Origin of the sequence: Pantoea sp. Ft-CA_14 (genome assembly GCF_024520875.1) — a bacterium.
Classification (GTDB): domain Bacteria; phylum Pseudomonadota; class Gammaproteobacteria; order Enterobacterales; family Enterobacteriaceae; genus Pantoea; species Pantoea agglomerans.
In genome coordinates, this window is the sequence record NZ_JALNPM010000002.1 from 436,501 (window position 1) to 491,979 (window position 55,479).

Annotated in this window: 64 protein-coding genes and 2 pseudogenes (1 of these 66 only partly in view); 16 read left to right on the plus strand and 50 right to left on the minus strand. The window is 49.3% G+C overall.

Annotation, left to right across the window (positions count from 1 at the left end; translation table 11 throughout):
- The 4 genes and pseudogenes from NR195_RS05290 to NR195_RS05305 form a co-directional block, all read right to left on the minus strand.
- A pseudogene (locus NR195_RS05290) lies at positions 1–584 on the minus strand (hypothetical protein); the annotation flags it as partial.
- Positions 585–2,315: 1,731 nt separating this feature from the next.
- Positions 2,316–2,489, minus strand: a pseudogene (locus NR195_RS05295) (isocitrate/isopropylmalate family dehydrogenase); the annotation flags it as partial.
- 200 nt (positions 2,490–2,689) lie between these two features.
- Complete coding sequence (umuC, locus tag NR195_RS05300) at positions 2,690–3,952, minus strand: translesion error-prone DNA polymerase V subunit UmuC (RefSeq protein ID WP_256844211.1); 1,263 nt, start codon at positions 3,950–3,952, stop codon at positions 2,690–2,692.
- Positions 3,952–4,191, minus strand: coding sequence for a DNA polymerase V (locus NR195_RS05305; RefSeq protein ID WP_256844212.1), 240 nt, complete (start codon positions 4,189–4,191; stop codon positions 3,952–3,954). Before NR195_RS05305 ends, umuC begins: the two co-directional genes overlap by 1 nt.
- 778 nt (positions 4,192–4,969) lie before the next feature.
- Between NR195_RS05305 and NR195_RS05310 the strand changes: the two genes are divergently transcribed.
- Positions 4,970–5,869 (plus strand): hypothetical protein, encoded by a 900-nt coding sequence (locus tag NR195_RS05310; RefSeq protein WP_256844213.1) that lies wholly within the window; start codon positions 4,970–4,972, stop codon positions 5,867–5,869.
- Positions 5,870–6,322: 453 nt separating this feature from the next.
- On the opposite strand, the gene NR195_RS05315 is transcribed toward NR195_RS05310, so the two are convergent.
- The gene (locus NR195_RS05315; RefSeq protein WP_256844214.1) at positions 6,323–6,583 is read right to left on the minus strand and encodes a hypothetical protein; all 261 of its coding nucleotides are present in this window, start codon (positions 6,581–6,583) and stop codon (positions 6,323–6,325) included.
- A gap of 79 nt (positions 6,584–6,662) precedes the next feature.
- The gene (locus tag NR195_RS05320; protein ID WP_256844215.1) at positions 6,663–6,875 is read right to left on the minus strand and encodes a hypothetical protein; all 213 of its coding nucleotides are present in this window, start codon (positions 6,873–6,875) and stop codon (positions 6,663–6,665) included.
- A gap of 326 nt (positions 6,876–7,201) precedes the next feature.
- Between NR195_RS05320 and NR195_RS05325 the strand changes: the two genes are divergently transcribed.
- Both NR195_RS05325 and NR195_RS05330 read left to right on the plus strand, forming a co-directional pair.
- Positions 7,202–7,825, plus strand: a complete 624-nt coding sequence (locus NR195_RS05325; protein ID WP_256844216.1) for a hypothetical protein — start codon at positions 7,202–7,204, stop codon at positions 7,823–7,825.
- A 1-nt stretch (position 7,826) separates the two neighbouring features.
- Entirely contained in the window at positions 7,827–8,954 is a 1,128-nt protein-coding gene (locus NR195_RS05330; protein WP_256844217.1) for a hypothetical protein, read from the plus strand.
- Between the two features lie 229 nt (positions 8,955–9,183).
- Here the strand turns inward: NR195_RS05330 and NR195_RS05335 are convergent, their stop codons facing one another.
- The 21 genes from NR195_RS05335 to NR195_RS05435 all read right to left on the minus strand — a co-directional run bounded on the left by NR195_RS05335 (position 9,184) and on the right by NR195_RS05435 (position 29,228).
- A complete protein-coding gene (locus tag NR195_RS05335; protein WP_256844218.1) occupies positions 9,184–9,372 on the minus strand; it encodes a hypothetical protein in 189 nt (62 codons plus the stop codon).
- Between the two features lie 439 nt (positions 9,373–9,811).
- Positions 9,812–10,102, minus strand: a complete 291-nt coding sequence (locus NR195_RS05340) for a hypothetical protein (RefSeq protein ID WP_256844219.1) — start codon at positions 10,100–10,102, stop codon at positions 9,812–9,814.
- Positions 10,102–12,558 carry a hypothetical protein gene (locus NR195_RS05345; protein ID WP_256844220.1) on the minus strand — a complete coding sequence of 819 codons (2,457 nt, stop codon included), beginning with the start codon at positions 12,556–12,558 and terminating at the stop codon, positions 10,102–10,104. Before NR195_RS05345 ends, NR195_RS05340 begins: the two co-directional genes overlap by 1 nt.
- Before the next feature lie 54 nt (positions 12,559–12,612).
- Entirely contained in the window at positions 12,613–15,096 is a 2,484-nt protein-coding gene (locus NR195_RS05350) for a host specificity factor TipJ family phage tail protein (RefSeq protein ID WP_256844221.1), read from the minus strand.
- Positions 15,056–15,475 (minus strand): NlpC/P60 family protein, encoded by a 420-nt coding sequence (locus tag NR195_RS05355; RefSeq protein ID WP_256844222.1) that lies wholly within the window; start codon positions 15,473–15,475, stop codon positions 15,056–15,058. Before NR195_RS05355 ends, NR195_RS05350 begins: the two co-directional genes overlap by 41 nt.
- Positions 15,468–15,938 (minus strand): DUF1833 family protein, encoded by a 471-nt coding sequence (locus NR195_RS05360; protein ID WP_064690137.1) that lies wholly within the window; start codon positions 15,936–15,938, stop codon positions 15,468–15,470. Before NR195_RS05360 ends, NR195_RS05355 begins: the two co-directional genes overlap by 8 nt.
- A complete protein-coding gene (locus NR195_RS05365) occupies positions 15,938–16,435 on the minus strand; it encodes a hypothetical protein (protein ID WP_064690136.1) in 498 nt (165 codons plus the stop codon). Before NR195_RS05365 ends, NR195_RS05360 begins: the two co-directional genes overlap by 1 nt.
- Positions 16,436–16,524: 89 nt before the next feature.
- Positions 16,525–19,983 (minus strand): tape measure protein, encoded by a 3,459-nt coding sequence (locus tag NR195_RS05370; RefSeq protein WP_256844223.1) that lies wholly within the window; start codon positions 19,981–19,983, stop codon positions 16,525–16,527.
- Positions 19,984–20,040: 57 nt separating this feature from the next.
- A complete protein-coding gene (locus NR195_RS05375; RefSeq protein ID WP_256844224.1) occupies positions 20,041–20,445 on the minus strand; it encodes a hypothetical protein in 405 nt (134 codons plus the stop codon).
- A 101-nt stretch (positions 20,446–20,546) separates the two neighbouring features.
- Positions 20,547–21,221 carry a DUF6246 family protein gene (locus NR195_RS05380; RefSeq protein ID WP_256844225.1) on the minus strand — a complete coding sequence of 225 codons (675 nt, stop codon included), beginning with the start codon at positions 21,219–21,221 and terminating at the stop codon, positions 20,547–20,549.
- A gap of 57 nt (positions 21,222–21,278) precedes the next feature.
- Positions 21,279–22,034 (minus strand): Ig-like domain-containing protein, encoded by a 756-nt coding sequence (locus tag NR195_RS05385; RefSeq protein ID WP_256844226.1) that lies wholly within the window; start codon positions 22,032–22,034, stop codon positions 21,279–21,281.
- 60 nt (positions 22,035–22,094) lie between these two features.
- Positions 22,095–22,478 (minus strand): hypothetical protein, encoded by a 384-nt coding sequence (locus tag NR195_RS05390; protein WP_256844227.1) that lies wholly within the window; start codon positions 22,476–22,478, stop codon positions 22,095–22,097.
- Positions 22,475–22,843 (minus strand): HK97 gp10 family phage protein, encoded by a 369-nt coding sequence (locus NR195_RS05395; RefSeq protein WP_256844228.1) that lies wholly within the window; start codon positions 22,841–22,843, stop codon positions 22,475–22,477. The genes NR195_RS05390 and NR195_RS05395 overlap by 4 nt, the downstream gene beginning before the upstream one ends.
- Before the next feature lies 1 nt (position 22,844).
- Entirely contained in the window at positions 22,845–23,195 is a 351-nt protein-coding gene (locus NR195_RS05400; protein ID WP_256844229.1) for a hypothetical protein, read from the minus strand.
- A gap of 166 nt (positions 23,196–23,361) precedes the next feature.
- Positions 23,362–23,763 (minus strand): hypothetical protein, encoded by a 402-nt coding sequence (locus tag NR195_RS05405; RefSeq protein WP_256844230.1) that lies wholly within the window; start codon positions 23,761–23,763, stop codon positions 23,362–23,364.
- 60 nt (positions 23,764–23,823) lie between these two features.
- Positions 23,824–24,123 (minus strand): hypothetical protein, encoded by a 300-nt coding sequence (locus NR195_RS05410; RefSeq protein WP_256844231.1) that lies wholly within the window; start codon positions 24,121–24,123, stop codon positions 23,824–23,826.
- 9 nt (positions 24,124–24,132) lie between these two features.
- Positions 24,133–25,230 carry a major capsid protein gene (locus tag NR195_RS05415; protein ID WP_256844232.1) on the minus strand — a complete coding sequence of 366 codons (1,098 nt, stop codon included), beginning with the start codon at positions 25,228–25,230 and terminating at the stop codon, positions 24,133–24,135.
- A gap of 13 nt (positions 25,231–25,243) precedes the next feature.
- Positions 25,244–25,690: a hypothetical protein gene (locus NR195_RS05420; protein WP_256844233.1), complete on the minus strand. Its 447-nt coding sequence runs from the start codon at positions 25,688–25,690 to the stop codon at positions 25,244–25,246.
- Positions 25,690–26,964, minus strand: a complete 1,275-nt coding sequence (locus NR195_RS05425; protein WP_256844234.1) for a hypothetical protein — start codon at positions 26,962–26,964, stop codon at positions 25,690–25,692. Before NR195_RS05425 ends, NR195_RS05420 begins: the two co-directional genes overlap by 1 nt.
- Before the next feature lie 13 nt (positions 26,965–26,977).
- A complete protein-coding gene (locus tag NR195_RS05430; protein WP_256844235.1) occupies positions 26,978–27,937 on the minus strand; it encodes a phage minor head protein in 960 nt (319 codons plus the stop codon).
- Positions 27,921–29,228, minus strand: a complete 1,308-nt coding sequence (locus NR195_RS05435) for an anti-CBASS protein Acb1 family protein (RefSeq protein ID WP_256844236.1) — start codon at positions 29,226–29,228, stop codon at positions 27,921–27,923. The genes NR195_RS05430 and NR195_RS05435 overlap by 17 nt, the downstream gene beginning before the upstream one ends.
- Positions 29,229–29,348: 120 nt before the next feature.
- Between NR195_RS05435 and NR195_RS05440 the strand changes: the two genes are divergently transcribed.
- Complete coding sequence (locus NR195_RS05440) at positions 29,349–29,660, plus strand: hypothetical protein (RefSeq protein WP_256844237.1); 312 nt, start codon at positions 29,349–29,351, stop codon at positions 29,658–29,660.
- 220 nt (positions 29,661–29,880) lie between these two features.
- Here NR195_RS05440 and NR195_RS05445 read toward each other — a convergent pair whose 3' ends face one another.
- The 6 genes from NR195_RS05445 to NR195_RS05470 all read right to left on the minus strand — a co-directional run bounded on the left by NR195_RS05445 (position 29,881) and on the right by NR195_RS05470 (position 33,635).
- Positions 29,881–31,134: a PBSX family phage terminase large subunit gene (locus NR195_RS05445; RefSeq protein WP_256844238.1), complete on the minus strand. Its 1,254-nt coding sequence runs from the start codon at positions 31,132–31,134 to the stop codon at positions 29,881–29,883.
- Entirely contained in the window at positions 31,127–31,585 is a 459-nt protein-coding gene (locus tag NR195_RS05450; protein WP_158131808.1) for a DUF2280 domain-containing protein, read from the minus strand. Before NR195_RS05450 ends, NR195_RS05445 begins: the two co-directional genes overlap by 8 nt.
- A 31-nt stretch (positions 31,586–31,616) precedes the next feature.
- The gene (locus NR195_RS05455) at positions 31,617–32,246 is read right to left on the minus strand and encodes a putative metallopeptidase (protein WP_256844239.1); all 630 of its coding nucleotides are present in this window, start codon (positions 32,244–32,246) and stop codon (positions 31,617–31,619) included.
- Between the two features lie 260 nt (positions 32,247–32,506).
- Positions 32,507–32,938 (minus strand): hypothetical protein, encoded by a 432-nt coding sequence (locus NR195_RS05460; RefSeq protein WP_256844240.1) that lies wholly within the window; start codon positions 32,936–32,938, stop codon positions 32,507–32,509.
- A 33-nt stretch (positions 32,939–32,971) separates the two neighbouring features.
- Positions 32,972–33,295: a hypothetical protein gene (locus NR195_RS05465; protein ID WP_256844241.1), complete on the minus strand. Its 324-nt coding sequence runs from the start codon at positions 33,293–33,295 to the stop codon at positions 32,972–32,974.
- Between the two features lie 88 nt (positions 33,296–33,383).
- Positions 33,384–33,635 (minus strand): bacteriocin immunity protein, encoded by a 252-nt coding sequence (locus NR195_RS05470; protein ID WP_256844242.1) that lies wholly within the window; start codon positions 33,633–33,635, stop codon positions 33,384–33,386.
- 319 nt (positions 33,636–33,954) lie between these two features.
- Here NR195_RS05470 and NR195_RS05475 point away from each other — a divergent pair, with 319 nt between their 5' ends.
- On the plus strand, positions 33,955–34,323 hold the full coding sequence (locus NR195_RS05475; RefSeq protein WP_256844243.1) for a hypothetical protein: 369 nt from the start codon (positions 33,955–33,957) through the stop codon (positions 34,321–34,323).
- A 55-nt stretch (positions 34,324–34,378) separates the two neighbouring features.
- Here the strand turns inward: NR195_RS05475 and NR195_RS05480 are convergent, their stop codons facing one another.
- The 16 genes from NR195_RS05480 to NR195_RS05555 form a co-directional block, all read right to left on the minus strand.
- Positions 34,379–34,804, minus strand: a complete 426-nt coding sequence (locus tag NR195_RS05480) for a hypothetical protein (protein ID WP_256844244.1) — start codon at positions 34,802–34,804, stop codon at positions 34,379–34,381.
- Between the two features lie 86 nt (positions 34,805–34,890).
- On the minus strand, positions 34,891–35,085 hold the full coding sequence (locus NR195_RS05485) for a hypothetical protein (RefSeq protein ID WP_256844245.1): 195 nt from the start codon (positions 35,083–35,085) through the stop codon (positions 34,891–34,893).
- A 176-nt stretch (positions 35,086–35,261) separates the two neighbouring features.
- Positions 35,262–35,516, minus strand: a complete 255-nt coding sequence (locus NR195_RS05490; protein ID WP_256844246.1) for a hypothetical protein — start codon at positions 35,514–35,516, stop codon at positions 35,262–35,264.
- The gene (locus tag NR195_RS05495; RefSeq protein WP_256844247.1) at positions 35,516–35,983 is read right to left on the minus strand and encodes a glycoside hydrolase family protein; all 468 of its coding nucleotides are present in this window, start codon (positions 35,981–35,983) and stop codon (positions 35,516–35,518) included. The genes NR195_RS05490 and NR195_RS05495 overlap by 1 nt, the downstream gene beginning before the upstream one ends.
- Entirely contained in the window at positions 35,976–36,272 is a 297-nt protein-coding gene (locus tag NR195_RS05500) for a phage holin family protein (RefSeq protein WP_256844248.1), read from the minus strand. The genes NR195_RS05495 and NR195_RS05500 overlap by 8 nt, the downstream gene beginning before the upstream one ends.
- Complete coding sequence (locus tag NR195_RS05505) at positions 36,269–36,655, minus strand: putative holin (protein WP_033782700.1); 387 nt, start codon at positions 36,653–36,655, stop codon at positions 36,269–36,271. The genes NR195_RS05500 and NR195_RS05505 overlap by 4 nt, the downstream gene beginning before the upstream one ends.
- Before the next feature lie 34 nt (positions 36,656–36,689).
- Positions 36,690–37,730, minus strand: a complete 1,041-nt coding sequence (locus tag NR195_RS05510; protein ID WP_256844249.1) for a site-specific DNA-methyltransferase — start codon at positions 37,728–37,730, stop codon at positions 36,690–36,692.
- Positions 37,731–37,844: 114 nt separating this feature from the next.
- On the minus strand, positions 37,845–38,414 hold the full coding sequence (locus NR195_RS05515; RefSeq protein ID WP_256844250.1) for a DUF1133 family protein: 570 nt from the start codon (positions 38,412–38,414) through the stop codon (positions 37,845–37,847).
- A 154-nt stretch (positions 38,415–38,568) separates the two neighbouring features.
- Complete coding sequence (locus NR195_RS05520; protein ID WP_256844251.1) at positions 38,569–39,768, minus strand: HEPN domain-containing protein; 1,200 nt, start codon at positions 39,766–39,768, stop codon at positions 38,569–38,571.
- 60 nt (positions 39,769–39,828) lie between these two features.
- Positions 39,829–40,596, minus strand: a complete 768-nt coding sequence (locus NR195_RS05525; RefSeq protein ID WP_256844252.1) for a HEPN domain-containing protein — start codon at positions 40,594–40,596, stop codon at positions 39,829–39,831.
- Positions 40,597–40,913: 317 nt separating this feature from the next.
- The gene (locus tag NR195_RS05530) at positions 40,914–42,743 is read right to left on the minus strand and encodes a DNA cytosine methyltransferase (RefSeq protein ID WP_256844253.1); all 1,830 of its coding nucleotides are present in this window, start codon (positions 42,741–42,743) and stop codon (positions 40,914–40,916) included.
- Positions 42,740–44,245: a chromosome partitioning protein ParB gene (locus NR195_RS05535; RefSeq protein WP_256844254.1), complete on the minus strand. Its 1,506-nt coding sequence runs from the start codon at positions 44,243–44,245 to the stop codon at positions 42,740–42,742. The genes NR195_RS05530 and NR195_RS05535 overlap by 4 nt, the downstream gene beginning before the upstream one ends.
- Before the next feature lie 11 nt (positions 44,246–44,256).
- Positions 44,257–45,225 carry a helix-turn-helix domain-containing protein gene (locus NR195_RS05540; protein WP_306278157.1) on the minus strand — a complete coding sequence of 323 codons (969 nt, stop codon included), beginning with the start codon at positions 45,223–45,225 and terminating at the stop codon, positions 44,257–44,259.
- Positions 45,215–45,412 (minus strand): DUF4222 domain-containing protein, encoded by a 198-nt coding sequence (locus tag NR195_RS05545; protein WP_256844255.1) that lies wholly within the window; start codon positions 45,410–45,412, stop codon positions 45,215–45,217. Before NR195_RS05545 ends, NR195_RS05540 begins: the two co-directional genes overlap by 11 nt.
- Positions 45,413–45,661: 249 nt before the next feature.
- Positions 45,662–46,150: a YmfL family putative regulatory protein gene (locus NR195_RS05550; RefSeq protein WP_256844256.1), complete on the minus strand. Its 489-nt coding sequence runs from the start codon at positions 46,148–46,150 to the stop codon at positions 45,662–45,664.
- Positions 46,151–46,177: 27 nt separating this feature from the next.
- Positions 46,178–46,387 (minus strand): YdaS family helix-turn-helix protein, encoded by a 210-nt coding sequence (locus tag NR195_RS05555; protein WP_256844257.1) that lies wholly within the window; start codon positions 46,385–46,387, stop codon positions 46,178–46,180.
- Positions 46,388–46,476: 89 nt separating this feature from the next.
- On the opposite strand from NR195_RS05555, the gene NR195_RS05560 reads away from it, so the two are divergent.
- The 6 genes from NR195_RS05560 to NR195_RS05585 all read left to right on the plus strand — a co-directional run bounded on the left by NR195_RS05560 (position 46,477) and on the right by NR195_RS05585 (position 50,308).
- Positions 46,477–47,157 carry a LexA family transcriptional regulator gene (locus NR195_RS05560; RefSeq protein WP_256844258.1) on the plus strand — a complete coding sequence of 227 codons (681 nt, stop codon included), beginning with the start codon at positions 46,477–46,479 and terminating at the stop codon, positions 47,155–47,157.
- Positions 47,158–47,584: 427 nt separating this feature from the next.
- Entirely contained in the window at positions 47,585–47,986 is a 402-nt protein-coding gene (locus NR195_RS05565) for an eae-like protein (RefSeq protein ID WP_256844259.1), read from the plus strand.
- Entirely contained in the window at positions 47,983–48,198 is a 216-nt protein-coding gene (locus NR195_RS05570) for a hypothetical protein (RefSeq protein WP_256844260.1), read from the plus strand. The genes NR195_RS05565 and NR195_RS05570 overlap by 4 nt, the downstream gene beginning before the upstream one ends.
- Entirely contained in the window at positions 48,198–48,923 is a 726-nt protein-coding gene (locus NR195_RS05575) for a DUF2786 domain-containing protein (protein ID WP_256844261.1), read from the plus strand. The genes NR195_RS05570 and NR195_RS05575 overlap by 1 nt, the downstream gene beginning before the upstream one ends.
- 25 nt (positions 48,924–48,948) lie before the next feature.
- Positions 48,949–49,200 (plus strand): excisionase, encoded by a 252-nt coding sequence (locus NR195_RS05580; protein ID WP_256844262.1) that lies wholly within the window; start codon positions 48,949–48,951, stop codon positions 49,198–49,200.
- Positions 49,175–50,308 carry a site-specific integrase gene (locus NR195_RS05585; protein ID WP_256844263.1) on the plus strand — a complete coding sequence of 378 codons (1,134 nt, stop codon included), beginning with the start codon at positions 49,175–49,177 and terminating at the stop codon, positions 50,306–50,308. The genes NR195_RS05580 and NR195_RS05585 overlap by 26 nt, the downstream gene beginning before the upstream one ends.
- Before the next feature lie 133 nt (positions 50,309–50,441).
- Here the strand turns inward: NR195_RS05585 and icd are convergent, their stop codons facing one another.
- Positions 50,442–51,692 (minus strand): NADP-dependent isocitrate dehydrogenase, encoded by a 1,251-nt coding sequence (gene icd, locus NR195_RS05590; protein WP_010246256.1) that lies wholly within the window; start codon positions 51,690–51,692, stop codon positions 50,442–50,444.
- 104 nt (positions 51,693–51,796) lie between these two features.
- Here icd and rluE point away from each other — a divergent pair, with 104 nt between their 5' ends.
- The 5 genes in view from rluE to purB are tightly spaced (at most 44 nt apart) and all read left to right on the plus strand, a layout consistent with a single transcriptional unit that may run on beyond the window.
- A complete protein-coding gene (rluE, locus tag NR195_RS05595; RefSeq protein WP_256844264.1) occupies positions 51,797–52,459 on the plus strand; it encodes a 23S rRNA pseudouridine(2457) synthase RluE in 663 nt (220 codons plus the stop codon).
- A 44-nt stretch (positions 52,460–52,503) separates the two neighbouring features.
- The gene (locus tag NR195_RS05600; RefSeq protein WP_010246262.1) at positions 52,504–52,977 is read left to right on the plus strand and encodes an NUDIX domain-containing protein; all 474 of its coding nucleotides are present in this window, start codon (positions 52,504–52,506) and stop codon (positions 52,975–52,977) included.
- A 42-nt stretch (positions 52,978–53,019) separates the two neighbouring features.
- Positions 53,020–54,132: a tRNA 2-thiouridine(34) synthase MnmA gene (mnmA, locus tag NR195_RS05605; RefSeq protein WP_010669869.1), complete on the plus strand. Its 1,113-nt coding sequence runs from the start codon at positions 53,020–53,022 to the stop codon at positions 54,130–54,132.
- A 42-nt stretch (positions 54,133–54,174) separates the two neighbouring features.
- Positions 54,175–54,816: a high frequency lysogenization protein HflD gene (gene hflD, locus NR195_RS05610; RefSeq protein WP_010246266.1), complete on the plus strand. Its 642-nt coding sequence runs from the start codon at positions 54,175–54,177 to the stop codon at positions 54,814–54,816.
- A gap of 44 nt (positions 54,817–54,860) precedes the next feature.
- Positions 54,861–55,479, plus strand: partial view of an adenylosuccinate lyase gene (gene purB, locus NR195_RS05615; protein WP_010246268.1) — the start only. The gene runs 752 nt beyond the window's last position; only the first 619 of its 1,371 coding nucleotides appear in the window; it begins with the start codon at positions 54,861–54,863; the stop codon falls past the right edge of the window.

Below are 55,479 nucleotides of genomic sequence, written 5' to 3' on the forward strand. Positions count from 1 at the left end.
TGCTGCGGTGCAACAGGCACCTTCTGGGCGACCGGCACGGACTGTGGACGCGGTGGCGTTGCCTGCGGAACCTGCTGTGGTGCAACAGGCACCTTCTGGGCGAACGGCACAGACTGTGGGCGCGGTGGCGTAGCCTGCGGAACCTTCTGCAGTGCGACAGGCACCTTCTGGACGACCGGCACGGACTGTGGACGCGATGGCGTGGCCTGCGGATGTGGCATCGGCGGCGTGGCCTGCGGGATTTTCTGCGGAGCCAGAACCGGAACAGACTGAGCCGGATGCGCCTGCATTTCGGTAACGGCCGCGCGATAGGAGCTGCCGGTAATGGCTGGCGTTTTAACCGGTGAGGCCTGCGGAACCTGCTGCGGTGCAACAGGCACCTTCTGGGCGAACGGCACAGACTGTGGGCGCGGTGGCGTAGCCTGCGGAACCTTCTGCGGCGCAACCGGTATCTTTTGCGGTCTGGCTTGTGGTGTGGCCTGCGGGATCGCCATTGGCGCAACAGAATTACCTAAATCGAAGGAATAATTCATATTGTGGCTGTGCTCAATACGCTTGAATTCCGCCTGTTGTTCAGAATTCATCGTTGCCCAGACATCGCGAGCGACAGCATTGTCCATATGCCCGGCAGCAATAGTGTTATATAGGCTTTGCACTGGCCCCGAGAAGACAACGTTCGCATTTGCACTGGTTGTCATGGATCCGCTGCAGATCGCACAAATAGCCACAGCTATAATTGATTTCTTCATTAATATGAACTCGCTAAAGTTGATTTATGTCAAGATTTGTAAATCACAAACGGATATCTGTCTTCTGGCCCGCCAGCCATTTGATCAGAATCCCTGAAAGGCCTCGTCTTAACGGACGAGGCCTTTTTACATTGGGTTAAAATCCTTTATTCACTTGCTAAAATCTGCACCTTATATTTTTAAGCAACGCCGTTTCTTTATTTTAAATACCTGACGTTGATTGCTCTTAAGTCTGCACCCCCCTTTCGACTCACCCGTCATTCCGATGAACCTTAGATTTTATCCTGACAATTACTAAAAACTCTTAGTAAGTCAGAAAAGATAATCATTTCTTCAGAAGCCCGACCAGAGTGATTAAAACTATTCTGTGCCTTGCTTAGTAACGCTATACTGCTTAAAAATCTAAAAATTAAATATCGCCATCCTTCTTAAGGTTCCGATTTAAGAATGCGTTTAATAAACTGACGTTTTTGTAATCGATTACAATAATATTAACAATCTACGTTCAGCGATAAAAATTGTGAACGAATTGATTGATCCCTCTCAAAGCCTGAGGGATTGATGTGAGCACCTGACTTTTTTATGAACCACTTAAAGTGCCTCACAAACAGTTCAGTTATTCAAAATTCTTATCCAATTAAGATTAATGAATAAGGGTGTGAAAGCGATTACAAATAGCGACCCCGCTGCATCGCGTCACTAATGACGGGCAATCTACGCCTCAACATCTCGATGAAATATGATCCTGATCAATGTTGCATATCGGGCAAATGAATGCGATTACACGCAAGTTTTAATTACTTGTTTTGCAAAGAGAATTATTATACAAAAAATGCTATTTGACACCCGATGTTATACATCAGAGCTTATCTGACTCGGTTTTATCAGGTTCAGTTACGTTGGGAATGGGGCAATCGAGTGATCAAAAACAGAAGGTGTTGAGGCAACGATTTTCCTGGATCCTATGCTTTCTTTTCCAGGTTGTACCCTGGCGTATCTTTATTACCGAAACGCATTCTGTGATGAAAAGCATTATGAACAGTATCCGGGTTCTTCCGCCTGCTTAACGGCTTCAACCGGAGAGACCAGCATCGTATTGTGGCTGAACGCTTTTCACTTTCAGCAGAACCGTTCTGCGCTAACAGATCTTTAGCCGCTGCTATGATGGCTGCTCTGACTAAATATCGGGTTCATTTCAGGCACACCATATCTCTTGCCATCATCTGATGCAGGATCAGGGTTACTTTACTCACAATGCAGTCTTTAAAGCGCGTAATAACAGTGAAATAACCTTGCCAGATGACAGTCAATATTCCACGTATAACGCTCTCTTTCTGAACGTCGTTATTGTGCACAAGGGCTCGATTATCAAAACTGCTGGGCCATAGCTCTCAGAAGATGACTGAATGTTACAAAAATGATCGCGGAGAGGAGTGGAGTGGAGGGTCGTGGCCCTGGAGCGGTTATTTTGAAATAGTTTTGGAGGAGTTTTGGGGAAAGAAGGCGTGAAATAAAAAGCCAACACGATTTTTACATTCGTGTTGGCTGTATGTTACGTAAAGCCGATTACATATTTTCGATGATCGCGTCACCAAACTCTGAACATTTCAACAGTTTAGCGCCATCCATCAGGCGTTCGAAATCGTAAGTCACGGTCTTGTTAGCGATAGCGCCTTCAACACCTTTAACAATCAGGTCAGCCGCTTCGAACCACTCCATGTGACGCAGCATTATTTTTGCAAAATGATGTTATCTAACTGATTTAATTGATTAAAAACCAAGAAAACGGCGCTCAACATGGCTTTTGTTAACGAAAATAAATGCTAATAAATCCAATAGGTTGCATTGAGTTTTGGGGAAGACTTTTATCGCAATTCTGTATGAATTTCATTCATTACAATCTCAGATTGGCAGTGGTAACAGGTTAATAACAGCTATGCTCATTTTGAGACTGGCAGGTCTGCAAAACGGGTCGTGTAAGCTGGTGAAAGCATTTCTCGCTTCATGGTCCATGACCTTTCAATCCCCTGCCCGGCAAAAAATAAATTGGCCTTCCCGCTCTGATTTAGCCCATCTATCACTCGCATCAGAGCTTCGCTATTAGGCTGTGGCCGGTACTCATCAAATAGATTGAGCTGAGACACACCCTGGCTGAAAAAGTCGCCTAACATCACACCTGCTTTCATATAACGGTGCCCGTCTACCCATATGTCATCAAGTGCGTCCATAGCAATACGGATGATGTCGCGAGTATCGTTAGAAGGTGTAAGCAGCTTTCGCGAGGCCTGATTGCCATAAAAGACCTCACCCTCTGCGTGCGGACTGGTTCGGACAAATACTGCTATCTGCTTACAGAACTGCCTTTCTTTTCTCTGCTTTTCGGCTGCCCGCTCTGCGAAAGAGCAAACAGCCTGACGCATGTAAATATATTCAGTAATGCGTGAACTGAATGAACGTGAGCACACTATCTGCTGTTTTACTGGTGCAAATTCTTCGAGCTCCAGGCATGGCTCCCCGCGCAACTCTCTTACTGTGCGCTCCAGCACCACGTTAAAATGCTTACGGATGATGTAAGTGCTTTGCTCCGACAGATCTTTCGCGGTAATGACGCCCATGGCATTCAGCTTCTTGCTTATGCGACGGCCAACACCCCAGACATCTTCAACCGGCACCAGCGCCATCAATTTCTTCTGACGCTCATTATTCGACAGGTCTAGTACGCCGCCTGTCTTTGACCACTTTTTTGCAGCGTGATTTGCCAACTTTGCCAGGGTCTTAGTTGGCGCAATGCCAACACCTACGATTAGGTGCGTTTCTTGCTTGATACGCGCCCTAACCCGGCGTCCGAAGTCTTCCAGTGGTTCAATACGGCTCATGCCGCCGAGATTCATAAACGCTTCGTCGATTGAATAAATTTCCACTGCTGGGGCCATACCCTCAAGCGTGGTCATTACCCTGTTCGACATGTCAGCATAAAGTGCATAGTTCGAACTGAAGATATGGACGCCATGCTTTCTGAATTCGTCTTTAAGCTTGAAGTAAGGTGCTCCCATCGGCACCTGTAACTTTTTAGCTTCTGCGGAACGTGCAATGACGCATCCATCGTTATTCGATAGCACTACCACTGGTTTGCCGCGTAAGTCAGGACGAAAGATCGTTTCGCAGCTCGCATAGAACGAGTTCACATCAACCAAGGCAAACATCACATACCGCCGTTCGGATTGAACACCTGAAACACGCGCTCGTCACCGTCTGTAGGTGAGATATCTCGGAACGTAGTCGTATGCGTCTCTATCCACTTATTCGCAGAGTTGAGAGTGTAATGCCAGTTCATCTGGCCAAGCTCTTTTACAAAGTCGAGTGTACTAATGGTGAATCGGCCATCGGCATCGCGCTTAATCGCTTGCCTGAAAGCCATCATGATTTCGTAGTCGCGTGGCATAATAATCCCCTTCATAATGTTACTGTATAAATAAACAGTATTATCAATCAGTGGATTTGATCAAGCCGAAACGGGGCACAGAATTGTAAAGCCTCTGAGGATGCGAGGTACTTGCAAAGCGCCTTGAAGGCCTCTTTCTTGGTTTTTCTAGAAAAAGGATCCAGAAACAGTTGCACCTGATTTGTGCCTAATCCGGCGCGCTCCATTTCAGCGATAACTTCTGATGTGGTAACGGAAGCAAGCAAATCGCTTTGCTTTAGTCTCGTTTTAACGCGTTTTATTGCATCAAGGCGATTGTCTTGACGTGAGCTGAAACCTCGACGGGTAGGCAGTAAAGTTTTTGAAGATATTTCGGGAGAAATAGTACCAAGCGCAGCGTGAGCTATCTGGTGGTAATCCAATGGTTTAAGGTCAAGCTGAGAATCTAAACACAAATCATGGACAACACTTTTCGGGCGTTTTTTTGGGCATGACTACACTCCTGAAGAATCGATGTCATGAGCTGCGTTTGTAGGGGCCGTTAATCGCGTAGCTGTTGTTCAATTCAGAGTTAATCATTCAAAGGATTGCCAGTTTAAATGCATGCACTGCCACCATGCTCAAATCTGACGCTATCATAAAACCAGAGTATGATGGAAAATACAAGCAATTATTATCGCAGCCATTCACCTGCGCAAGCCCTGAGCAAGCATATTTAGATGTTGCTTAAAGAGATAGGATTTGAATAAGTTATGTTTGCGCTCTCTGAACTCATATCTGTACTTAAAGAGGTTTTAAAATGACAGCAATAGCCTGCTGGTTAAACAGTGAAGAAGGAGAAAGTATCTGGGCAGTAAGCGACTCAAGGATTACCCAGCATGAAAGTGTAATGACAAATCACTGTCCTAAACTATTCTCGATTCCAGTATCAGTTATCCGGTCTAGCGACACTTACCGATTATTTCCGGAAAGAATCATGGAATTTGGTTTCGGCTTTGCCGGAGGAACGATGATTGGTATAAATGTCAGGGAGTTGCTTGCCGTATCATTATCTCAATTGCATGAAATTAATTTTTGCGATGTTCAACAGCAGCCACGCCTGCCTTATAGCAGTTACCCGAGCCTTTATGAGATTGCAACTTTAACAAAGGAAATCGCGGAAAAATTAATACTCGATGTTGGTCAGTCATTTCCACATTCGGTAGCCACGGAAATGATTATTTATGGGTTTTGCTTTAGAACTCAGTCACATAAGATTATTAAGATTTACAATACTCCATCAAACCCCGTTAATCTTGTTATTGAAGATTGTCTTAACCTGACATCAGGCGTCCCAGTAGTTTTGGGTGACAGAAAACAGCAGTTTCAGGATCATATCGAGATGACAAGGCGGCGTTTTGATAGTGGCACACTAAACTGGTGGCGGGCTCCCTTTATAGCATTAAATAACTGGATACGTCATGAAACCGTAAATACGATTGGTGGGCATATACAGTTCGCGATGGCAAACAGGATTGGAACAAAGAATCTTTTTATGTCTCATGCAGATGCTAACTCCTTCGACATGACCTATGCAGGAATCAATACAACTAGCGATCAGAGATATTCCATTGGGAATCTTATCATCTTGCCAATGATAGGAATGACTCTTCCAGAAGAGGATGGCTGGCCGAATGGAAATCAAATAATGTCTAATTGACCGGCCCCCAGTATTAGGTACAACGATCAGTTAGTAATGTCAGTTTTGATTAGTGGATAGAATTTAATCTTAAACAGTTTAGTTGTATAGCAAAGCTTCTCTTTTGAACGTCCGCTTCTGGCACTGAGCGGACCTATGGGGTGCGCCGACCACTGTGAGCAAACCACGTACGTAAAAACTATGATTATGGATGAGTTCCGTCTCACTACATATAAAATTCGAACATCAAACTAGTTATTAACTCACCTCCTAAGCTCATCTATTGCTGTATCACTAAGCATCGGGAAAACGTTTCTTTATGGGAATATCCTCGTATGGCTTATGAAGACATTACTGACATCGCGGTGAATTTATCAACGGGGAGCAGGTCAATGATGCATCCAGCAACAATTGTCAACTTCAAACGAGCTTTCAACAAATAAACAATGCCCACCTGTTGGTGGGCATTAATTACTATTCCTCATCCTTATCATTTCGGTGATCATATACCTCATCAAAATCAGGCATTGGCTCATTCATGTCTTCATAGTATTCTTTGATGACTTGCATTATTTCTGCATCTGAATAGTCACCGACAGGTAAGTTAATATGAATATGGGCATCCCTACCCGATAAACGTTTCCAACCCTTTTCTTTCGTAGGGTAATCAAAGATTTTCACGTTAACGCTGCCATTTTCACCATCAATTTCGACTCGTTCAAAATTATTCGCCATTTGCATTCCTTTATAGCTGTAACATTGCAGAACATTTGTTAAATGTATTGCATATATAGCAAGTTTGCTACTTGATTGTCTATGCTGCTTGTTTAATCATTCTCTTTGCTCTCAGAAGACGGTATTCACCCCAATCGCCGTACTTTTCAGCCTGAGTGAATTCTATGGCCACCTTTGTCACCAGATTGTCGCGCCACGCCTTAAGTTCATCCAACTTTTCTAACTCCTTGCCTGAACTACCAATGTCGTCATCGAATCGATGTATAAGCGGAACATAAAGCACGTTGAGCATTGCTTCTGCCATCTTTGGGGAGACGATGCGCCCTGCCCGGCCCTGAACGCCTGACTATTACATCTGGTAGGAATGCCTGACTCGAGAGGCACAATATGCAGTACTCCGCGCCGCAGCGAAGACATTCGTCAGAGTGGGCGTTTTACCAAATTACCAGATCTGTTGGTGGGACCGGCAAGCAGGCTTGATGCAACTGATTGTATAATCTCATCTTGAAATAAAATTTTACAATACTATAGATTTAGGATGATTCCTATAAGATAATGTTATCAGTTTCAGCCGCGATTTAGCGGTTCATCTATCTCTTTCATACTTTCAGGAATCATATGAAAAGCCATGAATATATTGTGATAAGCGGTTTTAATAGGAGCAAGGTAGGTAAAATAATTGGTTCATTAGCTTCTCTGATATCTGGGCTTCTAGTCTTTTTTATTTTAAGTTACCTTGAAAATCATTCTTATATTGAAGCAAAATCTGTAATGACCCCAACAATATCCTCACTCGTTAGTGCAGGTACAATGTATCTAGTCCTCTACTGGATTTTTGACTCTAGATTATGGAAATGGAAGTTAATATCAAAAATTATTAACGTCCCGGATCTGTCGGGAGAGTGGGATTGTGAAGGTCGCGGCGAAAACAAGGAAGGAAAAGTTTTTTCATGGAATGCTAAAATTAATATATATCAGTCATGGGATAAAGTTCATATACGGTTGCAAACATCACAGTCAGGTTCTGACAGTATAGCTGCTTCTATCATATATGATGGCGAAATAGGTTATCGGTTAGTTTATAACTACAGAAATGATCCGAGAATAAATGAAAAAGAGTTAAACCCACATATGGGATTTGCAGAATTAACTTTTGATAAGAGCCTGACAACTGCTGATGGTGAGTATTTTAATGGCAGAGGTCGGAATACCTTTGGAACAATGAAGTTAAGGAAATCATAACATGGCCGATAACTTTTCATCGCGAATCGAACGTTTAAGAACAAGAAGAAGAGGGATAAATGAAATATTTGCAATGGACAGCGGACTTGAAAGCAGGGAGATCTTATTAGAGAAATCTCGACAACAAGAAACTTGGGAAAGCAGGGCATCCGGGAAATCAGCCACCAAATATGCATTAGGTGCCATGCAGGAAGTTGATCCAGTTTATACAAGGGTTAGCATAGAAACAGGGAAAAGAATAGAAAACCAACTTGCTAACCGATTGGAAAAAAAGGAAATTTCAGCTTCGTTTCGTTTGCAGGGTTCTGTGCCGCTTAACATCCATATCAAAGGCGTTAGCGATGTAGACATTCTTACTATTGATGAGCAGCTATTCGTTTTTTCAAACGAAGGAAGTAAAGCAAGTAGCTATATTCTATCCAAAAAACAAGCCGTAGATGTACTTCAGATCTTACGGGAAGAAATTGAAGATAGTCTCAGGGCAGCGTTCCCGGCTGCAAAGGTTGACACCGAAAACTCAAAAGCAGTAAAAATAACCGGCGGCTCTTTAGCTAGAGATGTAGATGTAGTCCCGGCAGTTTGGTGGAATAATGCCAAATATCAGGATACAGGCAATGAAGTTGACAGAGGTGTGGCTATTCTGAATATAAAGGATAATCAGCGTATCTACAATACGCCATTTCTTCATATTGATTATATCGAGAACCGCTGCAAAACAACGCTAGGCGGATTAAGAAAATCAATAAGACTACTTAAAAATATTAAAGCAGATGCATATGAGGAAGGCGTAGAAATAAATCTCAGCAGTTTTGATATTGCTTCTATTATGTATCATGCTGATATGGGAAATCTCTTGAGAGGTTACTTCTACGAACTTGCAATACTGGGTGAAACTCAGCGCTGGCTTGACTGGTTATGGCGTAACTTTGACGAAGCAAAGAAGCTGGAAGTTCCTGACGGTACTCGAAAGATATTTGAAGAAGATGATAAAAGGAGTGAGCTGCTAAAATTATCACTGCAAGTCGATATGATATTGACAGCCGTTCACAATGAAATGAATTCTCATTCCCATAAAGATGCAATTGATGAAGGAATGAGAGAATACTTGAGTAATTCAAAAGTCGATTAATATCATGGCTTTATAAATTATATAAATATTTATAATTAACCATGTAATTTTTATATTATTTTAGGTTTAAGTCTCTTTTAGAATTATTTTTAAACCGTCCTATTGAGGGCGGTTTTCTATGTTAAGCATAAACCTGCCCAATAATATCGGTCGTTTAGACGTTCACTTTTGACACAACCGGATATTGATAGCTTACAAAATTAGACCGCCTTCCCCGCCGCCACAATTTTTATGATTGCAACAACACTGAAAGTGCAATGCTGGCAGCTAAATCAGCCCGTCGCTTTGATAGCTCTACTATCTTTGTGGCAACCGCTTCCTGAGTCACCAATTCACCGCTGGCGACCAGCTGCCAGACGGCCTTTCCCATAATCATACATGCTGCGTCATACGCATGGTCTTCAAATCCATCTTTCATATTGTTGCTCCTAATCATCGAAACCTGAATGTAACCTATTCAATCGTTCTTTGGATAATTACAACTCAATATTGCGGCGCGCCTTCCAAATAATGATGATTGCACGCATCACATAATAAAAAACCCGGCATAAGCCGGGCTGGTGTTGGCGAAATCAGATAATAAAGTAAAATGAATAAAGGAAACTAATTATTTTATTTAAACCCAGAATAGTAACTATCCAGATTAAAGCGCACCCCATTAGCATCAGCTTCCATACAGTCTTCCTTTCCATAATACGTTAGCCTCCTCTAACAGCAATAAAATATACTCACCCTCTTCTCAGTCATAACTGGTTGTACCGATCAATAAAGCGATATTGATCGGCGACACAGATCGATTGAGCTAAATTATTGATATTAAATAAATTTAACGAATACACCTTTGTTAGTGGACTGTTTTAGCCACCAGCAGCCACATACATCTCATTTAGGTAGTTTTTTAATGCAGCCTCAGCTGCTTCAGCTGTTGCATTGCTGCCATCAAAGGCGTACCCAAAACGAAAGCGGTAATTCAGTATCGTTTCATTTAATGTCAGTGAATAACTGCAAACCAACTGCTGAGGATCAGTTTCGGTAATTTGAATAACATCAAGGAACTCAAAATCAACATTGTAATAACCTCGATCATCAGGTGTACCGAGCCCATCAATGACCGACTCATCAGGAATAAATTTTGCTGTAAATGTCATTAGACTGGTTTCCACGGATCAGAAGGATTATTAACGGGATACCACATCCCATCATTTGACGCGTATAGCATCTGCATTTTTGGCGTACGTGTTGTATCGATGCAGAAACACATTCCGTAAGTGGTTTTAGCTGGATCTGGCAGTTCTGCGTATGTGTAACGAGGAAAGCGAATAGCATCATTAAACTCCTGATACTGCATGTATCGCTTTTGACCATTTATAAAGATAGATATCCAGTCCGTTGCAGATACAGATTTCACACTGGAGGAGTCTAAAAGTAAGTCACCCGAATCCAAATCCATGCCGAACCCATTTCCGGCATATGTGCCAGAGTTTATGGCCCAGCGCCTTGGTACAGCCACGTTGTTAGCAATTTCATCAACATTGGATAACTGGGAGTTCGAAGGCACAAAGTAAAATGGCGAGCCTGAATTCATGCGTGGGATGCTGTTTGTTTCAATGAAAATCCCGGTTGCACGCGCATATTGTGCGACCTTCACATAGATGTGTATGGTCTGCCAGCTATGTACGATTCTGATCTCTTTGACGGGTGTACCACCTTCTCCATGCCAGTGGGCTTCTATTGTCCCGGTAGTAGCGTCGTTAGGTTTTTTCATCTCAACATATAAACGAGCTTCACCGCCGCCGAAATTCGTTGAGCCTGGGCGTGTAACAGGCGTCGCCGTGGTTTCCCAGCCGGACGCACCCAAGAAACGCACTATCGCAGTGTGACCCAGTACAGGCAGTACGATGCGGCCGACATAGAACCATGTCTCAGCATTGTTGGAATTTTTTAAAACTGTGTCTGAGTAAGAAAAATATGCAGCCAAACCAGACCGCATGGATGCACCTGTAGCTGTAATACTGGTGCGGCCCTGATCCATTGCGTTTGTTACCGAAGGAGGCAGGCTCTTTCCATTATCCATGTCCGGCGTATAGCCAGATAAAGTATCATCAAGCGTTGCGCCCTGAGCGTAACGGCAGTTGAATTCAACTGTTTTTGCCCATTTTGTTTTAGCCGGATAGGTGGAGTTCTCCATTATGACGGTATTCAGAATCCACCCACCTTGTGAAATATCGTAGGTGTATTCGTTATTAGAAAACCAGACGTTGTACATTAGGCTCTGACCGCAACGAATCAATTGAAGTACATCAACAGTCGTATTGCTTGAGAAGTTGCTGTTTGTAATTTCTATTGCTGTGGAGTGGTTCCAGCCGCCCTTTTCAGTGTTCGACCAGCCTGCCCTTAAAAATCCGCCTGACGCTTTTGAGCAGTAAATCTGATCAAATTTGGTATCAATGGTGTCCTGAACATCAAACACCAGACCACCAGTATCGTTGCAGCGAAAAGATTTAACGCGAATGTACTGACCAGCAGGACAAACGTTTTTATAAAATGGTGTGACAGTATCCTTGCCGATCAAATGCAGACCGCTAATCTCCATCCTGCGCGCATTAACCTGAAAAACGGGTGTGGTTGACGTCTTATCAACAAAGTAAACGCGGGTAAGTGGTACAGCACCATATTCAACATCAGGCCCACGGAAACGGAATGTGCCCTGCTCAGCCTCGCCCGAAATGTCGAATGTTGAACTCAGGGCTATCTCACCTGCCGGTGTTCGTACCCCAACAGAGTTCCCTGACTGCCCCTGCATGCCGTAATGCATCCGTTTTACGGCGGGCATATCGTCCGTCACGCCATCCATAACAGCGCCGTAGTGCGTTACATTTAGCATCTCAGGCGTGCAATTACGTTTCCAACGCTTGCCGCCTTTGCTAACGATGATATACCCGCCATCGTCTGCCGATGTGGTGTCGTCCTGCCAGTACATAAACGTGCCACCGCCTCTCCCCGTGCCTATGGTGTATTCACGTACAAAGATGCGCTGCCCATCCATCTCGGGTTCGGTTGCGCGCAGCGTTATGATGTCGGGGCACTGACCGATCTGTTTCAGCCCATCATTACCGGCCAGCTCCTGACGCAATGCAGCATCTGCAACGCCCACCAGCTGCGCAGAGTCAATGGCCCAGCTGGTGGCATCATTACCGGTGGTCGTCCAGGGAATTTCTGTTGCTCCAGTGAGTTTATAGAACTCCCCCTGATAACGAATAATCTGGTTGTACGAATTGATTGTGAGCGGACCAGCCTCATAATCTCCGACAACCTCATAGCCAGAGTTTTGAATGAAATAATTAAACTGATCGGATTGGCTGGTGATCTGGTCGGTGAACTGTTTTTCTTGCCCGCTGAGCTGGGTATTAAACCGGTCAGATTGGTTGCTGAGCTGGTTCTCAAAATCCGCCTCCATTCCGCGTATGGTTTTATGCCTGCCACCGAGACGATCTGTATATTCCCCCGAGGGGGACGTGACGAACTCATCGATTTTACCGGCGTTAAATTTCAGGTCGCGGGGTGATTCGCTGGGTACTGGATTTTTGGTTGGTTGGGTAGCCATATTCATTCCATAAAAAAAGCCAGCACGTGGCTGGCTTTGTGATGGGTGTATTAATCAGGGGTAAATCAGGTCGTTGTACTCCGCGAGGCTCAGGGCGGTAGTGCCATCACTGCCAGGCTGCTTTTCAGTGATTATCCAGCGCGTGGCATCGAGTTCCTCAGTCGTAGCAATCACGTATCTCGATGGGGATTGCACCTGATGCCCGTCATAAATGTTCAGGTCGATAGCCGGGATGGCGGCAGTAAACCCAAAGTCGGTATCACTGCGCGGTGTGGCCGGGTAACGGGCGGTCGTGTTTCCCATGCTGTCGGTAATCATGACGAACATTGAGCCAGTGAATGTGATCAGCTCATTCGTTTCGAAATCGTTGCCCGAGCGATGGACGATATAGCCCGCCTGATGATTTGTATCGTAGGTATCTGGCACCTGGACCATATCCCCTACGTTGCACCACTCACCATCCGCCAGCGCCGTTATGCCCATGCTCATCCGCGAGTAAATCAAACGGCGGCACTCTTTCTGCGCGCGGTAGTCGGCCTGAAAATCATCGCGGACATACATCATCTCGAATTTTTTCACTTTAGCTGGCGTTCCGGGTTCGATCTGATTGTTGCGCACGCGGTAGCGGATGAACGCCTGTTTGTTAGTGGTTGGGTTGCGGTACTGCACCTCAACGCCGTCATACCCTCCCGGCAGCGTCATTTCATATCTCAGTGAATAACCCGCGTCCGTGGTATTGGACCGGTTAAAAACGGTTGCTGGCGTACTCCGCTTCTTGTCCAGGGTGAACGACAATATCCCGTCATCCCAGAACACACTGACCCCGGCTGCATCACAAATCGTCTCCATCCTCTGACCGAGGGAAACATCCTCATCGTCAAAGGTGTAGTCAAAATATGATAGGCGCGAATCAATGGCGTCTAGCTCAGCCTGAATCAGGTACAGACCATGGATATCAATGGTGTTCTCAGCCTGCCCACCAACCACCAGCCAGTTATGCAGCGCAATATCTGAGAATTTACGGGATGCCCGTAGTCGGTAATCAACAGACTGCGTGGTCATGTTGTAGCTGATTACATGGCGATTAATCAGAGCGTTATATTTCCGGTCGCGGGCGCTGGTGGCATTTTTTGTCTGACGCACAGTGACCCTGACCAGCGTGTCGTTCGGGTAGCTCACGTTATTGCGGATATTGACGCCGTGGATCGCCTCCACTTTCAGTCGGCTCTTGTCACCGCTGTTATCAGTCCTCTGAAAACTCACCGAGTAGCGTCCATGCCCACCTATAGGGGTGATTTTGTCGGTGCGGTAAAACGTCTCTGAGGATGACTGGTGCGGTGTTGTCTGCCGGTAGGTGAACGTCTCAGATGTGCCAGGAATCTGAGCATTGCTTGCATCCACCTTCCAAATCGTCAGCCGCCAGTTGGTCTCTGATTTGCCACCCAGTGCGGACTGTGTATGAATCCACAATTGCGATGATTCAACCGGCGAGAAAAACGGTCCTATCACCAGCGCCTGATTATCATTGAGAACAAATTTGGAGGTGTTGATGGTAGCCGTTGAAATGTATGAAACATTAGAGCCCTCAATCTCATTTATCACGAAGTTGTAATAATAAACCGGCTCCGTCTCTGGCCCCTCGCTCGTCTCGTCTGCAGATATCAGGTTCCCGGAGAGAGTAAAATCCTGCGTTACATTCCCCTTGGCTGTGGGGTACGTCGCGCTGATCGTAAACTCCACGGCATGGGGCAGTGCCAGCCCCATGAAATAATCAAAGCTGGCCTCTTTGGCAATTTTCATCAGAATCTGTCCACCAGCATAGCTCCCGCTGATTACGCTGGTGGCTGATGCAGTCTCAATCGGAAAATCGTCAGATTCGTTTTTACCCGGCACATCCTGACCATCCACATCATCAAACTGATAGCCCTCCTGGACAGTATTGATGATGTCGCCGGGGTTGTAGATGGTGAATGACGCCCCGGCCATCGATCCCAGATTCGATTCAGAGAATCGCACGGAGCTGACCGTATACCTGCCGAGACCAAAATTCATAAACTCAGTCAGATATTTCAGGTTGTCTGAGTACTCAAAAAGAGACTCCTGAATGAGGTCAGGAAACGCCCGGATGAGCCCAAAATTGTCAGGTTTGGCTTCGCCGTTGCGCGCCAGGTTTGTCTGCCCCTTGAGGCTATTATTAGAGGAGGTTTTCGTCTGACCAGCATTGCCAATACCTGGCATTTTTATCAGACTAGCCAACACCTTTTTAGTAAATTTGATGGGGTTGAAGTGTTCGAAGGGGTTTAAAAGTGTTTTGGCGAGGCCGCCTGAACGCGGCTGATCAAAAATGATGATTTGGTCATTTTCCTCCACTACAAAACCAATCTCATCATCGTCACCAAGCTCAACCCCATTACGGTTTATCCGCACGTCCCGGTGAAGCTGCTGCTGTTCCAGCCACTCACTGAAAACCTTCCCGGCGTCTACATCAATCCGCTCTTTAGGCAGCCCCGGTACGCGCTGAATCTGAATGACCGGCATACGTCTTAAACTCCAATCTGGTAAAAAGTTTTTTAATCGTGCGGATGCTGTCTGCTCTGACATGCCCGCACTCGCCCCGGCTATGCAGAGCCATGCCGTCAACCGTCAGGCCAACATGAACGGGCTGAGCCCCGTAGTAGGCAATGAAAATGCAGCCATCCCGGAAAATCTCCGTGTCATCCCAGAACATCACCTCTTCCTGAAAACAGGTCATAAAATCACGCCCTGATTCATAATCCTCAGTGTGATGAATCTCGATACCCAGCACATGCCGGTAGTACAGAACTACCAGCCCCCAGCAGTCCATAGCCTCAAATGTGCAGGCGCGATCTGCCCACGGCAAACCTGTGACCCTCTCAATGAATTCTGATTTACGCATTCTGGAGTCCTGGAAATTCTTCTGGGGTGTAGAGCTGGGATATGTTGTTATTCAGTGGGTTTTTTAGCGTCAGGCTGACAGTAACGTCTGATGCATCCATGCTCACGTCGCTCACGTATAGCGTCCAGGGTTTAAGCGGCGTGTTCATGTCAGAGGCATCAAAACGCATATAGGTTGCTGAGATGGGTGTGATCCGGCCAGCACCCCTCCATAATTTGAGCTGTTGCTTAAAATCCTGAGCCATGCGAGCGAATTTGAGCGTGCTGTTGATTACCGGTGTGCTGCTTTGCTGGCTCTCAGTAATCTCCATCCTGCAGGGCGTATAAACCACACCTGCAAAAGTTTTGGGGAATATCTGCTTATCCACCAGCCGGATGTAGCCAAACGCCGGGTTATAAAAAGTTATGGTGTCGTAAAGAATCCTATTGGGACGACGACTTTTGTATTCGCGAAACGTAGGCATTATTCCACCTTTGGTAGTGACTCTTTATCCCGGCCATCGGGATAGCCAGTAACGATAATGTCCAGCCAGCTGGCCCATGGCGGCGGGAACTCGATCAGATAGTCATCGAACTCGTCATCAGAGTTTTTCAGCTCTCTCGCAACCACGTTCCCGGTCCATGTAAACGTTGATCCTTTCTGGTTCCATGTCGGAAATGCTGTGAAATGCAGCTCCTGAACCTCAGTACCCGTATCCCCCGTACCGGTCGAAACGCGCATGTTGAACCACTGATTACAGTTATCCAGATAATGAGGGCTGCGTAACCACTGAGTGAACGCCCTGTGCTGGGCAGCGGTGAATACCCATGTCAGGTTGAACGACGTTTTCAGATCATCCGTTAATTTCTGGAAAATAGGCGCGCCAACCTGTGGCTGGTCAGTGCGAAACCCTGTATCGCTGGTGGGGTTTTTATTGGATTTCTGAGCAAGTGGGAGCCACTCGGGATAATCAATTGCCATATCATTCCTCAGCAAACAAAAAACCCGCCGTAGCGGGTCTGTGAAACAATCTTATGGGTGCAGGTGGATAGTTGATGAGTCTGTGATAATTATTCCCTGGCCCTCCTCTGCGTCTGCAGATTATTGGTAATTGAGGCACTCATTGGCCCGCCTTGGTCCATATCCATGATGAACGCCTGAACAGTTAGCGTGTTACCGCTCTGTGTTGCCTGCGCATCATAGGTATGCGTGCCAGAGGTGTAATCATTGAACTCAATGGAGACCTGAATTTGCCCGCTGCTGCCAGAGTTCAGGTCTTTATTGCTGATCACCTTGCCGTTATCGCCGGGGATCATGAACTGCTTGCCACTGCTGGCCTGATAGATTTCAGGCATGCCGCCTTCACCTACCTGATACATAGAGCCCGCTGACACCGGCCCGCCGTTTTTGCGTTTGCCTGATAACGTTTGTGACAACGCAAACGCGCCAACCAATGCAGCCCCGCCGATGATTGCTGCCGCACCAAATGAACCCACAGATGCCACCAGCGCGGCTGGCAGCCATGCGGCCATGGTTGTTCCTGCAGCGGTGGTGCTCGCTGCTGTTGTAGTGGCTGTTGCTGCAACTGATGACGCGGCTACAGCCTGTTGCATGGCTATCTGTTGCGCTCCGCCTGTGACAGCAGATTTAACCCACTCGACACCCATTTGCACAAAGCCATTTATCAGGCTGTTGAGCGCGTTGCTGGCGAGGGATGACATGGCCTCCTGTGCAGACATTGAGCCGGTAATCACACCAGTGAGAGCATTAGAGGCATTGCCTGCCAACGATTCAAACGAAGCCGCCAATAACTGATTGGCAGCATTCTGGTTACTCCATATTTCCCACTGTGCCGCGATACGCGCCTGCTCAAACGTTGTATTGGCTGCATTTCTCAAAGCCAGAGCTTGATCCTGAGTAAGTGTTTTATCTGCCTCAAACTGTTGGATTAATGCCAGTTTCTGGGCGTTCTCGTTTGCCAGTTGCTGAACCGGATCAGCTGTACCGGCAGCAGACTGCTGTGGCGTTACTACCTGGTCAGCCCTAATTTTGGCGAGATTAACCTGGTGCTCCTGCTCAAGACGCTCTGAGAATGCGTTGAATTGAGCCTGGCTGATTTTTTTGGCGGATAATGCCGCCTGCAGGTCAGCCACATCCTGTTTATAGCTGGCATTCTCTTTAGTCTCAGGCAGAAGTTTTTCGGCTGCGGCCTGAGCGCGTATCGCGTTGCTGGCGTCCCATTTGGCAGCGGCATACTCCCCGGCCTGTTTAATATCCGCCTGAGTGGCAGCGCTGCCGAGGGACTGCTGAGCGGCCAGTATCGCCTGTTCGCGACTAAGTTGACGGGTTGAATCAGCCACCAGCTCTGATTGCTGCTTTAGGTTAGCCAGCTTGCTTGCAACGCTCTCGGCCTGAGTCTCTGCTTTCTTCCCGGCAGCCAGTCCCTCTCGCGTTTCTTTATTTCGGGCCTTCTCAGCGAGCTGCAGATCGTACTGAGCACCGGCTAGCTGACCTGCAGCGTTGATCTGATTCTGATTCCCCCCTTTTTCGGTCGCCTCCATTCGCGCCTTAGTGACCGCACGAAGACGCTTATCTGTGATGGCCAGAAGTGTATTTTCATCCTCCAACGCTTTGTTATAGGCGTCGGCTTTTTCACTGCGCGGTATCTGCAGGCTGGTGGAGTTGAATTTTTCTTTTGCACGGCTGGCGAAATCAATCGCCGTTCCAAGCTGATTCATCAGGCCGGAGGTTATGCTGGCTTCATGCCCATCACGCTTGAGCAGGTCGATACCCTGTACAAACGTTCCGTTCATCTGAGCGCGCAGAATGCCTGTTTTGCTGACCGTCTGGCTCAGTTTGTTCTGTGCTGTCTCATTCTCCGCGAGGAGTTGGGTATGCTCGCTCTGGGCGTCTGACAGCTCGGAAAGGGTCATCCTGTAAAGCAGACTCCCCTCCTCCAGATGGCTCAGGGTGCGGCGCAGACGGGACTGCTGCAGCTCATTGGCCTCCAATGTTGCCTGGTTGTCCTTAATCGCATCTGCCTGGGCTGTGATGGACCGGGTGGCATTATCAATCTGAGCGGCGAGCTGAACCTGACTCATGGTTTTCATTTTGGCTATGACACCATCCAACTTGTCAGCAAAATCGATACTTTCCTGACGCGCCTGCTGCATTTTCTGATAGAAATAGAAAATTCCGGCTGCCGCTATCATTGCCACACCAGCTGGCCCACCAATCAGGGCCAGCGCCCCTCTGGCAAGCCCACCGATGGTTGTGGTTGCCGCCGCTGCGGCAGCCGCTGCCGTTCTGGTAGCTGCCGCTTCGGCAATCTGAGCCTCTGCATAGGTGGCAGAACGCTGAATGGCTACAGATTTAATGGCGATCAGGTTTTCCAGCGCGAACGCCTCCGCCGCCGATCCTCTGGCAACGTTGTACTCAGCCTGGGCCAGGGCAAGGTTTGACAGCGCCTGTTCTTTATCCAGGCTGGCCTTGAGCGCGGTCACGCGAGCCGCGTTAGCGGTGGCCGCAGTGGATTGGGCAGTGGCGGTGGCCTGCGCTTTTGCCGCAAGTGCGTCATCGATGCGCGCTTTCGTTGCCAGCGCCAGTGCGCCGGTAAAGCGCGCACCAAATATCACAGCGGCTACACCAATCGCATTAGCGACCAGATCAAGATTCTGGCTGAGTGAAATCACCGCGTCGTTAAACACGCGGATAGAGGTTGATACGGTGGTGTTTTCCCCGACAAATTTGGTGATATTGTTGCTGGCTACAGTGAATGCCTGACCCATTGTTAGCGCTGTGTTGGCAAACTCTTTAGCAATCGCATCGCTTTGCTTGAGTAGTCCATTCACAACAACTTCGGTGGTCAGCTTACCCTCTGCTGCCATGTTGCGGAGCTGGCCGATAGTTACGCCAAGAGAATCAGCCAACGCCATGGTGAGGCGGCTACCGTTCTCAGAGATGGAGTTGAACTCCTCCCCACGCAGGACACCTGACGCTAATGCCTGAGACAACTGCGTCATTGTGGATCTGGCTTCCTCCGTGGTTGCGCCAGAAACCGCCAGACCTTTGTTGATTGTAGAGGTGAGCGTGATCAGGTCTTTGATGCTCGTCCCGGCACTGCGTGTTGAGCGCTCAAGGCGTCCATAGAGGGTTGCTGTAGCCTCCAGACCGGCGCGAGTATCCTGTGAAATATCGAAAACGCGCTGAGTAACGTCAGCCAGAGACTCACTGGCCCGGATTGAGTTAACCAGTTTGTTGTTAACCGTCACCCACTCGTTACCGTACTGCGCGATCTGCTGAACAGAAATAGCCGCCATTACGCTACTGGCTACCGCGTTCAATCGCGACATAGTGCGCTGCAACGTTGCCACTGAACGCTCTGCACGGGTTACAGACGTATCAAGACGCCCAACAGTCCCGCTCATACCACTGAGGGCGGCATCAACCTCACGACGGGCCGCCAGCAGGCGGGCGGTGTCCATGTCCACCTCGTAGACGATGCTTCCAGCGTTTACTGAACCTGCCATTCATATTCTCCAGGCATAAAAAAACCCCGCCTGAGCGAGGTTTTAAAAATATTTCAGTTATGGAACGCGGTGTACCCGTCCATATTTAAAATTCATAGTGGTGTCATACATAACACCGTTCGAAAACATGAAGACATAAAGCTGGTTTCCGGTATAGCCGCCATAACTATTTTTTGCGTTTACTTGAACACCTGCGGCATATCCATATACCACTCCACCAGCCGTGGATGACAAAGAGCCATCCTGAGAGTAAGCCTTGAATGGCGGCTCGAATGTATATCTGGCAGATTCAGGGTCTTTTAATATCGATGTCATGTATTTTTTAATCTGCTGCTGATAATCGTTAGGCAGCACGCCATAGCTGGCGTTTTTTATTGATGTCATTGATGGTGGTTTAGGCGCGCAGCCTGTTACCAATAACACCGAACACGTTAAAGCGAGTGCCACAAAAAATTTTTTCATATCCCTATCCCCACAAGTAAGTGTGGCGATAATCCTAAAGCCTGCCCTATTTAATAGGAAGCGATAACCCCACCAAAGCATTGCTAATTAATCTCGGGCCATCAAACATCCTTAGCCCGTCGCTTCTCGCGAAGAGCAAAATAATCATCCGCTGCCTGGTCATACTCCTCTTTGGTATACCCCTTCTGGGCGGGATATTTAGCAGCCAGCATCAGCTGAAATTCTGTCATCGTTAGTTGCTGAGCCTCTTCCCGGCTGATGCCAAAATGGGTACGGGCAGCACTGATATATTCAAATGCGTTAAATTCGTTTGTGGTCGCGCCGCTCTCATTGCGCTGCAACTGGCGCACCTTGGCCTTTCCAATAATGCCGTGCGTGATTAGCGATAGGGAGATCAAGACCATATCCAAATCATCCATTAGCCCCTTGCGGCGCTTGAACGGCCTGCCCTTAGCTTTAGCCGGTCGGAACTCGCCAATCAGCGGAGACAAATCATCATTGCTGCATGCCTCCAGCACGGTTATTGCAGCCACCAGCGCGCGTTTACCGTAGGTACTGGTGCGGATGTGATTAATCAGCCACAACGGGATGCGTCCATATGCAGCCAGCGCACGCTCAGTCAGTGGAGTGATTTCGTCGCTGTGCAGGTCAGCGAATACCTGAACGATTTCCTGTGGCTCACCAATACGCATCATGTTGATGAACGAGGGGCGAAACAGATAATCGGCGTCAGGCGTGCTAATAAGGCACTCGCCGATCTCTTTCATTGGGACCATGGCTTTTCTCCTCAGTAATCATTGTGTGGGCCTCACAGGAGACCCAGGGAATGATCACTACACGGTCACGGTTACAGCGAAAACGGCTGTGAATGATCCATCGGTAGTGGTTACGGTGATGTTTGCGGTGCCTGCCGTCGCTCCAGATGGGGCGCTTACCGTCACCGTGGAGCCCTTGATGGTTGCAGTAGCACGCGCTGGTACAGATGAGGCAACGGTAAACGTTGTATCTGACGCATCAGCTGGCGCAACGTTTACGTTGAAGCTGGTGGATACCCCTGCGGCAATACTGGCGCTGGTGGGGGTGACTGTCACGCCGGTTACGGCTTCGTCTTCGCCATCAGGCTCAATTGCGAAAGTGGTGCCTTCATTAAGTTTCAGCTCAAGGCTGTAAGTAACAATCTCTTTAACACCACCACCGTCACTGAGACCAGATGCCACCATGTAACCGATGTGATAGTAGTTACCCCAATGGAAACGCATCCAGACCGTTGGATTCCTGCGCGCCTTAACTTCATCAACGAAATATTTGGTGAATTGCTGAATGCCAAACTCATCAGAACGATCATTAACGCGAACCTCGCCCTCAATCGAGTAGGTTGGGTCCAGGCTGGCAATCATGGTTGAGGTAAACCCGCCATCATCTGCGTCTGACGTCAGTGATTCGGGGCTCATATCCCATGTTGCCGATGTCGGTAGCCCGAGTAATTTCCACTCTGCCTCGCCCGGTCGAGCATCCGGGCAACCATAGGCCAGTTCCAGCGTTTTAGCGCGGCCAATCAGGCGGTCAAAAGTGCTTTTGCAACCGTTCATATAATTCCTCATTTCATAAAAAAAGGCCGCCTGAGCGACCTGTGATTTCAAAAAGTTTTTTTATTCGCCGTAGAGGCAGGAAAACATCAGGCGGTAAACCAGACGCCCCTCTGTGGTCGGGATTGGTGCAGGTATTCCGCCCATATTGGTTATCTGTCCCAAACAGGGGTTGCCTGTCGGATTCGATTTGACGTGCTCAATAATGTCCTGCACGGCAGCGTCTGCCCGGCCAGTCCCCCCTTTAGCGCCAACCACATCGACCATCACATAATATTCAGAGCTGATCACAGCATCGATTGGCGTGCCACCAGCCGGACGGAAAACCATGAACGCCTCGCCCTGATTGCCAGTGTCATTCCACATCAGCAGCTGAGTGGTAAAACCTGTGGTCAGTCCCGCATCAACAAAATGGTTACGCACGCGGGTGTGCATTGGAGGATTCATAGCGACATTTCCTTTTGCACAACGCGATCAATAACGTCGCGGCTTTCCTCAAACCCTTTGGTCAGAAACTCTTTCTCTGCCGTGGAGCGTCGGAATTGCTGCCGTATTGCCGGATCGTGAACATAGGCTGCATAGCTGGCCGTGTAGCCCACGCGACCGGTGATGCGAGTGCCATTGACCACGATTTCACGGAACTGGCTGTTCAGCAGGTATGAGGTGTCGATTGGCGTATAGATGGATGCCTGCGCTGCCCCGACAATCATCGCGCCGGTCAGCGCCCGAACTATCCGCCGATCCTGAATGTTATCGACAATGCGGTTAACGTTGCGCCTTACTTCTTTGATCCCCCTGACTTTAACGCCCACATCAGCCTCCTGTAATAATCGCCCAGTCATCGACAAGGCGATCAAAGGTGTCCTCAAAGCGGACGGACTGCATGACCTCATCAGCCCCAGCCTTAAGCGGGTCCGACTCATGAGAGACGCCAATCAGGATGTAATCGCCTGTATCGGCATCAGCAAACTCAGTCCAGATCGTGTTTTTAACCACCAGCTCCGAACCGAGATTACCGATCCGCCTACTTAATCCACCCTGATAGCCGCAGTCGATGACTACAGGCTCAGCAAATCCCAGCGGGTCGCCATATTCGTCCTGTCCCGCCAGCCGCTTCCAAAACGTCGCCTTGCCGGTGTAAGACCATCGGGCAAGCTCAGACATAGTTATTCCCTCCAGCTGATTACAGCGGGTTTAAGTGCGGCTATACGCTGGCAGTTAATCCGCCACTCGCCTGACTCGTTAACGTAGCCCGTTGTCCGATGACCGCTATCCGTTTTCACCCAGACGCGCCGGAACGGCTTGGGTGGTTGTGCCGCTGGCTGCCAGTTCATCGAGTGCCACCCGACATGCACCCGCCCTTACCAATCCAGATACCTGCAAATGCCTGTTGTGTCGGATCGGCGGGGATCAAATCCGTGGCACAGCCGTTTTTGTCGAGACCCTGTAAAAGCGCCAGCGACCCTTTCCAGCGGTCCGAGAACGACTGATAGCGGAATGATCGTGACGCGCCGGACGGCGCTGACTGCGAGCTGATGTATTTATCTCCCTGCCCCAGCCCCATCAGCCCTAACAGATACATCTGGATCAGCAGTGCGGTCGCTGGTGGATAGTTGGCATCCAGACACGCCTGAATACTGTTTGCCTGCTCCACCAGCGCCTCTAGGATAAAATCAGGCAACGTAATGCCCTGGCTGGTCAGGTACTCTTTTGCCTGTGCCGTGGTAATCATGCATACCTCTGCCAAAAGCCCTCCGCAGAGGGCATAAAAAAACCGCCTGAGCGGCGGCTGTTATTCAGTGGTTGGGAAAAGCTTTTCCAGCTCGCCATCCGGCAACAGTTCTGCCAGCCGGTCAGTTCCAAGGCTGCCTTTGTACTCAATACCGAGTTCATCAAGCCGGGCAGTAATGATGGCTTTACGCGCCTTGTTATCAGTGGTGGCTTCCGGGGTAGCCGGGACCAGCTCAGCCGATGCTTTATCAGACAGCTTGCGAACATGAGGTTTTAAAGAAGGATGGACGGTTTCAAGTTCCACCACATCACCAGTCTCCACACCGTACCAGGGCCTGATCACTTCGTATTTGTCAGCCATTATTTTTCCTTAGTCGAGATTTGCGCCGTAAAGGACACCCGAGAGGCCTTCATCATCGCGTTTAATCTGCAAGCCTTCCGCAGACATGATCTGGAAGTTGAAATTGCTCTGCGGCATAAGGCGCGGCAGAGGAACAACACCAACAGCCATCCCCACCAGCGGGGAGATAACGTCCTTACGGCGCTCATATGCAATGAACTCGTTGCCCTTCAGCGCATAAGTCATCCGCACGTCTTTCACAGGCATGAACTTTTTAATGGCATCAAGGACTGTCCCGCTCACCAGAGCATTAGTGCCGCTATTGATGTCGATAAGATAAGGTTTACCCATGTTTGCCCAGATTTGGGAGCTAATCCAGAGCACGTCATAGGCGGTGACTTTATTGGCTTGGGCAGTCAGTCCGAACGCACCAGTAGTACCAAAAAATTCGAGTAACTGCGCCGGTGTGGCTTTGGTAAGGTCGATGTTTGCACCACCAGCACCACTGCCGAGGTTAATTTTCTGCGTGTTGCGATGGTTTTTGATGCCCTGCGATTTCAACCCATCCACAGAGATGTTGTCATTGCCGTTGAGGTAGGCTTTAACGCGGCGTTTGTGGAATTTGCGCATTTTTGCTGCCTGCGAATCCAGCGCCAGATCGATTCCAACCGTGCTCAGTCCAGCAGCATGACGCCAGTTAACACCGTAACCTGCAGTGAATACCGGAATCGGGTCACCATCGCTGTCGTACTCAGTGTGATCGAACGAATATGGAGCCTGGCCATCAATGCTGACAGACACGTCATCAGCAATATCGCCAACGACGGTATAAAGTTTTGCAGTTTTGCCGATGTTGAGGACCGTCTGAACGCTCATCAGGTCGTTGACAATTTCCATGCCGGTTTCCTGATCGCGCAACTGGATAACTTGTCGGTCAATCTCAGCCCAGAACTCGCGAGTAAGGCCGCCGATGGTGTTCACAGCCAGCATTTCCGCATCCATCACGCTACGATAGGCATTCACCATGATGTCGTTATGATGGTTAAAGATATTGCGGTTGGCCCATAGTTGATTCCAGTGCCCCTGGAGGCGACTGTTTGTTGCCAGTGTTTCAGCAGTAAAATACATTTTTTTCTCCTGATTATGCGCCAGCGGCAATGGTCCCAACGCGCATGCGGACGCGAATGAAATCGGCAGTACCGTTCGCAATCGTGGCCTCGTCCTGGCTGTAGCCGATCACCGAGTCAGTGTCAGCGGTTGCCGGTGTGAAATTGCCATTGGTGCCCAGCTTGATAGGGGTGTCTTTGGCGTATGTACCCGGCCCACAGAGCAGCGCGAGCTCGCGGCCCTCTTCCACGTAATTGCCCACCGCTGAATCACCAGCAGGAACCGCGTCCGTAATTGACAGCCCCTGATGGTGTGCGACGTCAATGATGTAGATGCGGCCACGTAATGACGTAGCCTGTACAAATTCATCATCGGCGTTGATGACTGCGGCGCTGCCGGGCAGCAAGTCTGTAGCTGCCACGCGGGTTTCGGTCTTATAGAGCGATTTCCCGTCGATATTGATGCGACGATAACGAGCCATTACGCAGCACCTCCGAAATAGGCGGCTGGGTCTGGCGCGCCGGTAACTGGTGGGTTTTTAGCGCTGTTGGCCCCAAGCTGGGTAGCTTCTCCCATCTTGCTGAACATCTCTTTCAGCGCTTCCCCTGTTAGTGCGTTGGCAATAACCTCTCCATGAACGGCAGCCACCGCGTCACGCATGGTTTTCTCCTCAGCGCGGGCATTGGCGGTCAGGGTGTCAGATAGCGTCTTCTGGTTAGCCTGAATGCCCGCCAGCGCTTCAACAATGGGTTTAAGCGTGGTCTCGTTGTTCGCAGTGATAGCGCCGCTCACGATGTTGCCGATTTGCTCCACGTCTTCTTTGGTTAAAGGCATCTCGCCCTCCTGTTGGTGGTTTGCTGCAGGACCATCCTGCGGTGTGAAAATGGATTTGAATTTGTTGGCTACGATTGCCACCCATGACTCCTGACGCGTTACTTTTGAGCCGGTATCGTCAAAGGTGATTTTTCCGCCCTCATTGGTGTAGCCGTAAACCTGCGCGTCACTCCCATTACGGATGACGATGGCCTGCGAGTCGGTGAAATCGGCGATCCAGGCATAATCATCCGGGCCAGTCACAAATTTATCGCGGGCAGACTGTTCCAGACGGCGCTCGCGCTCGCGGTAACTTTCCCCCACCAGCGCGCCAGAATTAGGTTTGAGCGTCCTGGCTTGATCGGCGTTGACCATCAGACCTACGCCCTGCTCTGGCTGAGCTGCACCCACCTCATGCAGCAGGATGGCGTCGTGGTCCATGGCGTTGATTTTCGCCACCCATTCGATGCCCTGGGCTTTTTGCTCTTCGCTGGCCTCCAGCTGGTCGAGAAACACGGCAACGCTGGTATGGATTGGCGGTACATCCTCACCGCGCTCAATGGCTGCTACGCGCTCCAGCAATTCGCGCCCGCCTTCGCTCTGATTGGCAACGGTGGTATCGACCCATTTCTCTGCATAAATGCGGTTGCCAGACTTCTTCACGTTGCGATTCCACGCACCGATGTGACCGACATTGATGCCCTCTGGTGAGAACGCAGAGACAAACTGGCCGTTAACGGTCGGATGACCGAGGGGTGCCAGAGTGCCCTCCAGCCCCTGATAATAAGCGTCAATTTCCGAGGCCGGATACAGGCCGCCGTTCATCACAACGTTTGCCGGTAGCGTGTAGCTCGGCAGCACCAGATGCGGGCGACCGTTATACGTTTCGCGGCGAATAGACTGATTATTCACCCTGGTGGTGACGTTAATCTGCATAGGCATGGTTATGTCTCGATTAGGCTGCGTGCTGGGGGCCGCAGCAGTGGTGTGAATGGTTGGCGGCGAGTGCCATGTATCGTTTGTATTCCCCCTGAGCCATCTCAATAATTTTTGAGTTAAGCGGATTGCCTTTAGCATCCACCAGCACTTCAACCTGTGAGCATTTGCAGTTGATCGCATTGGCTCCGATGGCATACCACCGCCTGACCTCCTCCGTCGTATAAAGGTGTGCGTGCCGGATGGCATGCGACTGGCGCGTTGTGGGGCTGAGTGCTGAGTAATGCAATAACCGGATATTCAGGCCCAAATCTCGCGTGGCCTCATCTGCCTCATCCCAGCGGGCGCGCCGCAGTGCGGTAGTCAGCTCCGTTCTGGCAATTCTGTTAGCGCGGCGTTTTTCAATATCTGCCTGCGCGGTAAGGTTTTTAGCCACCACTGAGGGGTGAAGCCCGCGCCCGATGCCCTCGGTTAGCACCCGCGCCATGTTCCGTTTAACCTCTGCCGATAACCCCTTCATCTCCTCAAACACGCGCGTGTAAACCAGCGTCATTCGTCGCTGATAGGGTTCGCTCATTAGCAGGGACTGAAGGGACTGCCTGTCAGCCAGGTAGGTCGCTGACTGTTGGGACAGGTTGGCAAATGTCTGGGCGGTCCCGCGTACAACGGCAACCTCAACGTAATTTTCAGTGAACCAGTTATTGTTCTGGTCGCCCTCCACCAGCACGGCATCGGTGAGAATGCTGGCGTCGTTGAGAACCATGTTCAGCAGAACCGGATCGAGCTGGTATTCATAGCGGGCGTTAATGGCGAGGGATGCCGGGAATCGCTCAAGGGCGTCTTTATAAATTTTTACGACCTTCTTGATGCGTCTGGCGAAATCTTTCATCGCCTTGCGCTCTAACGGGTCAATGCCCGTGGGGTCTGTTTTGTTGCTGGGCAGGATTGCGAAACTGGGCGTCTTACTCCTCTTCGTCATCGTCATCCTCCGGCAGCGGTTTACTACCACCAGGCTCATAGCCTGCCGCAACACGGATTTCATCAACCGTGAACACCTGCTCCCCCGAGGCGAGAGCGGTCTGATTAATGCTGCTCATTTTGCTGGCGCTTTCGAGTTTGTCAGAGGGTGATTGCTCGTTTAACTCATCCCATACAACGCTGAACTTCGCCACCGGCTTGATGATTTGCAGCTGAATGAGCTTATCGACCATATCCTCAATATCGAACGACAGATCACCCCGGCGTGACTGGCAGCGACTGTTGAAATAAATCTGGTCCTCAGTACTGGCCCGCTCTCCTGACTGGTTGCCAACGATGATGCGCGAGGGAATATCAACCGAGGCGCAAAATGTCTTTAGATTAACCTCATAGGTGGGCTCCGGGTCAGAGACGGCATTAACCATCGATGTGACCTGTGCGCCCTGAGTAATCAGTAGCGTGTCATTACCACGATTTAGTTCGCGTGCGGCTTCGTTGAAACGCTCCTGCAGTTCTTCCACCGTGACGCCATACAGTGAGGCCAGATTTTTGAAATCGACCTCCTTGTCGAAGTTGATGCTCTGCTGACGCGCCGCATTCTTCAGAAACGACTCACCTGAGCCGCCTTCGACTTTCTCCAGGCTGACGCAAGCGTTATAACCTGGCTCTAGAAAACCGATCTCGTCATCTGACATATCGCCGATAATCAGAACGCGGTCAGGGTGAATCTTACGCTGTGCAGTGCTGCCATCCGATAGCGTCTCTGTGTACTGCCACATCGTGATAGCGCCATTACTGTCACGGGTGGCAACCTTCAATGCGCTAGCCCATACCGGCGTGATTTTCTGCAGCGCTTTACCTTTAACAACCGGCTCAATCCACTCCTTGCTGTCTTTGACGTGCAGCAGGATGCCAGCCCAGCGCCCCACCAGCCGCCTGACATCGGCCTTAGCGAATGTGCGCCAGAATCGGTGGTTAAATACCTGGTTGCTGCTACGCTCCCAAAGGGTCACCTCTCGCGACTCGTCGGACTGCTCGCCCTCAATAACCTGAGGGTTGGTTTTCCAGCAATTTGACGCCAATTTATTTACTGCGCCGTTAGCAATGCCGCCACGCCGGTACAGTTTGTACAGATCATCGAATGTCAGGTTTTCTTTAAAGCCATATTCGCACCATGCGCTCTCGCGCTTTGTATCCAGCCCCATGCCAGGGTTGAATGCCATTGCGCGCGCACGGGCCATCCTGACATCATTCAGCGCGTGATTGACGGCGAGTGTTAATTGATCAGTCATGATTTTTCCGCTGGTGGGTTTCAGGCATTAATAAAGGCCGCCTAAGCGACCTTTATTAATGGCATTTTTTTCTCAAACTAGCGTTATGATGAAGCCTCACTTACCAATGAGGGAACATTTATGGCTATCGAAGATGAAGTATTAAAACGTCTACTTGAGCGTGACGTGTTTGAAGGCAAGGATCCAGCTGATGGCATCGCTCGCCGTGGCAGAGACGTTGGCTACAACAACTTGTCAGATGCACAAAAAAGAGTAATCAATCCCCTGATGACATTGCCCTGTGACGGTGTGACCAATCGAGGTGATCATCACAACGAATGCACTACGCAACTTGTCGACGCTGAATTAGTGCGGGCAATTGACGATGAAGGCTATTACGAAGGCCTACTTTGTAATGATTGCCGCGCAGAGCACTTCGAGATGTACGAATAAGATAAAAGGGCTGGCTTCAGCCCTTTTTAACATAATGGGTGTTACCCGCCTTTCAGAAATGCTACTCACGCGCAATTCATAATGAACGGGTTATTTCTCTATGATTTCCTCGCGGCAGAGCTGAAATCGGGCTGCATAAATAGTGCATAAAACCGGCCTGAAAATGCATAGCCAAAAATCATAGTGAAAGGATTATTTTAGGTACTAACCACAAAAAGTTTTAACGTCCCTGCAGGCGCTTAGGAATCATCATGCCCATCGTCTGAGCCTTGCGTTTGATGTGACCATCGAGGCTGTATCTAATGCCATCCCAGCAGTGTTCATTACCATCAGCCAGTTTTGGCAATACTTCCCCTGTAATGCGATCAGTTTTGTAGGACCACATCCTTGCCTCGCGTGCCACGTTCTTACAGCGCGGGTGGATAATGATTTCATCAAAGCCGCGTAAGTGGGCGATGCCATCCTCTACACTGCCCTGCCACTTCTCAGCCGCAGAGATATTAAATCCCTGACGTCTGAGATAGCTTATTGTCTCAGGTCGTGCTGAGTCAGCTTTGATGGGCCAATCGCGAGCGCCGGGGATGGTGTCGTAAAGAGCAGGCATGTGATCGAGTTCGGTTTGCTGCCCATACGCCTCGTATTCAACATAGAGCCGGTTATGCAGAATGAACGAGCGGGTGAGCGTGTTAGGGTCTTTGGCAAAACCGAAGTCAGCACCAAAGAACAACCGTTCCGCCTCTTTCCACAAATTATCCGAGAACTCAGCAACACGGTATTTACCTGCCAGCACCTGTTTGTCTGAGTTTTCGAGGTATGCGCCCTCCCATACCCAAGCATAAGTTGCCGGATCGAGGCGGCGCTCATCGTTCTGACGCTCGCCCTCTAACACATCAGGGAACCAGGGGTTATCCGTGTAATTCATCTCTACGGTTATGCAGTCGTCACCAGCCTCTTTGCGGAATCGCTTATCAGTAGCGCTGCCGTCGCGCTCAGGGTTCCATGTCACCCAAATCTCTGATCCCTCTTCGCGCACTGTCGGGCTAAGCTTCTGCCAGGCGATTTCACTGACTGACTCAGCCTCATCAACCCAGCACAGTAGAATACGCGCTTTCGACTTGATGCTGTCCAGGTTGTGCCGCAGACCAGAGAAAACATATGTCACCGTTTTGTCGATGGTACGGATGTATTTATCACCAATGTCAAAGTTAGACGCCAGCCATGGGACGGAGAGGATCGCCTGCTTAACCTCCTGCATGCTCGACTCCTCCAGTGAGTTCATGAACTCACGCGCACAAAGGATCACGCCGCTCTCACGGTTCATCATCGCCTGATATGCCCTGACGGCTGTCATCAAGGCAAACGTGCGTGTCTTTGCACTGCCGCGCCCACCATGTGAACAGCGATAGCGTTTACCTACCGCAGTAAAAAGGGGGGCAAGTTTAGCGGGAATTGGAAGTTGTACGGCGTCACTCATGCTTAGGCTCAACGGGTAAAAGCTGAATCACGGTTGGTTTTGATGCCATGCTGCCATCGGGGCTGGTGTGCTCAAACTTCTGCCGATTGGTGTAGGCTTCCCCAACCTCTTTGGCTGCCTGTTCCATCAGTGATGCGGCCAGCGCAAGATTCTGCATTTTTTCGGCCTTGGTCATCATGCGATCAAGCGTGCGTAGCCGGTAGGACTTATTGGCAATCGGGATGTCAGATATTTCGGTCTGAAACCGGGCGCGTGTGCTGTTAAAAAGAGCGACCCACTTTTTTGCAAGCCCCTTGCCGCTGGCCTTTGTAGGATCGTGTGATTCAATCTGTTGAGGTGTAACTTTAATACCAAATTGTTTTTGGACGGCCTCAGCAACAATCGCTAGAGAATCAAAGCATGCAAGTGACTGAATGATGAAGGCTTTCACCTCTGGTTTTAATGCAGCCATATTTCACCATTCTTCCAAAGCATTCTAAAATTTACGCCAGTTTCATCAGGCACGTTCCACAGGCTCTGGCTACATTAAGCTGTGCCACCTCAGCGGGCTGACTTGCGGCTTCCACCAATTGCTGAACGTCAGCGCTGGCACCATATCGGCGAACAACACCAACGAACTCCTCAACGTCATGCCCGCGCATTGTCATAACTGGTCGCCCCTCTGAATTGAATTTAGGTGCACCGAATTCATCCCGCGCCTGTGCTATGTGATAAAGCTCATGTTCTATGAGAGCGCAGAAATCGAGGTCACTGCATTCACAGCAGTAGTCTGCAGCCAGCGTTATGATGAAGCGGGGAACATATCCGAACCACTCATGCATCTGTTGCTGCATACGCGCCTTTTGCCAGCCACCTGCCCGCATGGTGATCTCCTCAGCCTGACCCAGCACAGTTCTGCCGCGTTTAGTGAAAGCGCTTGATGCCCACATAAATCGAATATCGGCGTGCTGTAGGTGGAGATGCTCAGGATTGTGCAGTACCCCGTCTTCACTGAGGATGTGTTCAGTGATCCACTCATGAATTTCATTAGATGGGTTCAGGCTGATGTGAGGGTTAAATTCATTCAAAAAACTTTCTGGTGGTCGCGGTCGGTTTAACTGGTCGATTTGCATGGGCCTATCCTGTCCGTTTAGTCACTACCACTTCAGCCTCCGTACCAGATGCAACGCGCAGCCATACTACCCATGGAGCGTATACATTTAGAACGCGACCGGCCTGATGCCAGGCGATTGAATCTGCACTATCGGCATACTCAATAAACCCCTCAGCGACGGTTACGTGCCCACTGTTCGTGCCGTCCGTAATCTGGATAGGCGTTCTCGTTACGGTTACTGGCTCAGACATAGCTACCTCTCATTTATTGGGTTGGCTGTTAGACGGCGGTTATCACAAGCGTTGAAACCATGTCGCGCAGCTTAACCGTCAGTGTGCATGTTCCGGCAGTGAGGATACTGACAGCCGCCTGACCACCGGCGGATGTGCTGATATGCTGCACCATACTGGGGTTAGATATCGTCCAGACCGCGCCGTCTGCGCGCCCGATTTGAGCGCCGGTCTCACCGCTGACTAAAAACGCGCCGAGGTATTGCCAGCCTTTAGGGGCGGTCGCGTTCAGCATGGTGAAGTGGGTGCTGTCTACCTGAGTGACATACCAAGGCGACGTGGGTGTTTTGTTGCTGTCGTTCTGGATGAATATCGTGTCGGCTGGCGGTTTATTCTGGCCGCCAATCACGATATCGCCGGGTACTGATATTCCCTGCATATTAGTGCCACCAATGACAGTGGCATCGGGTGTAACAATCATTGGTTGCCCCAATAAAAAACCGCCCGAAGGCGGTTAGCTTTTGTCTCTTAAGTAGTCAATTAGCATATCAAGGCGCACCCGGTCTTGACCGTCAGAGTACCAAGTATTTGGGTCAGGCTGGTTGGCCTCAAAGAGGGGCTTTACGTCCACATCGTCATCAATGATTTCTATTTGCTTATCATTCAACTGATAGCAAATGATGCGCGAACTGCCTTCTGGGACTTTATCGAAGTGATCTAGCTTTCTGCTGTTTGAGTAAATTTCGTACTTAAGTTGCCTGCCATCATTCGTTCTGGTCAGGAATGTCTGAATAAGAAATCTCATTGATACCTCGGCTAATGAATTACGAATCCCCACATTAGCGCCAGGCCATAGCTGATGGAATCTTATTTTTAGGGGTGGTATTCATCATCAGGCGATCTAGTTAGAAAGCGCCGTGTTATGATTACGCCGTGAAATCAGCCAAGCCCTGACCTTTGCGCCATTCTCTCACTGTCGCAATAACCTTCTCTGGGGTCAGGTCGTCGTCGAAATTGTAGAAAATCAGGTCTGAACCTTCAGGATGCTCACAGGCAGCGATGAAGATCTCTAGCAACTCATCCTGGTACTTTTCACCGCCTTGGGCACTGAAAATTTCAGCTACTAACGCTATAAACTCGGCTTCCGTGTAATCCTCAAATCTTGCCTTAAACTTCATCGGTGCCCCCTACTTTGTGGTAGAGACCATATTACTCTTTTTGCTTCGGCACGTACTTCATCTTCAGTACGTCATCAGGCGCGAGGTATACCTAGGCGCCATATTGCTTTGCTAATCCAATGAATCCTTTCACCATCATAGGCTGCGATTAGTTCATCAAGCCTTTGTGAGTTTAGCCTGCTTGGGTGGTTAGCATGATTTGGTATGTGTCGGGTATTGAGGGCCACTTTCTCTCCTTGTGGGGATACTGCCATTACGATGAGACGGCCTAGGGTGATAGCAATAATATGTTATCCTTGGCAAAAACCAAGGAGGTGGTATGTTTTCTTTTCTCAAAACATTCAAGCGACTAATCACTAACCAGCAAAAACAACAAGACTCCAAGCCACAATATTCAACTGAAGAACTTCTTCAATGGGCCACAGGCTGTATGCTCGAAGGCCTGCCTGATGACTTCTTCCAAGCCAGACTTTTATGCATCCGGGAGTCTAACCCCTTGAATCCAGATGGTTGGATAGTAAGCATGAATCACGATGTGATGCTGAATGCTGACTCAGAATACGAACGGTTTAAACCCGCTGATGACCTTTATCCTACGCAGTGCGTTGAAATGCTACTTAATGGCAAGGAATGGCATAGCGCCAGTATTGTGTTCAACAAAGAAAAGACATCATTCATATGGGAGTGAATATTTTCGAATCAAAGTTGTGATGGCAAAATAAAACCGCCCGGAAGCTGCATATTCAGGAATCTAAAAACTTTGCTGACATAAATATTATCACTTTTTCAGCAATCTCACCTCTGTGTGCCTTACCTTGCATAAATTTGGAATGCACATCATTTAGCTCAACAAACTTCTTACCCAAATCATCGTGTAACAAGTTAACTTCCAAAATAACTATGGCCTGGTAAACTTGATTCATTCCATCCTGAATTGTAAGGGCTGGTTGTGAAAATTCCGGGGTCGGAACTAACCTATCAGGCATCACCGCAATAAGGTTGCGGTAATTATTCAAGGCAATTTTTAGCGCCTTACGATCATTCCTCTTCTCTTGAAGTCGCCAACCGCTCAGGGCTTTCCATGCAAAAATTGCAGCTACCATAGTTCCAACACCAGACAACCACGAACCTATCATTCCCCATAAAGCGATTTTATCTGATACCGTCATAAAGCCTCCTAAAAGCAATGCTTAATGGTATCACGCATTGATTTATGTTCATCATCAGGCGCACTAGCAAATGCGCCTTGTGATAATCACTCCTCGAAAGATTCTGCAGGTGAAATCTCACCCTCTTCAAACCACGCATCCACCGCACGACCATCAGCGGCGCAATAATGGATTAAGTATTGGTTGCAGCTATTAGCATATTCGGCACGGCCCTTCACGTGGCCCTCTTCTCCACTGACAGCGACCTGAACCACTTGACCTAACTCATGCTTAAATCCCATGACACTTTCCTTTTGCTGTGAAATTACCGCCTGCGCGGACCTGTTAATTCTTTTGCTCAAAACAATTTTTTCCCCACGTTTCGTTGTGCGCCAGAATCGCCCGCTGTGTTGGGGCGCTCATAACCTCGATATCGTGGTCACTAACATAAATGGGGCGAACCCATTCACAGCCAGTGTCAATCACTCTCCCGCCGCCACCGTTCCCGCAACCGCTCAGAGACAACAGCATCAGGCTGGCTGTTAATATCCTGCTGAACATCGACAGCATTTTTCAGCACCTCAATATGTTTTTCTGATTCCTCAGCCTTAACAGACGCCCGCTCAGCTGTTGCTGTGGTTTCAGCTGCTTTTTTGCCGCTGCTACGACCCAGACCGAACGCGGCCACTACCAGACCTGCAATGACGGCCAGCACGGTTAATAGTGTTTGCATCAGATCAAACCTTTGTAGGCATCATAAGTACCGGTACGCATGACCTCAGCGTGACGGCGGGCGCGGTCACGTGTCTGTCGCGCCCACAGACTATTCAGCATTCCACCAGCTGCGCCCGCAAAATCACCACGTGCAATCATACCCAGCGTATTAGTGAATCTGGCCAGACCGGTCACACCCATCTGATAGGCCATGCTGCAGAGAATGTCCCGACGTGCGTCATTACACTGCGCCAGCGCGGCAACAATTGCAGGCTGTCGATTCATAGAGGCGGTTTTCGCATCTATTAGGCATTGTTTCCAGACGTCACCAGCACGGCGCGGGACGGTAAACTGATATTGATTCAGCGGTGCGTTCTGAGGGCCAATTCTGATACCACCGGCAACAGTTGGAAAATTGCGGGTGTCCCAATAGGGAGCCTCGCGGTAGCCCTCTTCAAAATTTAGGATTTCAATGATTCTACTCATCACCTTTACTCCGTGGTGGGTATGAAACAATGCGTGCGACATTACCTCGCGCTGCAAATACAGCCGCGCAAATCAGCGCGTTCGCTACAACTACCGGCCATCCGCTGGCATGGTATTGCCCGAACAGCCATAGCAATGCGAAATTGCCATAAAACAGAATCAGACCCGCAGCTATCCAGGAAATACCGCGTTTATGTGTTCGCCCTGTTTTGCTGAACGCCATCAGCCGCAACGCAATAGCCGTGCTAATGGCGACATCAATCACTGTCAGGAAATCGCTACTAATCATGATTTCTCCCCCAGCCATTTTTTAACGAACGGCAGCTTTGAAACGCCACCATTTTTCAGCCAGAAATAGCCTTGCACCGCAGCAGCGGAAATAACGACAGCAGCCAGGGCATCAAGTGGTTTTTCCCGATAATCGAAATAGTCCTCTACTTTGTCCGCAACAAATCCGGCTCCAAATACGCCAGCTGCATAGCCAAACAGGAAATAACCAAATATCTGTCGTCGCGTCAGGTCGCTGGCGGTGACGATAAAACACATCGAACCGGCAAACGCTCCAAACGCGATTGAGTAATCTACAGAGGTGATAAAACCCACCAGCGCAGACGTGACAATGCCCCAGCCAGCTACTGTTGCCGTAGCGCCGGTGCTTAATGGCTCAGCCATTAGCGGTCCCTCATAATGATTAATAAATTTTGATTTACTCGATTAGCTGATTCAGTTCGCTTATCGTCTGTCGGAATCGTTCCTCTTCCAGCTCGACGCCAATTGCAGAACGGCCCAGCTTAATTGCCGCCTTTATCGTTGACCCTGACCCCATGAAGAAATCAGCGACTACATCACCCGGCCTGCTGCTGGCGTTGATTATCTGCTCCAGCATGTCGGCGGGTTTTTCGCATGGGTGTTTGCCGGGGTAAAACTGAACCGGTTTATGTGTCCATACGTCTGTATAGGGAACCGCTACCGTGACGCCGAAATACCGGCGTAGGGATTTGTACTCCTCCTGCAGCTCCAGATATTTACGGCTGAGTGAGTGGTACGTGTCCACCAGCTGGTGGTGCGGTGCGGCTAACGTTCCTGATTGATGGCGTGCAATGGCTATCTTAGTAAACAGCGCCTGTAATTTGAGATAATCAGCCTCACTGGGTAGCTGCCATTGACTGGTGCCGAACCAGTGCGAAACCATGCTTTTCTTACCGGTAGCTTCGGCTATTTGAGCAGATGCCACGCCCAGTTCCGAGCGGGCATTACGGAAATAATCAATCAGTGGCTTTAGTACCTGCTGTTTCAGCTCAGCGCATTTTCGAGCATAGGCGTCTGGTTTGTACGGCCCCTGATAATGCTCTGCAAACAGTATGCGTTCAGTTGAGGGAAAGTATGATCGCAGGCTTTCTTTATTGCAGCCATTCCACCAGCCAGAGGGCTTAGCCCAGATGATGTGGTTAAGAATGTTGAAGCGGTTACGCATCATGATTTCAATATCAGATGCCAGTCGATGCCCTGAAAATAGATAGATACACCCGTTAGGTTTTAGCACCCGCCAGAACTCCGCCAAACAGCAATCTAGCCACCGTAAATAATCCACATCCCCTTTCCACTGATTGTCCCATCCATCCGGTTTCACTTTGAAATATGGCGGGTCGGTAACAATCAGGTCAACTGAATCGTCCGGCATGGTTTTCAGCACGCGCAGACAATCGGCATTGAACAATTCTAGGCCGGGCATCATTATTTTTTGCATCACATTTATTTCACAAATATAAACAGGTAAAAACCAGGAATAAAAAAACCCGCTCGGAGGCGGGTTTTAAAGAGGGGTTGCTTGCGGATGCAATCGTGCGAAGCATACAGGTATTTAATCAGTCACTGGCTCACTATTCAAGTAAAATCTTTTGGCGTTTAATTCAAAGGCATCATTCATCGGCTGATAAAGCATATATTCAGCAACTGATAACCATGTTTTTATACGGCGTCGACAGGTTGAGTAACTCCAATCGGGGTGATTCTCATTAAGCTCATTAGCAAGGTCACGCATACTCATCCTGTCGCGGTAATGCCTCTCAACAAGTTGGCGCAACGGTTGATCGTTAATAAGAACGCTGGCGATAACTCTATCCATTGCCAACGCTTCGTCATCTGTACAGAATGTCAGGCTTGAGCGCAGACTTTCCCGCATCATGTTTTCCATCCATGATTCTAGCTCTTTCGAACAACCCATTCTTTTCAACTTTTTAAGAACGTTGTTTAAATCGTTTTGCGTGATGACGTATTTCTTCAAAAGCTTTTTGAACATGTCCGGTGCTTCAGGGCATTCATTAATTGCTGACCAGCGCCCCCACATTTTCAACTTACCTTGGAGCCAAACAATTTCGAGTAACTTCAGTCCAAACCCTGCACTTGATAACTCTCTTTCTCGGACAAGCATAATTTCTCCACACTATTGAACTTGTAAATCTGATATCGCCGACTGCAATCGTGATATCAATAAAAACAGAGAAAAATCATCTAAAGACCCCGGTTAAACTCAATCAAATCATTATAGTTTTATAGCATTACAAAATAGCCATAACACATTGATATTAGTAAGAGTATTGAGCATCCCTCAACATCTCATAAACAGCACCAATATTTTTTAATTTGCTAAATTTATCATTGTTGAGCAATTGCGCAATGGCTGCCCTGAGTAAAATATTGATTAATAAATTATCATCAGTTAACTGTTTATCTCCCCCATGTACAATTGCCGAACGCATCCTATATACCTTCTTGAATTTCTGAGCTGTATCAATCCTTGATTCCTTATCGGTTGCAACAATAAAGACAAATATATCAGAAAGCTTTTCACCTATGCTTCTTTGGAAAAAGCCTAATTCGTCATGAGAAAACATTATTTCCATAGCCATGCACGTATATATAATTGAGCTTCTCCTATCTTTATTTATTGAAGACTCCCCTAAAGTTAATGCTGAATTTAGCATTCTTGATTCCATGTCATTCATTTTCTTACTATTGTTTTTATACTGTAAAAGTTTCCATAATTTCTTGAAATCAACATTTTCTGAAAAAAAAGCGTTATTAACTGGAACTTTTGTAACATGTCTGTTGGAAATATTCCCTGAAAGCAAAGTTCCATTGCTATCTGTAACATGAAAGGAACTGGTACTAACATACATTTGCTCGTGGCTCAGATCTGGGCTGAGAGGAAGCCCAAGGGATATATGTATGCTTTTATCCAGCATTCCAGAAATAAACACTATCAATCTAATGAAGTCTGTAAAAGCAGCTTCTGCTTTGACAATAGCTACCTCTGGATCATAAATGTTTTCAATAGTTACACTGATAAACATTCCCTTTGTATCTGACAGAGACATAGGAAGATCAACCATATATCCAAAACTATACCCATATAATTCAAACTTTCTCGCATTATTATCAAGCCTAATCCCTGATATTGGAGAATTCACAACTAGATTCTTGGGTTTAATTTCCAAAAAGCCAGAAAAGAACACATCAAAATCTTTTTCAAACGTTTCCTTATTACGCTTCGCCTCCAATAGCTTCTTTTCAATAAATTGGTATATTTTTTTTCGATCGAACCTTGAAGATATTCTTTCATCAATCAGAAAAATATTTTCCAGATTTTCATTAAATGCATTCGGGTCGGTAACATATATATAATTCTCGGAAGAACTCCAAAACCGCTGTGAATTCATAGCTGACTCTTTCGAGCCGATAGCTATTGAACTTAGTAACTTTAAAAATGCATCTTGAAATTTCATATCTCGCCTCAAAAAAAGCCATGCCACCAACCATCAGTGAATTAATTAAATACTTTTTATTTATATAAACTCAATGACCAAGAAATGCTTAACAACGTGCTTATCAATTTTCAAAGCCAACTGCCTCATAAAGTAATTCATCTCTATTGCTTTTTTGAACTCGACTTGGCTCACTTTACCATGAGCTATCTTGTTCCTTAGATCCCGTAATTTAGAAAACTCTTCAATTTCGTTCTTAGAAAACTCCACCCCAAAAGCATGTTCTGCCACATATGGAATTTGTGATGCCTTTAAATCCGAATAGCTTCCAAACAATTCAATTAAACCAAAAGTAGATAACATCTCTGAAGGAAATCTAAAATCTGTATGTTCTAAAGCAGAAATATGCTTCCTATATTTTGAAAGGTGCGTGCCTTTTTTATACTCTCTCAGTTTGTTAGCGTGTGCAGATGTCTCAGTTCTATCAGAAAATAAAATATGCTGCTTTCTTTTCTTAATTGCTGCATCTTTAAAAGAATCTTTCCCACCATGAAAGTCTTTGATTTCTGAAATCAACTCTTTGAAATACGACTCAAAATAGCTAAAAGTATTGATAAATAGTAATTTACCTAAGTTTTTCTTATATGATGTACTAAACGATTTCAATTGTTCTAAATTTGGATCACCTTTGAAATAATCAGCATTAGGTAATTTTTTAACTTTCTCAGCCTCTAAAGCTTTAATATATCCTTTCAATGCCGGGACAGCATTGCAGCATAATACTGCAAAATCTAAAGATGATTGTGTTTGTCCCTTGAGGACCTCAAATGCCTTGCTATTGGTCATCATTCCTGATAGCCTCCATTTTGTGCTGGTGTAAGTAACATACTCCAAAATTTTCTTAATAATCATAATGTGATTATTGCGAAGGTAGAGATTCTGGTTCAAGTCCAGAGCACATATTTAACTTGGCTTTTAGTAAGCTTAAGCCAATGAAGTTTTATACCAACCCTCGCTTAAAGTCATTAAATAATTTAAACAGCCCCCGCCCTCCTGCAATGCTCCCTTTTCATACCTTTAGCTATTTCCCCTTATAAAACAATTAATTAACCAGCCCTACTAATTTGTTAACTATCAAAATAACATCCTACTAACATCAAAGGAATTTAAGCTACCGCTCCACTTGCCTTTTCACATAGACCCGTAACATTCACCCTCACCAGGGCTTCTGCGAATTGCGGCGGCACTGCATTTCCACAGCGTGCTACCTGTTTATCTTTAGCGAATTTATTACCCATGTAATCGCGGTCGATGACATACCAGGACGGGAAGCCCTGTGCGGAGTAAAGCTCATGCGGCTGTAGCATACGCATGCCAATGTCCACTATCTGGTAGGTAATGCCATTGATGTTCACAAGCCCCGGACAGTCATGACCCTCACTGCTGTGCTCTGCCAGAAATGTACGCACTTCGCCTAAATGGGTGCCGCTGGCTGTCACTGTGTGCAGTGGCGTGTCTGTTGGCTGTCCTGTATTGGTGCCACGAAATTTGATGAGGCTGCTGGTCACTAACGCATGCTGATCGGTAGTCATTACCGTATGCACCGGCGCATCCATCGACGCGCCCGGACTTGAATAGTTGCCACCAAAATGTTTTGCCAGGAACGCAGAAACCAGAGCAAATTTATTACCACCGGCTGTGACCGTTCCCATCGGTTTGCCAATATCCAGCGCACGCGGCGCTTGCCCTTCCCGTTCGCCATAGCCAACCTGAATCAGCGTCGGGCTGATCAGGGCGCTTTTCCCGCCCCCGCCAGCAGTTATTGTTGCCAATGGATCATCAAGCTGGTGCCCGATGCTGTTACCAAACTGACGCGATATGAACGGGGCCAACTTTGCCTCAACAACGCCCAGCGCATGGCCATTACCGCCTGGCCGCTTTGACGTGCCTGCAGTAACAGTTGGCATCGGCTCAGTTACTTTCTGACCGGTTGCGCCAGTACGGAATTTCGTGAGGTGCGGCGTAACGATGGCGTAATCATGCGTTTTCGTAATGGTCTGCAGCGGCTCAGTCAGAGCCTGCCCACGGAAGCAGTCATATTTGGTTTTAGTACTGGTGTGGTTGCATTTGACGATGAACGGTGCCGGATTTTCGATCACAAAACGCTGAATGCCTCTGGCAATTCTACGCAGCGTGTTTTCAGCCAGCGGCTTCTTACGGTCAAAAATACTCTGGCACTCCAGAGACCAGTCAATGCACTCAGCGGCTGTTCGCCACGGCTTGAGGTTGCCAGATTGTACAGCAAGGCTTTGCGGGTCTCCGTGTGTTGGCTGAGGCCATGTTACAGGCTGTCCGTCGCAGCGCATCACCATGAAAAATCGTTTGCGAATAGTGGGCGCGCCGTAGTCGCAGGCGCGCAGTTCGCGGAACTCAACCGTGTAACCCAGCCCCCTTACCAGCTGCGCAGCTTCAAGCCCATGGCGATCAAGCTGCAGGCATTCACACACCTCATCCAGCGCTGGATGATCGGCATCAACGCCAGTGCTCAGCATTCCTACAAACGCGGCGAACGTTTCACCAGCCCGATTTGGGTCTGGCTGCGACTCACCCTCAAGCAGCGGCCCCCATGTCTGAAATTCAGTGACGTTTTCCAGCATGCCTACGCGAAATTTTGTATCTAACGCCCAGCGAATTGCCACCCATGCCAAGCCGCGAATTTCTTTTTTGACCGGCTTGCCGCCTTTCGCCTTACTGAAGTGGCGGCAATCAGGAGAGAACCAGACGAGGCCAACTGGCGCGCCATCGGTCGCCATTACCGGGTCAACCTCAAACACTGACTCGCAATAATGCAGTGTCTGCGGGTGATTTGTGGCGTGCATAGCGATGGCGTTAGCATCGTGATTAATGGCGATATCAACACTGCGGCCAATAGCCATCTCAATTCCCGTACTCGCTCCACCACCACCAGCAAAATTATCTACGATGATCTCTCTCATTCCCCGGCCTCCAGCGAGAGCGGCAGTTGCGTGACTGTTTCAATAATTTCTGCGTGCGACATTTTCTCAAGCAGCATGCGGTTAATATTGGTTTTCAATTCGCGCTGCTCATCAGCGGACAGGTCTGAAGCGGATTTGATCTGGCTGAACACCGTGTTTACCTCGATAGGCCAGGCTGGGGTAGATACGCCCATACCAGCTAACTCGTGGACGGCCTGACGCAACATGCGGTAATTGGACCAGCAATCTCGGTTAGTCTGCTCCACCAGCTCGATGAACTCCTGAACAGTGCATGGCTGACTCAGGCGTAAATCGGATAGCGTTCCGGTGAACCTCAGCAACTGCTCTGCCACCATCTCTGGATCATCATGCTGCTCAGACAGCCACTGTTTGATCACATGTTCGTCCTGATGCATATGGATGAGGCGCAGGGCTGTCTGGATGGTGTCCTGTGGAACGACAACGTGCTCAGGGTGTTCTACGGAGTCTGCCGCCCATGTATGTGCGTATTTCGACTCTGCGTAGGTGTATTGGGATTTCATTTTGAAGGCCGCCTGAACGCAGGCCCAGACCTCGACGCCACTCTGTTCCAGAATTTCATGTTTCGTCAGGGGTAAATCATCACCCTCGACGTTCTCTGGCTCAGCTGGTGCTGGTGGTTGTTCGCTGTCTGATATTGTGACGCCGAAGTGCTCTCTGGCAGCCTGAATGATATCCATCACCTCAGCCACCTGCAGGTCAGTTTCAAACGTCAGTGTGATACATGAGTCCTCCTCGTCCTGCTCTGCCTGACAGTTTTTGGCTAACAATTCCACCAGCAGGCGGGACTGTTTGGCGCTGAATTGTGCCAAGGCGGCGGTGCGGGTCAGTTTTTTCTTCCCGGCTGCTTTGGCTTTCTCCAGTTGCTCCCCGGCAATACGGCCAGCGGCAGGACCGTGCTTCTTGCTCAGTTCCATAGCGGTGGTTGCTGAGACCTCGCCAGACTCCACCATATTCAGGAGAGTCTCACCTGATGAGAGCAGCTGCAGGTGGTTCTCAACATCTGTAATCGACCGGTGAAATTCTCTGGCAATTTCAGTCAGACTGTAGCCCTTATTCTTCGCCTTGTTGTATTGGATAGCACGCTCAACCGGCGTCATCTGCAGGCCCTCATTGCTGCCGATCTGCAATGCGAGTTTTTGCAGTTCTGTTCCCACGAAGTCTTTACACTCAAGGCGGAGGATTTGGTAACCCCTCTCGGTCGCCAGCACTGCCCCCATGTAACGGTGCTGACCATCAAGAACGTGAATACCCTGCTCTGTCACCTCAACTGTCAGTGCGGGTAAGTCAGCCCCTGCGATCAGTAGCTCACACATTTTTTCAGCGTGCGCCATGTTCAGTGGGCGGCCCTGCTCTCCATCGACGATGTACAGCTCATCAACCGGGACATTGAAGGTTTTCTTGGCTGTAATGCCTGTGCCGTTGGCGTCTTTCTGTTTGTAATACTGAGATAAAGTTGTCATTTTTTAGTCCCTTAATTTCCGTGAAACCCTTCTGGGATGGCGTAATCGACTGGTGAAATGTCTGTGACTGACCGCTGAACCGGACCGAGCCTGACGATCAGCTCATCCCATTTTTCGCGGAGTTTGGCCGGGCTGAGGATATTGCGGCACCAGAACGGGTCGCTCTGGACGCGCCGGAACATCTTGCAAATCTGGTAGTGAGTGCGCTGGTCCTGTGAACACATCAGGCGCACATCGTTAGCCCACGCGGTCCAGTTGGGTTCTCTTGGTCTAGCCAGTTCGCCATCAGTCTCAGCCGCTTTTTCGTAAAGGTGGATGATTTGCTCCCATATCCACTGCGCGCACTTCAAATCCTCCTCGCTGCCCCACATGGTTCTTTTGGGGCTGTACACCACCGCGTCTGAATCACCAGGCAGGGGTTTATCCACAGGCAGAACGTCCGGGGACGTAGCTCCAGGACATATAGGGTTTTTATCTGATGGTTCATGTTTTGAATTTACTGACGGATCGTCGCCAGATTCTGGCGGGTGAAAACCCGGATTTTTGCCAGATTCCGACGGGTCAAAATTTGAGGGGTCAAAATTTGGTGCATCAGATTTTGACGCGTCAGATTTTGATGGGTCAGTTTTTGATGCATCAGATTTTGATGGGTCAGATACTGATGCGTCAGATTCTGGCTGGTGAGCATAGGCAGCTTCTCGCAGTTTCCTGACGTTCAGCTGGTACATGTTCGAAGTGTTTCTGTTCCCCTTGCGCCGTGTGGTACTGGTCAGCCAGCCATCGGCCTCAAGCTTGCGTATCGAGGTGCGCACAGTACTGGAGCCTGCACCAATCTGACGGGCTATAGTTGCGATTGACGGCCAGCAGATGCCCTCATCGCTGGAAAAATCAGCCAGGCGCGCCATGATGGCCACGCTGGTGATTTTCATACCTGACGCCGCGCAACCGTCCCAGACGTATGCAGACAATTTAACGCTCATCACTAACTCTCCTGAACTTCTGACCCCATATGTTACGGGGCTGAACGCAGACGTACGGGTAACCTGGACGCCTGAACAGCACCCGGTTATTCGTGACATCAACGCCTATAGTTTCAACAATCACACCGCGTGGATCGGCATAGCGCGCAACCCACGGCTGAATAATCTCGTCTGATAGCTGGGGCATTTAGCCCCCTGATTGATTTGATTTTCTGAGGTAGTCACCCACAGCTCGCTCTATGTAGTCGCGGGTGACTAAATTGCTCGTGCCCTGTAAATTCGACACATAAAGGAATGGCTGCCTACTACGTCCGCCCCTCATGGGCAGGCAACGGAATTGCGGAAAATCTGGGGATCTGTTTAAATTATTCACGCGATTATTTCTCCACACTAATTGATGTAGTCGCCGAAAGCGCCGGGCTGCAACCTGGCGCTTTCACTTTTCCGGGGCGCAAAAAACCCTGTAAACCAGCGTCGTATGCTCCTGTAATTTGGTAATGGCACGGTGCAACTCCTCGTCGATGATCTCGCGTTCGTGCGGTTCCACCACTCCATCCTCGATAGCTACCCTCACCTGCTGTGAGTATCGGGTGATCTGTTCGATAGCCTCTAGCAGCCGTTGATTGATATCGCCGTAATCCACCAGCTCGACATCCGGTAGTGGCACGAACACGCCGCCAGAGGTTTTCGCTATAGCTGTTGCGATGTGATGACTGCCTGCTGCCTGCTGCAATACCATCGACCAGCCAATCGGAAACAGCTGATCACCACCATTGCGCAGCCTGTTATGAACGCCGTCCTCGGTAACATCCAGAATCTCAGCGGCCTCGGAATATCCACCAGCCAGACCGGCGATAGTTTTGCGGATCGCTGTAATCAGCCATGCTGGCTGGCGCTCGGCTTTCCATTTCGGTTCATTACCCACGGTCCAATCCCTCCGGCTGTGGTTTGTTTATCTGTCGCAATGCTTAGGATAAATATCAGGACGGAGCTGATTCTTTGTAATCTGCCCGCTAGTGTGCTGCTCAATGGCTTGGGCAAGTGAAAAGCCCGCTTTTTTGTGACCGGCAAAAACTAGCCGTAGATAACCAGTGCTGGAGCCCAAAATCTCAGCCAGCGCCTCCCGTTCTTCCAATGACAGTGAATTCCAATAGCTTCGCATGGCTATGTACCTCCGGTGTACATAATACACATGTAATTGGAACCATCAAGACCCTTGTTCCCATTTGGTACACGTTATTCAATGGAGCTATGAAAACCATTAAAGAAATCCGTCGCATTAATGCGAGAAATTTGCGCGACCACGCTGGTGGCAACTCATCGTTTGCAAAAAGAATTGATCGTGAGCCAACCCAGACCAGTCGGTTCCTAGGTGAAAATGCAACCAAAAATATTGGAGACGATTTGGCAAGACATATTGAGGAGTGTTTTAAAAAACCAGTTGGTTGGTTGGATCAGGATCATCCCGAACAAAATATCAACAGTTTAGATTTAGAGAGAGTTTCTGGTACCTCTTTGACGATCCACAATGTGCCCGTCATCTCATGGGTGCAGGCTGCCGCATGGACTTCAACTAACCATGACGAGGTAGATTTGAGCGCGTTAGAGGCCTATCCATGCCCTGTCCCATGCGGCCCCACTACATACATTTTGAGAGTCACTGGTGAGTCGATGATCGACGAATACAAGCCTGGTGAAATGATTTTCGTTGACCCTGATGTGGCACCTGTTCATGGTGACGACGTAATCGCACTTATGACTGATTCAGGTGAAACAACGTTCCGGCGTCTGATTGAGGATGGCAGCGAACGCTATTTGAAGGCGCTTAATAAAAGCTGGCCGGAGCCTTATATCCGAGTAACTGATAACTGCACCATCATTGGTACAGTTATATTTTCGGGTAAACCCCGGAGATACCAAAACCGCTCTTAAATATTCGAACGAAAAATAAAAAGCAACCTGCGAAAGCGGGTTTTTTTGCGCTTGACATTGTACCCCCAGGATACATAATGAACCCACTTTCACCGGGTACATGTACTCAAAAATTTTTTTAGTGTGGAGAAACGGCAGTGGGCTATTGCAGTAGCCCACCAGCCATAATCGAGGAAACGATTATGATCCAGGACATCGACGACCTGATTAATGAAATTTTCGACGAATACCCCCGACCACGCCTCATCTGTAATACCCCTGGCGATTACACACCGAGGCTGGTTTCGCAGCTCAACCTGAAGCGCACCACGCGCACCAAACTTACCCCACCCCGCTCGCATGTATGTTCCTGCCCTGTTCAGCAGGAGACGCGCCCGACTGATTGCCAGTGGGATTTCCATGGAATGTATGGGTTAAGGAGTCAGGGATGAGTGAAGTTAAACGTTATTCCCATAATGGTTTGCGGGGAATGTTAGAGCACAAAGCGGGGCGTTATGTCAGTTATGAACGCTACTCTGCTCTTAATACGGAGCGTGACGCGCTAGCAGCTGAGAATGCGGTTTATGCACAAATAATTGAGCGCCTCAAAGGCCAATACAGTGCAGCTGGTTATCACGCCATAGAGAATTCACTAAATCCTGCACAGTCACTGCTATACGACGCCATGCAGGTGCTGAAACAGCCAGCCACCGACGCCTACCTTAACTCTGTGCGGGCTGAGGGTGTTGAGATGGTTAAGGCACATCCCGCAATAAGCCTCTGCGCACTCACGCATGTCTGCGAAGAAATTGCAGCCCAACTCCGCGCCGGTAAGGGTGGTGAAAAATGACAGTGAAAACTCATACCGGAACGGTGATCACGAAGACCGGGAAAAAACAGGTCAGATTGCACCAGAGCGCCACAACTTGGGTAGTTAGCGGCAAAGAATATTACTACAAAGAAACTGGCCGCCGTGGGGATGCAGGAGGAACACGTGCCCGCCTGCTGTTGGATAGCATCGCTCCTATCTCAGTGAATCAAATCGTCAAGGACGGTGAGTGATGGATGCTGCAGCCAGAAAGAAATACCTCACTAAAATCCAAAAATTGATGCGTCTGGCAGAGAACACCAGTAGCCCTGCAGAAGCTGCCAGTGCCATGTCAAAAGCGCAGGCATTCATGCGTGAGCATGGCCTGAGTGAATCAGAGGTCGTGTTCTCTGAAATCAGCACCAGCGATAGCAAAAGCTCTCCAAGTGATGCAGAGAAACTACCTCTTTACATGATCTACCTTACTCAAACCATCGAAAAAGCCTTCGCTGTGAAATGCCTTGTGGGTTGGAGAGCAACCTCTGGCTACCGCTACAAACGCGTCGTTAGTTTTTACGGGTTGGATAACCGTGATGTTGCAGCTGCGTACATTTTCGACGTTCTGACACGCCAGATTAAGCAGGCGCGAAAAAAATTCATCAACGAGCACTGCGAAAGTTGGCTTGCCCCGAAGCGAAAGGCTGCACTGGCTGACCACTTTTGTGAGGGCTGGGCCTCTGGTGCCTATCACGCAGTGAAAGAGCTGGTCATCGATGAAGAGCAGGAGGCCAAAATGAGTGCCTACGCGGAGAAACTGAGAGATGAGGGCATGGGTAAAGCCAGGACCCGTAATAGTAAAGACGATGACTGCCCCTCTCATGCTAAATATCTCGGCTACCAGGAAGGTAAGCACGCAAAGGTGTTTCATGGGGTTGATGGAAGCAGTAATGGCCCTGCGCTAATCAGTATGGCGGAATAATAATGTCCGGTAATGAGGTTTGATTATGTCCAGAATGGTTAGCCTTGAGGATTGGGCTAAAGATGAATTTGGAGAAGAGGCTCCAAGTGTGCGCACTTTGAAGGTGTATGCAAAAGGCAGAATGATGGCCCCTCCAGCGGTAAAGGTTGGCCGGAAATGGATGATTGATCGCGAGGCACGATTTACCGGGATTCTCGCCGCACCGAAATTAGCACCGACAGCAAACCCAAAATTGAGAAGGATTATCGAGGATGGCTGCAAGACCGCGCACCCATAACATTACAATCCCCAACCTTTATTCAAAGCTGGATAAACGCACTGGTCGTGTGTATTGGCAATATAAGCACCCTATCACTGGCAAATTTCACAGCCTGGGAACCAATGCTGATGAAGCGAAGCAGGTCGCAAATGAAGCAAACGCCATTATTGCAGAACAGCGGACCCGGCAAATACTCAGCATTAACGAGAAGATCGCAAAAATGCGGGAGTCGCGGGAATTTATCACCGTCACAACCTGGCTTGATCGTTACCTTGAGATACAGCAGGAGCGTCTTGAGTCAGGGGAGATAAAAATAAATTCCGTGAAGCAGAAAAAGAAGCCGGTCGAATTATTACGCCAGAATTGCGGGATGATGTATTTAAAGGACGTTGGCGCGTTAGAGGTCGCAGAGATAGTCGATGCTATTAAAGCCGAAGGCCATAACCGAATGGCTCAGGTAGTGAGGATGGCGATCATTGATGTGTTCAAAGAGGCCCAGCACGCTGGGCACGTTCCCCCCGGCTACAACCCAGCGCAGGCCACCAAACAACCACGTAACCGGGTAGTACGTCAGCGTCTTTCACTGGATGAGTGGCAAGCCATATTCAGCGCTGCAGGGGATCACCCGCCCTATCTTCAGTGCGCAATGCTATTAGCTCTGGTCACCGGCCAGCGCATAGGCGATATCTCTAATATGCAATTTTCGGACATCTGGGACGACATGCTGCATGTTACTCAGGAGAAAACCGGCTGCCGTGTTGCCATTCCTCTGAGCTTGAGGTGCATGGCTATTGATATCTCACTCAGAGAGGTTATCGCTCAATGCCGGGACGCTGTGGTGAGTAAATATCTGGTCCATTTCCGTCACTCAACCTCTCAGGCCGTCCGGGGTAATAAGGTTTCTGCCAGCTCTATTACAACGACGTTCAAAAAGGCCAGGAATCACTGTGGGCTGTCATGGGATGAAGGTGCAGCACCTACCTTTCATGAGCAGCGTTCGCTATCGGAACGTCTGTATCGTGAACAGGGTGTGGACACTCAAAAATTACTCGGCCATAAGACTCAGAAAATGACTGATCGCTATAACGATGATCGAGGCAAAGACTGGATTGTGGTTGCTGTGTGACGGTGATTTTATAGACAGTTTTGGGGAAGAGTTTTGGGGAAGAGTTTTGGGGAAGTTTTGGGGAAAGGAGGCGTGAAATAAAAAGCCAACACGATTTTTACATTCGTGTTGGCTATATGTTACGTAAAGCCGATTACATATTTTCGATGATCGCGTCACCAAACTCTGAACATTTCAGCAGCTTAGCGCCATCCATCAGGCGTTCGAAATCGTAAGTCACAGTCTTGTTAGCGATAGCGCCTTCAACACCTTTAACAATCAGGTCAGCCGCTTCGAACCACTCCATGTGACGCAGCATCATTTCTGCGGACAGAATAATTGAACCTGGGTTCACTTTATCCTGACCTGCATACTTAGGTGCTGTACCGTGGGTCGCTTCGAACAGCGCACACTCGTCACCGATGTTGGCGCCTGGTGCGATACCAATACCGCCAACCTGCGCTGCCAGAGCGTCAGAGATGTAGTCACCGTTCAGGTTCATACAGGCGATAACGTCATACTCAGCCGGACGCAGCAGGATCTGTTGCAGGAACGCATCAGCAATCACATCTTTAACGATGATCTCTTTGCCGGTGTTCGGGTTTTTGAACTTCATCCACGGGCCGCCGTCGATCAGTTCGCCGCCGAACTCTTCTTTCACTAACTGGTATCCCCAGTCTTTGAAAGAACCTTCGGTGAACTTCATGATGTTGCCTTTGTGAACCAGGGTCAGTGAATCACGATCGTTAGTGATGGTGTATTCCACTGCCGCGCGCACCAGACGTTTGGTACCCGCTTCTGAACACGGCTTAACGCCGATACCGCACTGCTCAGGGAAGCGAATTTTCTTCACGCCCATCTCTTCGCGCAGGAACTTGATCACTTTGTCCGCTTCGGCAGAGCCCGCTTTCCACTCGATACCCGCATAGATATCTTCGGAGTTTTCACGGAAGATCACCATGTCGGTCTCTTCAGGACGTTTAACCGGGCTTGGCGTGCCTTTGTAGTAACGTACCGGACGCAGGCAGACGTAGAGGTCAAGCTCCTGACGCAGGGCCACGTTCAGTGAACGAATACCGCCGCCGACCGGGGTGGTCAGTGGGCCTTTAATGGCCACGCGATATTCTTTGATTAAGTCGAGAGTTTCCTGTGGCAGCCAGACATCCTGGCCGTAGAGTTCAACTGACTTCTCACCGGTGTAAATCTCCATCCAGGAGATCTTACGCTCGCCGTTGTAGGCTTTCTTCACCGCCGCATCGACGACTTTCAGCATTACCGGGGAAACATCAACACCGATACCGTCACCCTCAATGTAAGGAATGACCGGATTGTTTGGCACTGTGAGCTTGCCCTGATTCAGGGTGATTTTCTGACCTTCCGCCGGAACAACTACTTTGCTTTCCATTAACCTCTCCTGGGCGTTTGTTAATGATTTGTAAGATGCGCGTCAATACTACTTGAATATTTCCGCCACGCCAATCACCGCAATTTCACGTTATAATGCGCCGAATGTTTCTGACTGCAAAGCCCATGCGAAAAACTTCTCAACGAATTCACCAGGATAAACGATTCAGCCGCCCGATGCGTGATGCGCGGCGTTCCCCTGCCCGCCCTCCGGCTCCGCGCCGCGTGATTCTGTTTAACAAACCGTTCGACGTGTTACCGCAGTTCACCGATGAAGCGGGCCGCCGAACACTGAAGGATTTTGTCAGCGTCGCAGAGGTTTATGCCGCAGGTCGCCTCGATCGCGACAGCGAAGGATTGATGGTGCTGACCAACGACGGCGCGCTGCAGGCTGCGCTGACTCAGCCCGGCAAACGCACAGGTAAGATCTATTATGTGCAGGTGGAAGGCGAGCCACAGGAGACGGATCTGCAGCCTTTACGGGATGGGGTTAATCTGAAAGATGGGTTGACGCTGCCCGCGGGCGTAGAAAAAGTGGCTGAGCCTGAGTGGCTCTGGCCACGTCAGCCACCTATACGCGAACGTAAAAACATCCCGACGCAGTGGCTGAAAATCACGCTGTATGAAGGCCGTAATCGTCAGGTTCGCCGGATGACCGCCCACATTGGCTTTCCCACATTGCGATTGATCCGGTACGCGATGGGGAGTTATTCGCTCGACGATCTGGCTCCGGGCGCGTGGCGTGAACTCAGCGAAAGTGCGCTCTGAAAACCGGTTTTTTATAACCTCAGGTTAACAATTGCGGAGAAGTGATGTTTAAACCCCATGTTACTGTCGCCTGTCTGGTTCAGGCAGAAGGTGAATTACTGGTGGTGGAAGAGACGATCAACGGTCGCCCCACCTGGAACCAGCCCGCCGGGCATCTTGAAGCGGATGAAACTCTGCTGGAAGCCGCAGAGCGCGAACTCTATGAAGAGACCGGCATCGCCACGCCGATGCACTATTTCATCGCGATAAACCAGTGGATCGCACCCGACAGTACGCCTTTTGTGCGTTTTCTGTTTGGCGTGGATCTGGCGGAAAAAGCGCCAACCCAGCCGCAGGACAGCGACATCGATTGCTGCTGGTGGTTGCCGCCAGCGCAGATTCTCACTGCCTCTAACCTGCGTTCGCCGCTGGTCGCGGAAAGCGTACGCCTGTGGCAACAGGGCACGCGCTACCCGCTACATCTGGTCAGCCCGTTCCGGTGGCCGTTTCACGAGGGTGCGCGCCTGCCTTCTGCATGATAGAATGCGCCGCCTGTTTTTTTATCGTAATGCGAGCGTGTCATGTCTGACAACAGCCAGAAAAAAGTGATCGTCGGTATGTCCGGCGGCGTCGATTCTTCCGTTTCCGCCTGGTTACTGCAACAGCAGGGTTACCAGGTTGAAGGCCTGTTCATGAAGAACTGGGAGGAGGACGATGGCGAGGAGTATTGTACCGCCGCGGACGATCTGGCGGATGCGCAAGCGGTGTGCGACAAGCTGGGTATGAAGCTGCACAAAGTTAACTTTGCCGCTGAATACTGGGATAACGTCTTTGAGCACTTCCTCGAAGAGTACAAAGCAGGCCGCACGCCCAACCCCGATATCCTCTGCAACAAAGAGATCAAATTCAAAGCGTTCCTGGAGTTCGCGGCTGAGGATCTCGGCGCAGATTTTATCGCCACCGGTCACTACGTGCGTCGTCAGGACGTGGCTGGCCAGAGCCAGCTGTTGCGCGGTCTGGATGGCAACAAAGATCAGAGCTACTTCCTCTATACCCTGAGCCACCAGCAGATCGCCCAAAGTCTGTTCCCGGTTGGCGAGCTGGAAAAACCGGAAGTGCGCCGCATTGCCGAACAGCTGGACCTTATCACCGCGAAGAAGAAAGATTCGACCGGCATCTGCTTTATCGGTGAGCGCAAATTCCGCGACTTCCTGGCGCGCTATCTCCCGGCTCAGCCTGGCGAAATAGAAACCACCGAAGGCCAGATCGTCGGTGAACATCAGGGGCTGATGTACCATACTCTGGGACAGCGTAAAGGCCTGGGTATTGGCGGCCTGAAAGAGAGCAAAGATGATCCCTGGTATGTGGTCGACAAAGATGTGGCGCGTAACCGCCTGATTGTCGCCCAGGGCGGCGATCATCCGCGTCTGATGTCCGTCGGCCTGATTGCGCAGCAGCTGCACTGGGTTGATCGCCAGCCGATTACCGCCCCGCTTCGCTGCACCGTGAAAACCCGCTATCGTCAGACCGATATTCCCTGTGAGATTATCCCACACGGCGACGATCGGATTGAGGTGCGTTTCGACGAGCCGGTTGCAGCAGTGACGCCGGGTCAGTCTGCGGTGTTTTACCTTGGTGAGGTCTGCCTCGGTGGCGGTATTATCGAACAGCGTCTGCCGTTAGTGGCGGAGTAAGCGGGCTCAGCCCGCATTGATGACGCGTAAACAGGAGTAACCGTGGCGAAAAATTATCAGGAAATTACGCTGGCGCTGGCGGGCATCTGTCAGTCGGCCCATCTGGTGCAGCAGCTGGCTCAGCAGGGTCACTGCCAGCCGGAGGCGCTGACCGTATCGCTGCGCAGCGTACTGGACCTCAATCCTGGCTCAACGCTGGCGGTGTTTGGCAACAATGAAGCCAACCTGCGCCTCGGACTTGAAACCCTGATGGCGGTGCTGAACAGCAGCAGTCGTCAGGGTGCAGGTGCAGAGCTGACGCGTTACACCCTGAGCATGATGGTGCTGGAGCGCAAGCTCAGCGCCAGTAAAACAGCCATGGCGACGCTGGCCCAGCGCATCACTCAGCTGGATCGCCAGCTGGCGCATTATGAACTGGAGTCAGACACCATTCTCAGCGCGATGGCTGCCATCTATGTGGATGTGATCAGCCCGCTTGGCCCGCGTATTCAGGTCACCGGTTCGCCTGCGGTACTGCAAAATACGCAGGTACAGAGTAAAGTGCGCGCCACCCTGTTAGCCGGTATCCGTGCTGCCGTATTGTGGCAGCAGGTCGGTGGTGGCCGACTGCAACTGATGTTCTCGCGTCAGCGTTTGCTGCGTGAAGCGAAAACCCTCTTATCCCGGCTGCCACTGACTTACTAAGTCGGTGCGGCAAAACACTGCTAAATGATTCAGGAGTTGCACTGATGGAATTATCCTCTCTGACCGCCGTCTCACCTGTCGATGGTCGTTACGGCGATAAAGTCAGCCCGCTGCGTGCGATTTTCAGCGAATTCGGTTTGCTGAAATTCCGCGTTGAGGTTGAAGTTCGCTGGTTACAAAAACTGGCCGCGACCGCAGAGATCAAGGAAGTTCCTGCATTTGATGCCGACGCAAACGCTTTCCTTGATGCGATTGTCGCTGGTTTTTCCGAAGAAGATGCCGCGCGCATCAAAACCATTGAGCGCACCACCAACCACGACGTCAAAGCGGTTGAGTATTTCCTGAAAGAGAAAGTTGCCGACGTCCCTGCCCTGCATGCTGTTTCTGAATTTATCCACTTCGCCTGTACTTCTGAAGATATCAACAACCTGTCGCACGCCCTGATGCTGGAAACAGCCCGTCGTGACGTGATCCTGCCTTACTGGCAGCAGCTGATTACCGCTGTGAAGGATCTTGCCAGCGAATATCGTGACATTCCGCTGCTCTCCCGCACCCACGGCCAGCCGGCTACACCGTCGACGATGGGTAAAGAGATGGCGAACGTCGCTTACCGTCTGGAGCGTCAGTTACGTCAGCTGAAACAGATTGAGGTGCTGGGCAAAA

Excerpts from the sequence above, each read along its gene's own strand:
- umuC (WP_256844211.1), bottom strand. The coding sequence starts at position 3,952 with ATGTTTGCCTTGGTTGATGTGAACTCGTTCTATGCGAGCTGCGAAACG.
- NR195_RS05305 (WP_256844212.1), bottom strand. The coding sequence starts at position 4,191 with ATGCCACGCGACTACGAAATCATGATGGCTTTCAGGCAAGCGATTAAG.
- NR195_RS05310 (WP_256844213.1), top strand. The coding sequence starts at position 4,970 with ATGACAGCAATAGCCTGCTGGTTAAACAGTGAAGAAGGAGAAAGTATC.
- NR195_RS05315 (WP_256844214.1), bottom strand. The coding sequence starts at position 6,583 with ATGGCGAATAATTTTGAACGAGTCGAAATTGATGGTGAAAATGGCAGC.
- NR195_RS05320 (WP_256844215.1), bottom strand. The coding sequence starts at position 6,875 with ATGCTCAACGTGCTTTATGTTCCGCTTATACATCGATTCGATGACGAC.
- NR195_RS05325 (WP_256844216.1), top strand. The coding sequence starts at position 7,202 with ATGAAAAGCCATGAATATATTGTGATAAGCGGTTTTAATAGGAGCAAG.
- NR195_RS05330 (WP_256844217.1), top strand. The coding sequence starts at position 7,827 with ATGGCCGATAACTTTTCATCGCGAATCGAACGTTTAAGAACAAGAAGA.
- NR195_RS05335 (WP_256844218.1), bottom strand. The coding sequence starts at position 9,372 with ATGAAAGATGGATTTGAAGACCATGCGTATGACGCAGCATGTATGATT.
- NR195_RS05340 (WP_256844219.1), bottom strand. The coding sequence starts at position 10,102 with ATGACATTTACAGCAAAATTTATTCCTGATGAGTCGGTCATTGATGGG.
- NR195_RS05345 (WP_256844220.1), bottom strand. The coding sequence starts at position 12,558 with ATGGCTACCCAACCAACCAAAAATCCAGTACCCAGCGAATCACCCCGC.
- NR195_RS05350 (WP_256844221.1), bottom strand. The coding sequence starts at position 15,096 with ATGCCGGTCATTCAGATTCAGCGCGTACCGGGGCTGCCTAAAGAGCGG.
- NR195_RS05355 (WP_256844222.1), bottom strand. The coding sequence starts at position 15,475 with ATGCGTAAATCAGAATTCATTGAGAGGGTCACAGGTTTGCCGTGGGCA.
- NR195_RS05360 (WP_064690137.1), bottom strand. The coding sequence starts at position 15,938 with ATGCCTACGTTTCGCGAATACAAAAGTCGTCGTCCCAATAGGATTCTT.
- NR195_RS05365 (WP_064690136.1), bottom strand. The coding sequence starts at position 16,435 with ATGGCAATTGATTATCCCGAGTGGCTCCCACTTGCTCAGAAATCCAAT.
- NR195_RS05370 (WP_256844223.1), bottom strand. The coding sequence starts at position 19,983 with ATGGCAGGTTCAGTAAACGCTGGAAGCATCGTCTACGAGGTGGACATG.
- NR195_RS05375 (WP_256844224.1), bottom strand. The coding sequence starts at position 20,445 with ATGAAAAAATTTTTTGTGGCACTCGCTTTAACGTGTTCGGTGTTATTG.
- NR195_RS05380 (WP_256844225.1), bottom strand. The coding sequence starts at position 21,221 with ATGGTCCCAATGAAAGAGATCGGCGAGTGCCTTATTAGCACGCCTGAC.
- NR195_RS05385 (WP_256844226.1), bottom strand. The coding sequence starts at position 22,034 with ATGAACGGTTGCAAAAGCACTTTTGACCGCCTGATTGGCCGCGCTAAA.
- NR195_RS05390 (WP_256844227.1), bottom strand. The coding sequence starts at position 22,478 with ATGAATCCTCCAATGCACACCCGCGTGCGTAACCATTTTGTTGATGCG.
- NR195_RS05400 (WP_256844229.1), bottom strand. The coding sequence starts at position 23,195 with ATGTCTGAGCTTGCCCGATGGTCTTACACCGGCAAGGCGACGTTTTGG.
- NR195_RS05405 (WP_256844230.1), bottom strand. The coding sequence starts at position 23,763 with ATGATTACCACGGCACAGGCAAAAGAGTACCTGACCAGCCAGGGCATT.
- NR195_RS05410 (WP_256844231.1), bottom strand. The coding sequence starts at position 24,123 with ATGGCTGACAAATACGAAGTGATCAGGCCCTGGTACGGTGTGGAGACT.
- NR195_RS05415 (WP_256844232.1), bottom strand. The coding sequence starts at position 25,230 with ATGTATTTTACTGCTGAAACACTGGCAACAAACAGTCGCCTCCAGGGG.
- NR195_RS05420 (WP_256844233.1), bottom strand. The coding sequence starts at position 25,690 with ATGGCTCGTTATCGTCGCATCAATATCGACGGGAAATCGCTCTATAAG.
- NR195_RS05425 (WP_256844234.1), bottom strand. The coding sequence starts at position 26,964 with ATGCCTATGCAGATTAACGTCACCACCAGGGTGAATAATCAGTCTATT.
- NR195_RS05430 (WP_256844235.1), bottom strand. The coding sequence starts at position 27,937 with ATGACGAAGAGGAGTAAGACGCCCAGTTTCGCAATCCTGCCCAGCAAC.
- NR195_RS05435 (WP_256844236.1), bottom strand. The coding sequence starts at position 29,228 with ATGACTGATCAATTAACACTCGCCGTCAATCACGCGCTGAATGATGTC.
- NR195_RS05440 (WP_256844237.1), top strand. The coding sequence starts at position 29,349 with ATGGCTATCGAAGATGAAGTATTAAAACGTCTACTTGAGCGTGACGTG.
- NR195_RS05445 (WP_256844238.1), bottom strand. The coding sequence starts at position 31,134 with ATGAGTGACGCCGTACAACTTCCAATTCCCGCTAAACTTGCCCCCCTT.
- NR195_RS05450 (WP_158131808.1), bottom strand. The coding sequence starts at position 31,585 with ATGGCTGCATTAAAACCAGAGGTGAAAGCCTTCATCATTCAGTCACTT.
- NR195_RS05455 (WP_256844239.1), bottom strand. The coding sequence starts at position 32,246 with ATGCAAATCGACCAGTTAAACCGACCGCGACCACCAGAAAGTTTTTTG.
- NR195_RS05460 (WP_256844240.1), bottom strand. The coding sequence starts at position 32,938 with ATGATTGTTACACCCGATGCCACTGTCATTGGTGGCACTAATATGCAG.
- NR195_RS05470 (WP_256844242.1), bottom strand. The coding sequence starts at position 33,635 with ATGAAGTTTAAGGCAAGATTTGAGGATTACACGGAAGCCGAGTTTATA.
- NR195_RS05475 (WP_256844243.1), top strand. The coding sequence starts at position 33,955 with ATGTTTTCTTTTCTCAAAACATTCAAGCGACTAATCACTAACCAGCAA.
- NR195_RS05480 (WP_256844244.1), bottom strand. The coding sequence starts at position 34,804 with ATGACGGTATCAGATAAAATCGCTTTATGGGGAATGATAGGTTCGTGG.
- NR195_RS05485 (WP_256844245.1), bottom strand. The coding sequence starts at position 35,085 with ATGGGATTTAAGCATGAGTTAGGTCAAGTGGTTCAGGTCGCTGTCAGT.
- NR195_RS05490 (WP_256844246.1), bottom strand. The coding sequence starts at position 35,516 with ATGCAAACACTATTAACCGTGCTGGCCGTCATTGCAGGTCTGGTAGTG.
- NR195_RS05495 (WP_256844247.1), bottom strand. The coding sequence starts at position 35,983 with ATGAGTAGAATCATTGAAATCCTAAATTTTGAAGAGGGCTACCGCGAG.
- NR195_RS05500 (WP_256844248.1), bottom strand. The coding sequence starts at position 36,272 with ATGATTAGTAGCGATTTCCTGACAGTGATTGATGTCGCCATTAGCACG.
- NR195_RS05505 (WP_033782700.1), bottom strand. The coding sequence starts at position 36,655 with ATGGCTGAGCCATTAAGCACCGGCGCTACGGCAACAGTAGCTGGCTGG.
- NR195_RS05510 (WP_256844249.1), bottom strand. The coding sequence starts at position 37,730 with ATGCAAAAAATAATGATGCCCGGCCTAGAATTGTTCAATGCCGATTGT.
- NR195_RS05515 (WP_256844250.1), bottom strand. The coding sequence starts at position 38,414 with ATGCTTGTCCGAGAAAGAGAGTTATCAAGTGCAGGGTTTGGACTGAAG.
- NR195_RS05520 (WP_256844251.1), bottom strand. The coding sequence starts at position 39,768 with ATGAAATTTCAAGATGCATTTTTAAAGTTACTAAGTTCAATAGCTATC.
- NR195_RS05525 (WP_256844252.1), bottom strand. The coding sequence starts at position 40,596 with ATGATGACCAATAGCAAGGCATTTGAGGTCCTCAAGGGACAAACACAA.
- NR195_RS05530 (WP_256844253.1), bottom strand. The coding sequence starts at position 42,743 with ATGAGAGAGATCATCGTAGATAATTTTGCTGGTGGTGGTGGAGCGAGT.
- NR195_RS05535 (WP_256844254.1), bottom strand. The coding sequence starts at position 44,245 with ATGACAACTTTATCTCAGTATTACAAACAGAAAGACGCCAACGGCACA.
- NR195_RS05540 (WP_306278157.1), bottom strand. The coding sequence starts at position 45,225 with ATGAGCGTTAAATTGTCTGCATACGTCTGGGACGGTTGCGCGGCGTCA.
- NR195_RS05545 (WP_256844255.1), bottom strand. The coding sequence starts at position 45,412 with ATGCCCCAGCTATCAGACGAGATTATTCAGCCGTGGGTTGCGCGCTAT.
- NR195_RS05555 (WP_256844257.1), bottom strand. The coding sequence starts at position 46,387 with ATGCGAAGCTATTGGAATTCACTGTCATTGGAAGAACGGGAGGCGCTG.
- NR195_RS05560 (WP_256844258.1), top strand. The coding sequence starts at position 46,477 with ATGAAAACCATTAAAGAAATCCGTCGCATTAATGCGAGAAATTTGCGC.
- NR195_RS05565 (WP_256844259.1), top strand. The coding sequence starts at position 47,585 with ATGAGTGAAGTTAAACGTTATTCCCATAATGGTTTGCGGGGAATGTTA.
- NR195_RS05570 (WP_256844260.1), top strand. The coding sequence starts at position 47,983 with ATGACAGTGAAAACTCATACCGGAACGGTGATCACGAAGACCGGGAAA.
- NR195_RS05575 (WP_256844261.1), top strand. The coding sequence starts at position 48,198 with ATGGATGCTGCAGCCAGAAAGAAATACCTCACTAAAATCCAAAAATTG.
- NR195_RS05580 (WP_256844262.1), top strand. The coding sequence starts at position 48,949 with ATGTCCAGAATGGTTAGCCTTGAGGATTGGGCTAAAGATGAATTTGGA.
- NR195_RS05585 (WP_256844263.1), top strand. The coding sequence starts at position 49,175 with ATGGCTGCAAGACCGCGCACCCATAACATTACAATCCCCAACCTTTAT.
- icd (WP_010246256.1), bottom strand. The coding sequence starts at position 51,692 with ATGGAAAGCAAAGTAGTTGTTCCGGCGGAAGGTCAGAAAATCACCCTG.
- rluE (WP_256844264.1), top strand. The coding sequence starts at position 51,797 with ATGTTTCTGACTGCAAAGCCCATGCGAAAAACTTCTCAACGAATTCAC.
- NR195_RS05600 (WP_010246262.1), top strand. The coding sequence starts at position 52,504 with ATGTTTAAACCCCATGTTACTGTCGCCTGTCTGGTTCAGGCAGAAGGT.
- mnmA (WP_010669869.1), top strand. The coding sequence starts at position 53,020 with ATGTCTGACAACAGCCAGAAAAAAGTGATCGTCGGTATGTCCGGCGGC.